The following is a 57671-nucleotide window of genomic DNA, read 5'->3' as shown; positions in this document are numbered from 1 at the left end:
CTCTTCCTGTTGAAGTACAGGTCGGCGGCGCTACGGTATTTGTGCTCCCAGTAGAGCGATTTGAGCATTTCTAAGTCCATATTCGAGATCTGCGACAGATATGTAACGGATGTTTTTATTGGGATATGTGACGGCTGTGCTCTCCTTCCATTCCAAGTCTTCCGAACCCATACTGTATCATAATAAAAATAGTTTACCGTAGACCGTAGCACTCGGTAGATGGACTTGAATAGACGCATGAAGTAGATGGAACTAAATAACTGTAGAATTGTTCGTTGATTTGTCAGTGAATTGCTTGACAAGAAAACAATTTCAGGGTACGTTCACGTGAGGCACAGGTTTGTTCAATATGAACGTACCCGGGTGCCTCCGTTTTATTAGATGCGAAAGAATAACGCAAGAGGCGGGGGATTTAGGTGAAGATTAATCCGGGCTTTCGACCCGTAAAAAGTGAGCTTACGGTGTCGGAAAGCGGCGCCAGACCGATTCAGCAGCGCTCATTCTCCGATATGATGCAGCAGCAAGGGGAACGTGCGACTCATGAGGAGCTGAGTCGTCAAATGCGTGAAATTGCGATGCAAGGGGATCGCTTGGCCAAAGCGATGACCATTCGGGAGCTCAAAGCGTATAAATTGATGGTTCGCCGTTTTTTGGAGGAAACCGTTCGCCGTGGCGTGAAGATGAAAGAAACGCGCGGTTGGGACCGTCGGGGACGCGGCAAGCGATTTAACGTCATAGATGAGGTTGATTCTGCGCTGCTGGCGATGGCCGATGATCTCTTGGATACGGAGCAGGGAAGAATTGACCTGCTGAACAAGGTTGGGGAAATTCGAGGCATGCTGATCAATCTTGTATTCTAATTCGATTCTTCGAATTCTTCTAATAGGGGCGAATGAAGGATGGGTAGAAAGTGAGGACTTATGTCTTTTAATGATATCGTAGGTCAAGAGACTGCGAAGCAACTGCTGCAAAATGCCTTGCGTCGTAATGCGGTCAGTCATGCCTATTTGTTCAGCGGCCCCCATGGTGCCGGACAGATGCAGACGGCGCTTACGTTTGCCAAGGCATTGTTTTGTACCGAGCTTGAAGATGATGCTTGTGGACAATGTTTGGAATGTCGCAAGGTAGATCACGGCAATCATCCCGATCTAACCCTGATCGAGCCGGATGGAGCCAGCATTAAGATTGATCAGATTCGGGATCTTCAGCGTGTATTCTCCTATCGTTCGGAGAACCGGAACCCTAAAGTCTACATTATGGACCAGGCGGAGAAGATGACCACACAGGCAGCCAACAGCTTGTTAAAGTTTCTAGAAGAGCCCCAGGCACCGGCTGTTGCTATCTTGATTGCCGAGAATGGACAGGCCCTTCTGCCGACCATTTTGTCCAGATCCCAACAAGTCCCGTTCAGGGCGTTGAATCCCCAGATGATGGAGAAGGTTCTGATCGATGAGGGTTATGCTGCGGCTCTTGTACGCTGTGCGGTTCATCTGGCATCCGGACTTGATGAGTGTAGGAAAATATTGAATGAGAATTGGTTTGCAGAAATTAGAAACGTAGTGTTACAATTAGGGAAGGAGTCTTTGAACCGCAGCGGCTCGGCAATCATCACCGCCAGTCAAAAGGTGTTCAAAACTGAACTCTCTGAGCATCTGGACATCCTGTTCAGTATGTTTCATTTATGGTTTAAGGACATGATCCATGTCCAGTATGGAAGGAAAGAGTCTCTCGTTTTCATAGATCAGGCAGAGTATATCTCTGGCCATGCATCAGCCCGCAGCACAGCACAGTGGGTGGCATACATGGATTTGGCCGCAGAGTGTCAGAAGAAGTTACGCTATAATGTCAATGGACAGCTCAGTTTAGAGCAGTTATTGATGGGTTTGGGCGGTAACACTCCGGCGTGAGCACACCCCCAGGCCCTTAGAATGGCCATTATGTACAGGCACAAGGGGGTTTATTTTTGTACAGTGTAGTAGGTGTCCGTTTTAAGAAAGCGGGCAAAATATATTACTTTGATCCGCTCGATCTCCCCGTGGAGAAGGAACAATCCGTCATCGTGGAAACCGCGAGAGGCATCGAGTATGGTCAAGTTGTGATAGGAAAGAAGGAGGTAGGTGAATCCGACGTTGTTCTTCCACTCAAGAAGGTCATCCGTATTGCTGGTGAATCAGACGCCCGTGTGGTGGAAGAGAACAAGCAAGCGGCTAGGGAAGCATTCACTACCTGTTTAAATAAAATTCGGGATCACGAATTGAAAATGAAGCTGGTTGACGTGGAATTTACGTTTGACCGCAATAAGATCATTTTCTACTTCACGGCGGAAGGCCGTGTCGATTTCCGTGAACTGGTCAAGGATCTGGCCAGTATATTCCGTACAAGAATCGAACTTCGTCAGATTGGAGTTCGTGATGAAGCCAAAATGCTCGGCGGTCTTGGACCCTGTGGACGCGTACTGTGCTGCTCCTCATGGCTTGGTGATTTTGAGCCGGTATCGATCAAGATGGCAAAGGATCAAAGCCTATCGCTCAATCCGACCAAAATTTCCGGACTATGCGGAAGATTGATGTGCTGCCTGAAGTTTGAGCATGATAATTATGAAAGCGTAAAAGAAGAGCTTCCATCCGCTGGAAAAATGGTCGTCACTTCGCTGGGAGAAGGCAAAGTTGTCGGACTGAATGCGGATAAGCGGACAGTTCATGTTCAGCTGTTCGAAATTGGTAAGGTTAAGGAACTTCCAATGGACGACGTTGTCATTAAATAGTCCAATAGAATGTTTATTTTCGGGGTGTAGACTTGGAGAAGAAAAACATTTTTGTGCTCATTCAAGAGTTGGAAACACAGATGGGACATATACACAGTGAACTGGGTGGACTCAAGCTGGTCATCAAGGAACTGCTGGAAGAGAACCATCACCTCAGTCTTGAAAATGAACAGCTCCGGAAAATATTAAAGAAGGAAGTCCATCCGGCAGACGTGGAAAACCCAGTGGCTTTACAACCTCAGCTTCATGTGAAGGATGAGGAACATGAGGATGTGGTCGGCGAGGGTTATGATAACCTGGCTCGGCTGTATCATGAAGGCTTCCATATTTGCAATGTCTATTACGGACATTTGAGAACGGAAGGGGATTGCCTGTTCTGTTTATCTTTTTTGAATAAATAAGAAGCCGTAGGAGAAACTGCCTACGGTTTTTTTCTAGAATGGAAAGGTCATACTGTAAGAATCAGAAATATGCCAATCCATCCGGCTGCTTGTCATGTAATATGAAGAGCAGCCTTCTATGTATTTAGAACATAGAGAACAGATTTGAAATTATAGAGGTGAAGGATTGAAACGATGAAAGGGAAAGACGTGTTATTGCAGCCATCGGAGCGGATTGATGATCTGCTCACCCATGAGCTTGGGATTATCCAGAGCGAGGAAGTATTTAGCTTTTCCATGGACGCCGTCCTGCTTGCGAGATTTGCGAGTATACCGCGCAGGGGCCGCATTTTGGATATGTGCACAGGCAACGGGGTGGTGCCCATCCTGTTATCGACACGAACAAACGCTCCCATTGAAGGCATTGAGATTCAGCCGAGACTTGCGGATATGGCCAGGCGGAGCGTAGCGATGAATGATCTTCAGGAGCAGATTACGATCCATGAAGGCGATCTGCGGGAGTTATATAAGGAAAAGGGACATGGGGCATATGACCTGATAACGGTTAATCCTCCTTATATGCCGATGAATGGCAGTGACTTGAAGCTGAATGAACATCAAGCGATAGCTAGACATGAAATCCACTGTACGCTTGAGGAAGTGATCGAATCCTGTGCAAGACTGCTTCGTCAAGGCGGCAAGATGAGCATGGTTCACAAGCCGCTGCGTCTGGCGGAAATCATCACCCTGATGAGCAAATACCGGATTGAGCCGAAGGTCATTCGATTTGTCCATCCGCGCGTAAATTTGGAAGCCAATATGGTGCTGATTGAAGGCATACGGGATGGAAAGCCTGAAGTGAGGCTGAAACCACCGCTGATTGTGTATGATGAGCAAGGGAATTACGGACCGGATTTTATGGAAATCTACTACGGAACACATGAGGATGAGACGAAAGAATGAAGAATCTTGTGCAACAGAGCTATGCCGAGCGAGGAGAAGGACATCCGGGTTCCCTGTATCTAGTCGGGACGCCGATCGGTAATTTAGAGGATATGACGTACCGCGCCGTCCGCATCCTTCAGGAATGCGATATTATCGCGGCAGAGGATACGAGACAGACTCGCAAGCTGCTGACCCATTTTGAGATTCCGGCCAAGCCGTTGTTTAGTTACCATGAGCATAATAAGGCAGCGAGCGGTCCTGAGATCATACGTTATATAATAGAAGGAAAAAATGTGGCACTCGTCAGTGATGCCGGTTTGCCGGCGATTTCGGACCCTGGCAGTGATCTTGTTTCCCTGGCGATTGAAGCAGGTATATCCGTGATTCCGATCCCCGGAGCGAATGCTGCGCTTTCAGCCTTAATCGTTTCGGGTCTGCCGACCGAACGTTTTACGTTTATCGGTTTTTTGCCGCGGGAACGTAAGGAGATGGTGGAACAGCTGCAGGCGCTGCAATCCGCGCAGGGAACATTATTATTGTATGAGTCGCCGCATCGGGTGAAGAAGACACTGGAGATTATGCTAGAGGTTCTTGGAAATCGGAAGGCAACCTTGGCACGGGAGCTAACGAAGCGCTTTGAAGAATTTCTGCGTGGAAGCATATCGGAATGCTTGGATTGGCTTGCGGAGCATGCGCCACAGGGAGAATACTGTATCGTCGTTGAACCCGGAAGTGTAGAAGAGGAGCTCAAAGAGAGAAATGCCTGGTGGCAGGAGCTTTCGCTCGAAGCCCATGTTGAGCATTATGAGCAGGAAGGGCTAAACCGTAAAGATGCCATGAAAAAAACAGCAGGCGATCGCGGGGTGTCGAAGCGGGATATATACAACGCCCTCTTGGCAGACTCATAATCCAGCCAGCCGCAGGGAGAAGAACAAAAAAAGACCTTCCTGCGGCCGGGTTCATAGCCGAGGAAGGCATCAAGGAGATATGAAAAAGGTTAGAATTAACAAAATGTAATAATGCTATTATATACTAAAAATCTTAATTTGTCACAGGTGTTGGGATTTCCGAGATACATTCGTGGCAAACAATTTTGCCTTTGAAGTAAGTGACGTTCTCAGCGTTACCACAGAAGATGCAGGCAGGCTCATATTTCTTAAGCATGATGCGTTCGCCGTCTACATAAATCTCCAATGCATCTTTCTCACCAATACCCAGTGTACGGCGCAATTCGATCGGAATGACGACCCGTCCAAGCTCATCGACTTTCCTTACAATTCCTGTTGATTTCATCATAACTTATAAATGCCCCTCTCGCCATAATTTAAAAAAGTCATAATTCGACATAGTTCTAGTTTTTATGTTACTTATAGTACCAACGATTCCCAAAACAGTCAACCTATTTTTTTGAAAAATCGGAACCTATTTACGAAAGTATAGTGAACAAAACCCTTGTATAGCAACGAAACTGCCATAATTGACCCAAAAATTGCTGCATTTTTCTAATTGTCGATTTGGAAAGCGCAATTTTACCTTATTCGACAGTGTTCGACATTATGCGTCAAAAGTAGTGTTTATCCGTTGTATCCGCAATTCATGATAAGGAGATGAGATCAATGTATTCACCCATAACAGAAGAAAAAGTGTTCAAGGATCCTATTCATAATTACATTCATGTCCAAGACGATGTGATATGGCGGTTAATCAATACGCCCGAATTTCAACGTCTTCGCCGGGTTAGGCAGCTTGGGACCTCCTTTCTGACTTTTCATGGTGCTGAACATAGCCGATTCTCTCATTCTTTAGGAGTCTATGAAATTACGAGAAGAATCATCTCTCAATTCGAACGGAAGGGATACTCGGATTGGCCCGCCGAAGAAAGACAAGTGGCACTCTGTGCAGCCCTGCTTCATGACTTGGGTCATGGACCCTTTTCCCACTCTATAGAGGAAGCATTCCATATGCATCACGAGGATTGGACATGCCGGATCCTGCTTGGTGATACTTGCGTCAATAAGGTGCTGCAAGAACTCGGAGCCGACTTTCCTGAGAAAGTAGCCTCCGTGATCAACAAAACCTACGATAAACCGATTGTCATGAACCTGGTCACGAGTCCACTCGATGCCGATCGGATGGATTATTTGTTAAGGGACGCGTATTATACGGGAGTCAATTACGGAACCATAGATATTGACCGGATTTTGCGGATGCTGCGGCCGCACCGGGATCGGATCGTCGTGAAGGAATCCGGCATGCACGCCGTAGAGGATTATCTGATGTCACGATATCAGATGTACTGGCAGGTATATTTTCACCCTGTCACCCGTAGCTCCGAGATCATCCTGCGTCAAATCTTTCGCCGTGCGAAGGAATTGCATGACCAAGGGTATGCTTTTCAGTTTATGGTGGAGCCTCTTTCGGCTTTGTTTGCCAATTGCCTCAGCGTGCAACAATATCTGCGGCTGGATGAAGCCCTGATCCAAACGGCATTTCTGCAATGGACGGAGGAAGAAGACAAGCTTCTCAGCGAACTATGCGGCCGTTTCATGCATCGGAGACTCTACAAATATGTAGAAATCGACAATATGGATTTGGATACCATCGACGGAATACGCCAAGCGTTCCGTGAGGCGGGACTGCATCCGGAATATGATCTGGAGATTGATTTTCCAACCGATCTTCCTTATGATAAAGTTCATTCTGATCTGCCGCTTTACGAGCAGCAGATTCTGCTCCTGGACAGGCATGATACCCTTAGAGAAATCTCGGAAGTATCCGAGATTGTACGCTCGATCAGCGGTATCCATAAAGGAAGATATCATCTGTATTATCCGGAAGAAAAAATAACCCGCGTACTGGGTGTTATGCCGAAAAATATAGCAAGCCTCTTTTCGCAGCACAACTGAAAAAACGAAATCGTTAGAAAGTCTCGTATACGTATAATACAAGCAAGTGCGGAAAAACCGAATTCACAGGAAACGACAGGAAAGGAGAGTGTGAAACATTATGCTGTTCGACACACACACTCATATGGATGCTCCCCAATTCGACGAAGACCGGGAAATGGCGATCAAGCGGGCGCTTGAAGCCGGCGTGACCCGGATGATCAATATCGGATTTAACCGGGAAACGATTCCGAGCACGATGAAGCTGGCAGAGACTTATGATTTTATTTATGCAGCTGTGGGCTGGCATCCTGTTGATGCAATCACCATGCAGGATGAGGATCTGGACTGGATCGCATCCTTATGCAGCCATGAGAAAGTGGTGGCAATCGGGGAGATTGGTCTGGACTATCATTGGGATACATCTCCGAAGGATGTCCAACACCTTGTTTTTCGGCGTCAAATCGAACTTGCCCGGGAGCTGAACATGCCGATCGTCATTCATAACCGGGATGCGCATGAAGATATCGTTAAGATTTTGCGGGAGGAAAAGGCATCTGACGTCGGAGGTGTCATGCATTCCTTCTCCGGCAGCTGGGAAACGGCCAAGATGTGTCTCGATATGGGATTTCATATTTCGTTTGGCGGGCCGATTACCTTCAAAAATGCGAAGCAGCCTAAAGAAGTCTTGGCGAAGGTTCCATTGGATCGGTTATTGATCGAAACGGACTCGCCTTATTTAACACCTCACCCATTCCGCGGGAAGCGAAATGAGACCGCTTATGTCAAATTGGTGGCGGAGATGGCAGCCGAAATAAAAGGCTTGTCCTTTGAGGAATTGGCCCGGATTACTACCCAAAATGCACTGGAACGATTTGGCATTTAACGAAAAAGGGAGCAAAAGCGATGAAAAGAGGAGCTTTCGCGACTAATTAAAGTTTTTTAATCAGAAAAGGCGCCGATATTACAATATTTTAACCATTTACATGAGAAAATGTGGTTGATTGTTGCTTTACAACCTGCATGTAAACAGGATATCATCTTTTCAGTGATAAGAAGCTGCGATGTGCAGATCACAGCCGATTATTTCATGAACCATCTCGCTTAATCTCCGAATTTGTGGAGAACGGGGGAACCGATACTGCTGTGTATGCTGTTTTTGATGCACGGAGCTGTATTTGATTCTTTTTCGGGTCTTTGGGGTGAATGTGAAGGATCTCGCCATGAGCGGTATCCGGAGCTAGGGCGTCTCTCTTACGTCCGAACCCGACAGCTAACTCCGTAAGCGAAATAAGAGGGGAAATCTCGTGCATACCATTTCCATGATTCTAATCATCAGGAAGCCACGTCAGAGCCTCTAGTACTCTTTCAATGGCTTTCTTTTATTTTGAATAATGGCGAGGGAATCATCATACGCTTGGTAAACAAGGGTGGTGATCGATGGACGGGAAGATGGGGACTGACGCAGGGCGTTAGATAGATAGCAGGGCGCCTTGTGAGAACAATTGCTATAGTCACGTCAAATGCATTCATGCGTTACTGAAGGCGGCGGGACTATGAAGGAGGATGGAATAGTGGGCATTTTTCAACCTGAAGAAACCCATGAATCGCAATCATCCAGCATGTCTTACGCATTGAGATGGAAGCATGACAATTTGCGTCAATTGATGTTGCTCGGGGCTATGGGAGCCATTACGGTATCACTTCTCATATCGCTGGTTGTCCATGATCAGTCAGGCAAGGAAGTTCAGCTTGTTGTAGATGGTCGTGTCACCACGGTAGAAACACGCGGATCCTTGTTGCAGGAGTTGCTGGATGAACAAGCGATCACGCTGAGTCCTCAGGATCAGATTTCGATGCCTTTAAACGGCGCGATCCAGGACGGAGACCGAATCATCATAAAACGGGCAGTTCCAATCAACGTTACAGTAGGCAGCACAACCCAAACCATATTTACATCCCAGGAAACAGTGGATCACGTACTGAAAGAGGCTGGTATTGCGGTCCAGGGTGAAGATATAGTACAACCGTCGCAGAGCACGGAGCTGACCAGCAATATGAATATCCATGTCGTTCGCGTCACGAAACAAAACGTTAAGGAGACAGAGAACCGGGAATTCCGTGTGATCAAGACTGCCGATCCTTCGCTTGAAAGAGGGGATAACCGCGTCATTCAGCGGGGCGAGCCTGGTCTGATGGTGAACCATTATGAGAAGGTCTACCACAACGGCAAGCTGGTTTCCAAGACGAAGGTCTCTCAACAGGTCGAGCGCAGAACGAAGGATAAGATCATTGCTGTAGGCACGAAAAAAGTGGAGAAGCCTGTAGTTGTGCAGGCAGCAGCTACTCAAGTGAAAGCTACACCAGCTAAGCTGTCTGGTACGAAAAAGGTAACGGCAGCCAAGGCTGTGCAGAACAACGTGGTTTCCCGCGCAGGCGTAGATTTTAAATACACCAAGGTGCTGAATAACGTGTCGATGACGGCATACTCTGCTGAACAAAAAGGTATCGGCACACGCACCGCATCCGGCACGCGAGTAACGGAAGGGCGTACGATCGCCGTAGACCCGAACATCATCCCGATCGGATGGTGGGTATATATCGAAGGCATTGGCTTCCGTCGTGCTGAAGATACAGGCGGTGCTATCAAAGGACATAAAATCGATGTTTATTATGATTCATTGAAATCGGCCATGAATTTCGGCCGGAAGAGCGGCCGCACCGTATACGTGATCGGTCCGGTTAAACCTGAATTAAATTAATCGCATGAAAACCAATTTACAATGCCATTCTAATGCTATACTATTTAGCTTATAATATATGATGATGAAGAAGAGGGAATATTTCCTCTTCTTTTGTTTTGTAAAGAACGAAGCATATCAGGCGAGGCAGAGCCGTTAATTGGCTTACAAGCCTGGATCCTTGAGAAGGAAGAGAATACGGATGATTAAAGAAGTAATCGTTGTGGAAGGCAGAGACGACACAGTGGCCATTAAACGGGCGGTTGACGCGGATACGATCGAAACCGGCGGCTCTGCGATCAACAAGTCTATTCTTAAACGTATCGCGCTCGCACAGGAACGCAGAGGCGTTATCATATTGACCGATCCGGATCATGCAGGAGAGCGGATCCGCAAAATTGTGGAACAGCGTGTGCCCGGCTGTAAGCACGCCTTCATTCCAGAGGAGGATGCTACCCGTAAAGGCGATATCGGAGTGGAGAATGCCTCTCCGGAAGCGATACGGCGTGCATTGGAGCGGGTACATACCTCTTTTGAGGGAAGAGAGAGCCTGATTAGCCTGGATGACTTGCTGGAGGCTGGCCTATCGGCCCATCCGGATGCAGCTGCAAGACGTATGACGATGGGGAATATACTGGGCATCGGCTACTGCAACAGCAAGCAATTTCATAAACGACTGGCCATGTTTCAAATATCGCGAGAAGAATTTCTGGCCGCGCTGACGCAGCTGGAAGAAGGGGGCACAGGCCAATGAGCCGGACTGAAGATATTTCAACACCGAGAAGAACGAAGGAGATCATTGCACGACATGGATTCTCCTTCAAGAAGAGTCTCGGTCAGAACTTTCTGATCGATCAGAACATTCTGTCCAAGATCGTGGAAGCGGCAGGCTTGGATAAAGATAAGGGAGCGCTTGAAATCGGGCCTGGCATCGGTGCGTTGACAGAGAAGCTGGCACAGACAGCAGGAGTCGTCACAGCGGTCGAAATTGATCAGCGTCTGATTCCGATTCTGAAGGAAGTGCTGGAACCTTATGAGAATGTGAAGGTCCATCACGGGGATGTTCTCAAGGTAGATCTTCATGAATTATTCCGCCAGGAGTTTGCGGGCGTATCGAAGGTAAGCGTTGTGGCTAATTTGCCGTACTACGTGACAACACCGATTCTCATGAAATTGCTGGAGGAGAAGCTGCCCCTGGAGAATATCGTGGTGATGATCCAGAAGGAAGTAGCGGAACGGATGGCGGCGGCACCTGGGAGCAAGGATTATGGAAGTCTTAGCATTGCCGTTCAATATTACAGTGAGCCCAAGTTGGTCTGTATCGTGCCGCATACGGTGTTTATTCCACAGCCGAATGTCGCATCGGCCGTTATACGTCTCGCTGTTCGAGAAGAGCCGCCTGTTCGCGTGGAAGACGAGGGATTCTTCTTTGAGGTGGTACAAGCTTCTTTTGCACAGCGGCGGAAGACGATTGCTAACAATTTGAAGAGCCGCTTCTTTTCAGGGGAAGGCCGGGAGCGGCTCGAGCAGCTGCTGCAAGAAGCGGGCATTGAGCCCTCACGGCGCGGAGAGACGCTTAGTATTGAAGAGTACGCCAGGCTCAGCAATGTGCTGTACCACGCAAATATTCGCTGATCCGGCTTGAATCCGGCTGTTAGAGCGACGCTTCCGGCAGTGAAGGGCTTTAACACTTATAAATCGTTATTTCGCAAGAACCAATATTCACAGTAGCCCATACCATAGGGTAGGGGTGATATTGTGATGAACTTGGGAGACTTGGTCGTCCGTAAATCATACGGCGGCGATGTAACGTTCCGGGTGGAAGGCATGCGGCAAAATAATAATATCGTCATCAAAGGGACGGAATTCCGGTTGCTGGCCGACGCTCCCGTTAATGATCTGGTGACGGTTCCGCATCCCACCTTAAGCGAACGAACAAAGCAGGCGCAGATCAAAGCCAATGAGTCGCTGGACCGCCTGCAAAAGCATAGACAGGAGCAGAGCGAACGCCAATGGGCTAATCTTAGAGGGATTGACGGCGGTCAGCATGCGGATAAAGGATATTTTGATGTGCCGGGCAAGGTGCTGCATTTGGATGGGGATCCCCAATATCTCAAGAAGAGTTTGGCCTTATACAGCCAGCTTCGGGTCCCCGCGGAAGGTCATTATATCACTGAATCGGCGATGGCCGATTCGTTATATCGTCTTCTTCCGCGGGTAAGACCTGATATCGTAGTGATTACAGGCCATGATGGCGTACTCAAGAGACGGCAGCCATACGATTTATTAAGCCTGGACAGCTATAAGAATTCGCATAACTTCGTGACAGCGATTCAGGTAGCACGCCAGTATGAGCGTAATCTGGACTCCCTCGTGATTGTGGCAGGCGCATGCCAATCGCATTTTGAAGCGCTGCTGCAGGCAGGGGCTAATTTTGCCAGCTCGCCAGGGCGAATTCTGATTCATGCGCTGGACCCCGTGTATGTGGCTGCGAAGGCGGCCTATACGTCAGTTCGCGATACGGTGAACATGCACGACGTCGTACATCATACGATTAGCGGAAGCCAAGGCGTAGGAGGGATCGAGACGAGAGGCAGCTATCGCATTGGCCTGCCGAAGCTGCAGGATCTGTCTACCTTAAAGGTAACACCTTCAGTCAGTTAAATCTTCTGCAAGGATATTCCAAGGCCCGCTGTCAGCGCTGATAGCTATTAAAGGAGAATATAACAACAGGAAAACCCCACAGGCTGGGGTTTTTTGTTGTGCTCATTGATTTTGTAAAAAAGTTGTCAAAAAAATATACATAAAATGTGTCAATTTAGCGCATATTAAAGCAAATGAACGCGAGAATTACCGGGTCAAAAAAAAACGTTGACAACATATTTTTGTTGCTGATATAATTAATGTTTTTGAATTGACAACGTACTGAATCTACGATATAATGGACAAGGAAAGAGGTGGTCGTCGACAATGGCTAAAAACGCGCTGTTGGAAATCAAACGCAGTCTCGATGCCCATTTAGGGCAAAAAATTACGCTTCGGGCTAACGGTGGCCGCCGGAAGACCGTCGAGCGTACTGGTGTTTTGGAAGAAACGTACCCTTCTGTTTTCATTGTGAAGTTGGATCAGGACCAACAAACGTTTAAACGTGTGTCTTACAGTTATGCCGATATTTTGACCGAAACAGTGGAAATTATGGTCACCGGTGACGACAATGAGATGCGTATCACCTATATCAAGTCATAACGTCATGAGAGAGCAGTCTCCACTTACAGAGGAGGCTGTTTTTTGTTGCCATCCTTTCGTGGGGATGACAAGGAAGGGTCGGATGCATACTAAGGCTGCACCCGCCTTCCGGGTGAGGGGTTAAAGAGCAGGTGGGGATGTTTTAAGCTCTTTACGACGCTGGGTGCTGTTCATTGCCATACTCAATACATTTTTCAAGGAGGCGGAATGAATGAGCAGGAGAAGACGAAGCATTATGTCTGATCAATTGAAGACCGAGCTTGCTAAGGAATTGGGCTTCTATGACACCGTGGAGAAGGAAGGCTGGGGAGGCATTAAAGCCAAGGATGCAGGCAACATGGTAAAACGGGCAATCGAGCTCGCCGAGCGGGCAGCCCGCAAATCCGATCTGTAAGAGTCGCATGATGGAAAAGCAGGGTCTTCCGGTACACGGGAGGCCCTGTTTATATAGCTGGCAATCAAGGAGTTCTCTCCTCAAACAGTCTCATGACTTCAAAGCTTGATTTTGTTAATATAAAGGCATTAGATGTTTTTTCTCGAATATGTTAAGTTCAAGCATATGGGAAAAGCTAAGGATAGGTGAACGATCTTGAAAATATACGAAAAAGCACCGGCCAAGATCAATTTGATGCTGGATGTGCTCCATAAACGTCCTGATGGCTTCCATGAGGTAGAAATGGTCATGACGATGATCGATCTTGCTGATCGGCTCGAAATGTCAGAACAGAAGCGGGACACCATCATCATTACCTCACAGGCAGGATACATACCGCTTGACGAGAAGAATCTAGCCTTTCAAGCCGCAAAATTAATAAAAGAGCGCTACGATGTGAAGAATGGGGTACATATTCACCTGGACAAAAAGATTCCCGTTGCCGCTGGACTGGCAGGAGGAAGCAGTGACGCTGCAGCCACGCTACGAGGCTTGAATCGTCTTTGGGGCCTGGACATCCCTCAGGAGGAGCTACTTGCACTAGGCGCAGAGCTCGGCTCGGATGTGCCCTTCTGCGTTAGCGGCGGCACGGCGCTGGCTACAGGACGCGGCGAAGTGCTCACGCCCATCCCGAACCCTCCGCAATGCTGGGTGATTGTAGCGAAGCCGCCCATCAATGTGTCAACCGCGGAAGTATACGGCCGCTTGCGGAGTGAACAGATTCAGCACCATCCATCAGCTGAGCGCATGGTGGAGGCGCTTCAGCAGGGGAGCTTTCAGCAGATGTGCCAATCGCTTGGCAATGTGCTGGAGGAAGTAACCCTGAAGCTGCACCCGGAAGTTCAGCAGCTGAAAGACGGCATGCTGAAGTTAGGGGCTGACGGCGCCCTTATGTCGGGCAGTGGTCCTACGGTCTTTGGCCTAGTTTCCAAGGAATCCAAAGTGGCCCGGATATACAATGGCCTGCGGGGATTTTGCAAGGAAGTGTATGCTGTTCGCCTGTTAACCTAGAATTACGTGGAGAATAAATCTCAATAATGTTTGTATAAATACGTACAAAGATGTTATATTTGATGTATAATATTCGGATTTAGCGAGGAACCCTAGTGAAAAAATTAAAACGAAGCGAACGATTGGTCGATATGACCCAATACTTATTATCCAAACCGCATACGCTGATACCTCTGACGACGTTTGCTGACCGATATGGAGCAGCCAAGTCATCCATCAGTGAGGATTTGGCCATTATCAAGGACGTGTTCGAGAGCGAGGGGCTCGGAGAGCTTCAGACGCTGGCTGGCGCCGCGGGTGGAGTCAGATACATCCCTAAACTGCGCACAGACCATGCTCTGCGTTTTGCAGAGGAGCTGTGTGAGCAATTACAGCAATCAGACCGGATTCTGCCAGGTGGCTATCTGTACATATCTGACCTGCTCGGGCAGCCGTCGCTGATGAATGAAGCCGGAAAGATTATTGCAACGGCATTCTCCGACCGTGAGATCGATGTGGTGATGACCGTGGAAACGAAGGGAATTCCGTTAGCCTACGCCACGGCAGCCCAATTGAACCTGCCTGTCGTATTAGTTCGTCGGGACCATCAAGTGACGGAAGGATCGGCCGTAAGCATCAATTATGTCTCAGGCTCGCATAAGAGCATTCATACCATGTCTTTATCCCGCAGAGCACTGAAGGAACGCTCCCGTGTGCTAATCGTGGATGATTTCATGAAGGCAGGAGGAACCATCCAGGGAATGGTCGATTTGCTGGGTGAATTTAATGCCGAAGTCGCAGGTGTGGGTGTACTGGTGGAATCAGGAGCAGTGGAAACAGAGGAAAGACTTCTAGAGGACTATATTTCAATTGCGATCTTAAGTGACGTAGACTCCAAAACGAAGAGCATAACGGTAAATCCCGGAAACTACTTCGAAAAATAAGATTGCGATATTTGTCGATATTGTAGCGGTTTCCTTCGAATTAGCCCGAAGTCTGTCGAAAATATCACATTCTAAAAAAAATTCCTGATTTTAGGATATTTTATAGTATAAAAAGAAGGATTTTAGGTTTGCTATGTGGAATTATACACCAAGTCTCTGATGGAAAAAGGTGGTGAACACATATGCAAATTACGGATGTCAGACTCCGCCGTGTTAACTCTGAGGGGAGAATGAAGGCAATCGCATCCATTACCATCGATAATGAGTTTGTCGTTCACGACATTCGCGTCATCGACGGTAACAATGGAATGTTTGTTGCAATGCCGAGCAAACGCACTCCGGATGGAGAATTCCGCGACATTGCCCATCCCATTTCTTCCGGTACCCGCGAGAAGATTCAATCGGCTGTATTGGCTGAGTATGAGCGAGCGGCTACAGAAGAAGAAGTGATTGAAGAAGGCGCTTAAGTTTTACAATTGGGGTTCAAGGAAAAGAGAGCCATATCTATGGCTCTCTTTTCTTTTTTTGTAGAATGATATATATTCAGTAGTGAGTTCAAGAGGAGGAGGCATGGCCCTTGAAAAGATATGCTATTGTGCTCGCCGCTGGGCAGGGCAAACGTATGAAATCCAAACTTTATAAAGTGCTGCATCCTGTTTGTGGCAAGCCGATGGTTGGACACGTACTGCAAACGGTGCAGCAGGTAAACTGTGAACGCAGCGTTGTGGTCGTAGGACACGGAGCAGAAAAGGTCCGTGCCTATCTGCAAGACGCAGCTGAATATGTTCTGCAAGAGCAGCAGCTCGGAACAGGTCATGCTGTAAAGCAGGCCAAGGAACTTCTGGGTGCCGAGGAAGGATCCACGATTGTCATCTGCGGCGATACTCCGCTCGTGACGTCCGAAACACTGGAGAATCTTCTGAAACTTCATGAAAGCAGCCATGCGGCCGCTACCGTACTGACTGCGCATATGGATAACCCGAAGGGTTACGGCCGGGTCATCCGCGGCGAAGATGGAAGCGTGTTGCGGATTGTTGAACAGAAAGATTGCAGTCCAGAAGAGGACGCAGTCACTGAAATTAATACCGGTACCTATTGTTTTGACAATAAAAAGCTATTTGCGGCATTAGACAGCGTGACCAATCAGAATGCGCAGCAGGAATATTATCTGACCGATTGTATCGGAATTCTGAAACAAGCCGGCGAGACCGTGCTTGCTTATCAGACAGATGACTATGCGGAATCGATTGGCGTGAATGATCGTCTTGCCCTATCGGAAGCTGAAGGCTTCATGAGAGATCGCATCAATCGCTTGCACATGTTGAACGGTGTTACCATCATCGATCCGGCTTCAACGTACATCGGTGCTGATGTTACCATTGGCTCAGATACCGTACTGTATCCGGGGACTGTTTTGAAAGGTAATACGGTGATCGGTGAAGATTGCGTGATCGGACCGGGCTCCGATATCGAAGATTCCGTTATCGCGGATGGTGCTAGCGTCAAACATTCGGTGCTATGCAGCGCTGAAGTCGGTTCTCGTACCACCGTAGGGCCTTATGCTTATCTTCGTCCAGGCGCCAAGCTGGGTGAGGACGTGAAGGTAGGCGATTTCGTCGAAGTCAAGAATGCCACCATTGATAATGGATCCAAGGTATCTCATCTCAGCTATGTGGGGGATGCCAAGGTCGGCAAAAACGTTAATATCGGCTGTGGTGCGATAACAGTCAACTATGATGGATATAATAAGTCCGTTACCGAAATTGAAGATGATGCCTTTATCGGCAGTAATGTGAATTTGATTGCACCGGTGAAGGTAGGCAAGGGCGCATTCGTTGTTGCAGGCTCTACCATAACGCATTCGGTTTCGGATAATGATCTGGCCATTGCCAGACAGCGTCAAGAGAACAAGCCAGGGTACGCAGAAAAGATGCGAGCACGCGCTATTGCCAAGAAGAACAATAAATCGTAATCATTCCTGCTTCTGTTTAAGATCGAAGTGGTGATCGGATAGCCTAATTCAACGAACCAGCACGGAGGGTTTTTATTCTATGACTTATCTTGATTCGAAATTAAAAATATTCACGTGTAATTCCAATCCTAAACTTGCCCATCAAATTGCTGATTATATCGGTATTCCGATGGGGGAATCACATACAACCAGCTTTAGCGACGGCGAGATTCAAGTAAAGCTCTCCGAGAGCGTACGGGGCTGTCATGTTTATATTGTGCAGTCTACTTGTTTGCCGGTAAATGATAATCTCATGGAGCTGCTGGTTATGGTGGATGCGCTTAAGCGGGCATCGGCGAAGAGCATCAACGTGGTCATTCCGTACTACGGATATGCCCGTCAAGATCGCAAAGCGCGTTCGCGGGATCCGATCACCGCTAAACTGGTTGCAAACCTGATCGAAAAGGCAGGCGCCCATCGTGTCATTACGATGGACCTGCATGCGATGCAGATTCAGGGCTTCTTCGACATTCCGGTGGATCATCTGCTCGGCGTGCCGATCCTTGCCCAGTATTTCCGTTCGAAGCAGATCGAGAATCCTGTCGTTGTTTCTCCGGATCACGGCGGGGTGGTACGTGCCAGAAAGCTTGCTGATTTCCTGAATGCGCCGCTTGCCATTATTGATAAGCGCCGCCCTGAGCCGAATGTCAGCGAAGTTATGAACATTATCGGGAATATCGAAGGCAAGACGGCTATTCTAATTGATGACATCATTGATACGGCAGGCACGATTGTGCTGGGTGCCAACGCATTGATGGAAGGCGGGGTCAAGGAGGTCTATGCATGCTGTACCCACCCGGTTCTATCCGGTCCGGCACATGAACGCCTGGAGAACTCTCCGCTCAAGGAAGTTGTGGTAACAGACACCATTCCGATTACCCATCCGAACCCAAGCAGCAAGCTGACCGTGCTGTCGGTTGCTCCGTTAATGGGCGAAGCCATTATCCGGGTTCACGAGGAATTGTCGATCAGCAAGCTGTTTGAGATAGAATAATAAACCGTGTAAAGGCAGGGTTACATCTCCTTCATAAGAGATGTAACCCTTGTCGGCTATGGAGAGGATGCAGGTCATCCATCCAGCTGTGTAGCACAGCCGGAAAGAAAACGTTTTCATTATTAGGGCCTGCTTGGAATCGGCCTATCCTGTCAGTACCCGGGTCTCGATATGAAAGTAAATGTGCCCCGGTTGTAAAGCGTACCCTCAAGCTCGACAAAATAGGCATCAACTGCTGTAATAAGTCCAATGTCTATATGACAGCCGAGTTCATAGACTTGAACCGGGATGCCATGTTTCATGTGATATTGAAAATGGCTGTGATGCGTTAACTTTCGTTCATTCGTATTCAATGCCGATTTCACCTTCTTAAGAGGGCATACGCCAATGGGTTTTGTTCATATTGTACTCAGAAATGGACAAAGAAGAAAGTATAAATCGTGAAAGGAATCAACCTGTGATGAAATGGATCGTCGGACTGGGCAACCCCGGACCAAATTATGAGAAGACTAGGCACAATGTCGGGTTCATGGCGCTGGATGCTTTGGCAGAACGCCACGGCATGAAGTTTAATCAGAATAAATGCAAATCGGTCATCGCCGAGGGCATGATCGCAGGTCATAAAACGGTTCTGATTAAACCGATGACGTATATGAATCTATCAGGCGAGGCTGTTCGCGCCTATATGGATTATTACAAAGTGAGTTTGGAAGATATGATTGTGGTCTATGATGATTTGGACACCGCCGTTGGCAAGATTCGTCTGCGGTATCAGGGCAGCGCCGGAGGGCACAATGGTATCAAATCGATCATTCAGCATACAGGCACGCAGAGCTTTAACCGTGTCCGTATGGGCATCTCGAGGCCCGAGCCGGGTTATGCCATTGTTGACTACGTGCTGGGAACCTTCCCGAAGAAAGAGCGGGAACTTCTGCAGAATATGGTGGAAGAAACTTGTGATGCTTTGGAATTCAGTCTGGATCATACCTTTGAACAGACGATGGCCAAGTTTAACAAGTAGAGTAGGGTAATCGGATTCAAGGGATTCGAAGATGACCAGAGCCCTCCGTTACCAAGGAAACCAACGTCTTAAACAAGGGAAATTCGGGCATACTGAAGGTATATACGACCTTCAGGAGGCATATGATGGCGATAACTTATGTTTGCAGACACTGTCGAGCGTTTCAGGGCCGCATTGATTCCCATGACATATCCGATGCTCGTCTCGGTTTCGATTCCTTGACCGCTGAGGAACGCAGGGATATAATAGCGTATGATTTTAACGGAGAGGTCATGGTCCGAGTAACCTGCGACCATTGCCGAGAAGCCCTGGAAGCTCATCCGGAACTCAGCCTTTTGGTAAATCCCTTACAATAAGCGTATAATGGAATACAAGAACGTTTTTTGGTAGAAGACATACAGCGGCAGTGCCTGTCGCTGCTCTAGCCTTGGCAGTTTTGCTCAAGGCTTCTTTTCGATTATGATTTTTTGGCAATCGTCCAAAATCCCATGAGAAATAGAGTTTAAGAAATTCATTTCTTTTGCATAAGAGAGGTGCCCCCTTTTGTTACAAGCACTTATTGATGTATTTTCGAAAGACTCGGATTTCAACTCCATAACGGCTGGCGTTCATGCCGGCATGAGAGAGCAATTGATCTCCGGTCTTTCCGGATCGTCCAGACAAATCTTAATGGCTGCACTCCACCAAGACCAGCAGCGCCCGCTGCTTGTAGTCACACATAATATGTTCTCAGCCCAGAAGATTGCGGATGATTTGCAGGAAGCGCTCTCACCCGAACAGGTGTTATTATACCCGGCGAACGAACTAGTGGCGGCCGAGTCCGCAGTTTCAAGCCCCGAGACGCTCGCGCAGCGGATAGATGTACTCGTCCAATGTGCAAGAGGCTTTCGGGGTGTTGTTGTTGCGCCTTTTTCGGGAGTGCGTCGTCTTCTTCCTGCTCCAGAAGTGATGGCTGATGCCCGTATAGTGCTCCATGACGGCGGAACGCTCCAGCTTGATTCATTCTTGAACCAAATGATCGGGATGGGTTATGAACGGGTGGAGCGCGTGGAGAGCCGCGGGGAGATGAGTGTCCGCGGCGGCATCATTGATTTTTATCCCATGACAACGGCCATGGCGTACCGCGTCGAGCTGTTTGATGAAGATATTGACTCGATCCGTACCTTCGACCCGGCGGATCAGCGTTCCGTTGATAAGGTGCGGGAAGTTACGATTACACCTTGCAAGGAAATCATTGCAGACTCGGAGCGGCTTAACCGTACGGCAGATACAGTCGCCAGGAAGCTGGAAACGCAACTCGAGCGCATGAGCGACCGCCAAGCCAAGCTTCGCCTCCGGGAAGAACTACACCGGGAAGTGGAAATGCTGCGTGAGCGGATCTATTTCCCTGAGATCTATAAATATATTTCTCTGCTGTATCCGGAGAAGACATGTCTGTATGATTACATGCCGAAGGATACCATCCTTATTATGGATGAGCCTGCCCGTCTGCTGGAAACAGCCAAGCAGCTGGAACGCGATGAAGCCGAGTGGAATTTGCATCTTATGCAGAATGGCAAGTCGCTGCCGGATCTTCCATTATCGCTGGAAACCGAGGAACTGATCTATCAGCATCCTTATCAGAGCCTCTTGATTTCTATTTTCTTGCGCCAGGTGCCGAGAATGCAGCCGCAGAATATCGTCAACCTGGTTACACGTGGCATGCAGGATTTCCATGGCCAGATGAATGTGCTCAAGGCAGAGATGGAGCGATGGAAGAAATCGGGCGTTCAGGTCATGATGCTGGCGGGTGACGCCGAGCGGATGGAACGTATGCGGCGGGTGTTGCTGGATTATGGAATCGAAGAACCGCTTATGTATGAGGGACATCTTCAGAATGGCTTTGAGATGCCTTCGGTCCACACAGTCATTATCACCGAGAACGAGATGTTCTCCTCGAAGCAGCGCAAAACGCGAAAAACGACCCGGAATATAGATAATGCCGAGCGCATAAAGAGCTACACCGAGCTCAAAGTGGGCGATTATGTGGTGCATCAAAACCACGGAATCGGGAAATATATGGGCATCGGAACACTTGAAATCAATGGAATCCATAAGGATTACATGCATATTTTGTACGCTGGCAGTGATAAGCTGTCCGTTCCGATTGAGCAGATCGATCTGATCCAGAAATATGTCGGTTCTGAAGACAAGGAGCCCAAGGTTTATAAGCTGGGCGGGAACGAATGGACCCGGGTTAAGAACAAGGTTCGTTCTTCCGTTCAGGATATCGCTGACGATCTGATTAAATTGTATGCAGAGCGTCAATCAGCGCCCGGGTACGGATTTGAGAAGGATACGTCGGAGCAGCAGGAATTTGAGGACATATTCCCTTATGACGAGACACCCGATCAGCTTCGTGCCATTACCGAAATCAAGAAAGACATGGAACAGAACCGGCCGATGGACCGGTTGTTGTGCGGTGATGTGGGGTACGGCAAAACGGAAGTGGCAGTTCGTGCAGCATTCAAGGCCGCGATTGAAGGTAAACAGGTTGCAGTCTTGGTGCCGACTACGATTCTGGCCCAGCAGCACTATGAAACATTCCGTGAGCGTTTCGCCAATTACCCGATTAATATTCAGGTGCTGAGCCGTTTTCGCGGTCGTAAGGAGCAGAATGAGACGATCAAGAAGGTTAAACAGGGCACGGTCGATATATTGATCGGAACCCATCGCCTGCTGTCCCAGGATATTGTATTCAAAGATCTGGGACTCCTGATCGTGGATGAAGAGCAGCGGTTCGGCGTTACGCATAAGGAGAAACTGAAGAAGCTGAAAACCAATGTGGATGTACTTACGCTGACGGCAACCCCGATTCCGCGTACCCTGCATATGTCGATGCTTGGTGTCCGGGACTTGTCCGTCATCGAGACGCCGCCGGAGAACCGTTTTCCGGTGCAGACATATGTCGTAGAGCACAGCCAGACTTTGGTGCGGGAAGCTATCGAGCGGGAACTGGCCAGGGGCGGACAGGTGTACTATCTCTACAACCGGGTCCAGGGTATACAGGAAATGGCAGCCCAAATCTCCATGCTGGTGCCGGATGCCCGGGTGGGTGTTGGCCACGGCCAAATGTCCGAGACCGAGCTTGAGAAGACCATTCTCGACTTCCTGGACGGCGAGTACGACGTATTGGTAAGTACGAGCATTATTGAAACAGGTGTCGATATCCCGAACGTAAACACGCTGATCGTGCATGACGCTGACAAAATGGGTCTCTCCCAGCTATACCAGCTGCGCGGACGCGTGGGTCGTTCCAACCGGATCGCTTATGCTTACTTCACCTACCAGCGTGATAAGGTACTGACTGAAGTGGCCGAGAAGCGGCTGCAGTCTATTAAAGAATTCACGGAGCTTGGCTCCGGTTTCAAGATTGCGATGCGGGACCTGTCGATTCGCGGAGCAGGTAACTTGCTTGGAGCCGAGCAGCATGGCTTTATTGCTTCCGTCGGTTTCGACCTGTATTCGCAGATGCTGGCAGAGGAAATCCAGAAACGCAAAGTCAGCATGCTGGGAGAGCCGTCCTTGCCTTCGAAGGATTGGAACACATCCATTGACCTTGGCATCGATGCCTATTTGCCATCGGATTATATCTATGACAGCATTCAAAAAATCGAAATTTATAAAAAAGTGGCTGTCGTTTCGTCGATTGATGAATCGGCTGAGCTTGAAGACGAGCTGCTTGACCGCTTTGGTGAGCTGCCGCTTGCGGTAAGTAACTTGCTCGCGGTATCCCGCCTGAAGGTTTACGGCCGTATGTATGGGATCGATTCGATCACCCAGCGAGGGGATGACGTCCTGCTGCAGTTCTATGAAGGGCAGGATAAGGCGGTTAACACGGCAGGACTTGCGCAAATTGGAAATCTCTTTGAAAGACGTGTACAATTTGAACAAGGGCCCGCCATAGTCATACGGATCAAGGGTAAAGGGCTCAGCGATCAACAATTATTAGAATTGTTGGAGCAATTCCTGGAGGCTGCACGAGAGCCATTCAACCTGAAGGGAGAACTACAAAATGCCGTCAAGAAATAACAAGGCATGGAAGACATTTATTGTATCGATTACAGCGGTACTATCCATGTCGATGATCGCTGCGTGCGGAAACGACAAGGCTAAGGAAAAAGTAGAAGATAACAGTAAAGTCATTGTCAAATATAAGGGTGGCGAAATGACCGAGAAGGAATTTGACCTGGAGCAGCGTGTGGTCAAGGTCATGTCCCCGGAATATGCCCAATTTTTGGAAATGGATGAGTTTAAGGAGTATTTGGCGAAGCAAGGGGTAGCCTATGAATACCTCTACGGCAAAGCGGATGACAAATCCAAGCAAGCTGCCGAGAAGCAAGCCGATGATCTGTTGAAGCAATATAAAAACGGAATGGGCGAAGAGCAGTTCAAGTCCGTGCTTGCATCACAGAAATTAGAAGAGCAGGATTTGAGGAACTATATGCTGCGCGTATTTACCGTTATGGAGCAAGAGAAGAGCCAGGTCTCTGAAGAGGATATCAAGAAGGAGTTTGAAGCGAACAAGAAGGATTACACCAATATTAGTGTTCGTCATGTCCTGATTGGCTTCAAAGATCCGGAAGGTAAGGAAAGAGCAGAAGGCGAGGCACTTAAAATTGCCAAGGAAGTTGAAGCCAAGCTCAATCAAGGGGAGGACTTCGCCAAGGTAGCGAAGGAATATTCCGAGGATCCTGGCTCCAAGGACAAGGGCGGCTTGATTGAGAACAAGCCAGCTGGAACCTGGGTGCCACAATTCAAGGAAAAAGCGCTGACCCTGGAGCTGAATAAAATCAGTGATCCGGTTGAGACTGATTACGGTTACCATGTGATGAAGGTCGAGAAGCGTGAGGAAGTGACATACGACAAACTTCCGGCAGATCAGAAAGATGGCATTCGGAACGAGCTGGCTTCGGCGAAGATCGATAACTTTATGCAGAATGAGCTCAATGGCCTGATTGAGAGCATGAACCTGCCGAAGAGTGAGAAGACGGACAAGCCTGCTGAAGATGCAGGCACCGACAAGAAAGACGGAGCTACCGATAAACCGGCAGAAGGTGAAAAGACACCGGATGCTGGCAAGGAAGATACAGGTAAATAGGTTTTAAGGTTAAATGTGGGATTTTATAGAATCCATAACGTGTGAATGAGCGCGTTATGGATTTTTTCTCCCCGAAAGTGGGCTTGGAAGGCTCATTAAGCCTTACCTGAGACGATATTTATTTTTGGATTTCGCAACCAACCAAGGGTAGATGATGTATAAGGAATTGGGAATGGATGAATACTATGGTCAGACATTAACTCTTAAATACCTGGGGACATCCTCTTCTCGAATGGAACAGTAGTTGAAAAATCTTCTTATGAAAGTGGGGCAACAAGTGACATGAAAGCTACTGGTATCGTCCGCCGTATTGATGACCTCGGGCGCGTGGTCATTCCAAAGGAAATTAGACGCACATTGCGGATTCGCGAAGGTGACCCGCTCGAAATTTTCGTTGACCGGGATGGAGAAGTCATTCTGAAGAAATATTCACCAATTGGTGAATTGGGTGATTTTGCGAAGGAATATGCAGAATCCCTTTATGAGAGCACAGGTCACATTACGCTTATATCGGACCGTGATACATTTATCGCCGTAGCAGGCGGCTCCAAGAAGGAGTATTTGGACAAGCCCATCGGCAATCTTTTGGAGAACTGTATGGAGAATCGTAAGACGGTGCTCGAGAGCAACAGCGGCACTTATGAGATCAGCAAAGACAATCCGGAAGCCATGTCTGCTTTCGTTGCTGCACCTATCATTGCAGGAGGAGACCCGATCGGCAGTGTCGTGCTGCTGAACAAGGACGAATCCGTAAACATGGGTGAGATGGAAGTGAAAATGTCTGAAACCGCCGCAGGCTTCCTCGGCAAACAAATGGAACAGTAAGACGAGGATACCGCTCCTTGGATGAAAGACTCCCGCTGAACGTTGATCCCAAGGGTCAATCGGCAGCTGGGAGTTTTTATTGTCCGGCCTTTTTGTGCCGCGCTTCCACCCTTGGTTATAATGGAGGTACACATGACAGCATTGCAGAAGAATGCTGGTCTGTAATCCGGTAGTAAGACTAGGGGACAGGAAGCGAAATGAAACCAGATCAAACAGGAGCAAGAATGCTGCAGGGAGCTTTTATTCTCGGTGCGGCTGCGGTGCTGTCCAAGCTGATTGGCACATTGCAAAAGATACCGCTGCAAAATATGGGCGGGGATGCAGTATTCGGCATTTATAACACGGTTTATCCGTTTTACATGATGATCATTACGGTTGCGGCGATTGGCTTCCCGGCAGCCGTCTCCAAATATGTTGCCGAGTATGAGACGGAAGGGCGTACCGAGGATGCTCATCGGCTGCTGCGTTTATCTTCTGCCGTGTTGGCGTTGTTCGGGGCGATTCTCGGTATACTAATGTACGCTTGTGCTCCATGGATAGGGCAGTGGATCGGAAGCAGCCAGGTTGTTCCCGCTCTCCGTGCAGGTGCGCTGGCACTAGCGTTCGTTCCTTGGATGTCCGTGCTGCGTGGTTATTTTCAGGGGTTGCATGAGATGATGCCGACTGCCATGTCCCAGGTTACCGAACAGACCGTTCGTGTCGGGGTCATGATTGCCCTGCTGCTCTACATGGTTCGCTCCGGTGCGGATGCCGATATGATTGCAGCGGGGGCTTTGTTCGGATCTGCCGCCGGCGGTGCAGCCGGGCTGATGGTGATGATGCTGTATTGGCGTGCTCATATCCGCTCATATCGGGGAAGAGCAGGGAGAGAGACACAGAAAGGAAGAACGTCGTCCGTAATACAGGGTTCGGGAATGCAGGCAGGTGTGGACAAGGAGAGGGCGGGTGTTCTCATCCGTCGTCTGTTTGCCTATGGCATCCCGGTCTGCCTTAGTTTGCTCGCCGTTCCACTTATCGGGCTGGTGGACACCTTCACTGTGCCCCGTCTGCTGGCCTCCAGCGGATTTGGGGAAGACTTGGCAATGGCTCAGTTTGGAATCTATAACCGCGGTCTGCCGCTGGTCCAGTTGGTTACTATGCTGGCGGCCTCCTTGTCGGTTCTGTTCATCCCGGCATTGGCGGAAGCCAAGTTCCGGGGAGAGTTAAACCGGGTCGCAGGCCAGACCAGGATGGCGCTTCGCTGGTTCTGGCTGATCGGGATGACAGCATCTGTCGGCTTGGCCGTGCTGGCCGAGCCGATCAATATTATGTTGTATGAGGATCCGGCAGGCACGGTGACGATGCGAGTGATCGCATTCACGGCTGCCGGGGGCACATTGAGTACGATTACGGCTGCGCTGCTTCAAGGCATGGGCATCGTAAGAGCCCCAGCATTTCATCTGCTCGCTGCCGCGGGACTGAAGCTGCTGCTCAATCTGCTGATGGTGCCACTGCTTGGCATTACCGGGGCCGCGATCGCTGGCGTGGCTGCCCATTTGGCAGCCGCAGCGCTCAACCTCTCGCTGCTCTCGCGCCGTGCGGGAGCAAGGCTTGATGGAGGTGCTATGCTCGCAAGGACGCTGCTGGTTCTAGCCGCGGTGGGGCTTACGGCCTGGGGTACCAGTAAGGCACTCAGCGGCCTGCTAGCGGTCTTTGGCTTCGCCCCCGAGCGCCTTGCCTACACCGCCATGAGTCTCGGCGGCGTTGCGGCCGGTGGACTGGCCTTTCTCATCGGCGCAGCGCTCACGAGGCTCCTCACGGCAGAGGAGCTTGCGCAGCTGCCAAAGCTGGGCAGACCGCTGTCCGCCTTCTTGCGGTTTATGCGTGTGCTGCGCTAGGCAGGGCAGACGTGTGATGTTTGATCTTCTGTGATATAGTAGTGTACGATAATGACGTCGACAAGGCGGATGAAGAGCGAAAGGAAGTAGTGTTATGAGTGCATCCATTACGGTGGTCGGCCTGGGTTCGGGCAATCCGGATCGATTAACGATAGGTATCCTAAAAACCATGCAGCGCGCATCGAAGGTATATGTCCGCACATTATCCCATCCGGTTATCGCTGCGCTCAACGAACTTGAGGTACATCCGGACTCGTTTGACCATTTGTATGAAGCGCATGACACCTTTCCTGAGGTGTACGAATCCATTGCTTCCGCACTAATCAATCTGGCCAAAGCCGGTGATGAAGGTCAAGAGCTGGTCTACGCGGTACCGGGACATCCGATGGTAGCAGAAGCCACAGTCCGTTTGTTGCGGGAACGCTGCCCTGCGCAGAATGTGACGCTTACGGTGCTCGGCGGCGAGAGCTTTTTGGACGAGGCATTCGTCCGTCTTGGTTTCGATCCCATTGAGGGCTTTCAGCTTCTTGATGCCGCAGAGCTCAGCGCAAGTCTTGTTCAGCCGCAGCTGCATACCCTGATTGGCCAGGTGTATGATATGTTTACCGCTTCTGAAGTGAAGCTGGCGCTGATGGAGCTGTATCCGGATGATTATCCGGTCATTGTCGGCCATGCTCTGGGCGTTGAAGGTGAGGAAGTCATCGAGCGCGTGCCATTGTATGAGCTGGATCGTATCGAAGGATATGGAAACCTATCCCTTGTCTACGTGCCCCGGAGTGATGACAGCAAGCTTCGGCAGCGAACATTTGCCAGGCTGCATGAAATTGTCGGCATTCTTCGCAGTCCTGAGGGATGCCCATGGGATCGTGAGCAGACCCATGAGTCCATCCGCAAAAATCTGATCGAAGAAACCTATGAGGTGCTTGAGACGATTGATGAGGATGACCCAGAGCATATGCAGGAAGAACTCGGCGATCTGCTGCTGCAGATCATGCTTCATTCCCAGATGGAAGAGGAGCTCGGCACATTTACGGTGTATGATGTGATTCAGGCTCTGAATGACAAGCTGATCTACCGCCACCCGCATGTGTTCGGCGAGAGCCATGCCGAGGATGCAGAGTCTGCCCTGCAGAATTGGGAACAGATGAAGGCTGAGGAGAAACGCCGCAAGGGGCTCTCCCCGGAGAAAGCTTCGGCACTGGACGGCATACCGCGGGATCTTCCCGCATTGATGAAGGCGTACAAACTCCAGAAGAAAGCATCCAAGGTTGGCTTCGATTGGGATCATATCGAGGGCGTATTTCAGAAGATTGAAGAAGAACTCGGCGAACTGCGGCAGGCAGTAGCGGAGGGGCAGTCGGAGCGGGATACGGCATTGGAGCTAGGAGATTTGTTGTTCGCCGTCTCGAATGCGGCAAGATTTATCGGAGCAGACCCGGAAGAAGCACTTTCGAGAACCAATCGGAAGTTTGTTGCTCGCTTCAGCTACATAGAGCAGCAGCTTGCTGCTCAGGGCAAAACTCTGCAAGAGAGCACGCTGGACGAAATGGAAGCTCTTTGGCAGGCGGCTAAGACAGAAACGCGTGAAAATTAAAAAAAATAGCGAATCACGGCAGGAATTCTGCAAGGCATCCAGAATAATCATGTATGGTGAAACCTTGCCAGAAGCAAGGCGGTATAACCGAATAACCGAAATTTAATATTTTTCTGATAATTGGGAGGATTTAATTCATGAACAAAACAGATCTGATCAACAACATTTCCAGTAAAAGCGGATTGACAAAAAAAGATGTAGAGAACGTATTGAACGGCTTCCTTGGTGAAATCACCGACGCGTTGGCTAATGGCGATAAAGTGCAATTGATCGGTTTCGGTACATTTGAAACTCGCAAGCGCGCTGGACGCACAGGCCGCAACCCGCAAACAGGCAACACAATCGAAATTCCAGAATCCAACGTACCTGCATTCAAAGCAGGGAACAAACTTAAAGAAGCTGTAAAATAATGCGTGTCGATAAATTCCTGAAAGTATCGAGGTTAATCAAGCGGCGCACCGTAGCGAAAGATGTATCGGATCAAGGCCGGGTATTGATCAATGGCCGTGAGGCGAAACCGAGCAGCACGGTTAAATTGGGCGATGAGATCACCGTTCAATTTGGCCAGAAGCTGGTGACCGTCCGGGTCGAGCGTCTTACCGAGACAACCCGTAAAGAGGAGGCAACCAGCCTCTATACCTTGGTCAAGGAAGAACCGATCGTAAAGGATCGCGGATTGGACTGGTAGCAGCCTAATCCGTTCCATGAAACGTCCCTCTCACCATATGGTGCGGGGGGCGTTTCTATTTTCCTTAAGATGTGTATATAGAATAGGGTGTTTCAAGCCCGTTCCTTTCGGTAAGTCCTTTCTGGCAGCGCATTGATCTTTCACGAAGTGTGTACGCTTGTTCCGGTTCTAAAGACAGGTACCTCCCCATAAGCTATTGTTAAAAGGAGGGGTACATGCCATGATCGACCAAGGGAAGGGCAAGTTTCATGACCTGAGGATGCAGAACCGAAAGCTGCTGGACATTACGGGCGTCCAGAATGTAGAGAGCTTTGACAGTGAGGAGTTTCTGCTTCAAACCGAACTGGGTCATCTCACAATTCGAGGCCAGAATTTACATATTAAGAATCTCAGCCTGGAAGAGGGGCTTTTATCGATTGAAGGTCAGGTGCATTCGCTGATATATCTGAACCCCGGATCGCAGGCCAAGAACAAGAGTCTGCTGGGCAAGCTGTTTAAATGAATCCCAGCGTACAGTGGATCACGCTGCTCTGGATGCTCTTCTCCGGAGCGGCGATGGGCGTCGCCTTTGACAGCTACCGGGTGCTGGCAGGGCAGCTCCGATTCCCGTCATGGTCTAAGCATGCCCTTGATTTCTTTTATTGGATTGCGGCAGCCTTCTTCATTTTTCGCATGCTGTATGTGACCAACAACGGACAGCTACGCTTTTATGTGTTTGTTGGGCTAATTATAGGGGTTTGGATCTATTTTTTATTATGGAGTGTCATAACCCAGCGTTTTGTGGTAATGTTAATTCAGGTGACAAAAGGCTTGCTGTCCTTTTTGTACAAGCTATTCCGTATGTTGCTGTGGAATCCGATTATAGGAATCCTGATGCTGTGCTTAGGATTGCTAAGGTTTCTATGGAAGTTTCTCCTGTCGCTGTTGCGTTTAATACTTAAATGCCTCATGCCTTTTTGGCGGCTATTGAAGTGGATGGTCAGACCCATCACATCCAGGCTCAGACTGCCTGCATGGTACAAGCAATTTGCGGACAAGGTTATTAAGGCGTGGAAGCGCTGGTTTTAGGAGGTATGGTCATGGGAAGATTTGCTGATCCGTCGAAGCAGGCTCCCCAACAAACCAAGACAAAGAACAAAGGCGCCCGCCGGCGTAAAAGAATGTTTGTGGCGATGATGGCGCTGTTTTTGATCTGGGCAGGTTCGACGCTCTGGTCCCAGAATGACCGCATCCGTAATCAGAATGAAGCGCTGACTCAGAAGCAAGAGGATTATAAGTCCGTTGAACAATCGCTGACGCAGATTACTCATGAAGTGGAGCGATTGAAGGACCCTGAATATATTGGGCAGATTGCCCGCAAGAAGTTTGGACTGTATCTGCCAAACGAGACGCCGATCATTCAGCCTCAGAATTCGGGCGAAACGCCCTAATCGAGCATGATAGACGTCTGTTGACCTTGTTCAGGTCATTATCGTATAATCAAATCACCGCAGCGCGATTTATAAATCGGACTGTATATTTTTAAGGGAGGATCATTTTATTCTATGGCAATTGAAGTGGGCACCAAGTTAGAGGGCAAGGTGACAGGCATAACGCATTTTGGAGCATTTGTGGATCTGTCAGGAGGTGTCACGGGTCTCGTTCACATCTCGGAAATCGCCGACAACTACGTTAAGGATGTCAATGATCATTTGAAGATCAACGATGTCGTTACCGTGAAGGTCATTAATGTCGATAAGGATGGCAAGATCGGTTTATCGATTAAGCAGGCTGTTGACAAGCCGGCTTCTGAAAGTCGTCCACCCCGCGCACCGAGACCGGAACGCAGTGGAGGCGGCGGAGAACGATTCGGAGGTGGCGGTGGAGGAGGATTCAACCGTGAACGCGGTGGACGCCCGTTTAAACCTGCGGCCAACAAGCCTTCATTTGAGGATAAAGTGTCACGCTTCCTGAAAGATAGTGAAGAACGAATTTCTTCGCTTAAGAAGAATACGGAAGGTAAACGCGGTGGACGCGGAGCCAAACGTATGTAATTCGATAAAATATAAACTGACCGCAGAGGGAAATTGCCTTCTGCGGTTTTTTTGTCGTTGCATCCAAGGGTCCGACAGGTTCCTACGCAATTTACGGCCCGCTCACGTGGAATGGATGCGGGGTGTCCGCCTCAATTCGGGAAATGACATGCCGGAAACTCTGAAGCTTGATGGATGTAAACACCGCTGGGCGCGGGGAGTGAGCGTTCTTTTCCCGAACGTTCGCAAGGCACGTTGATTTTGTCGGAAATTTCTTTAGGGCTTGTCCGGTGTTCTGACAAACTTTCCTGAATGGGGGTTTTATAATGGGACCAACAAATTCGTGAAGAGTGGGGTGCCAGCGCAATGAATAAAAGAAATTTGGTGATGTTTCCGGGTACTGAGGCAGTTAAAGGAGGAGCGGGCTCGATACGTGCCCGGGTAACAGAACGTTTAGGCAGGCTGTCATTCCTCCAGCGTCCCATTGACTTTCTGGCGGCTAAGAAGTGGATGATCTTACTGACCTTTATGGGGTTTCTGCTGGGACGAGCTATGATTCTGGGAGAGCTCTCTCCATTTGCAGTAGCTTATTTCGGAGTCATTGCCTTTATGCGCCGCGATGTTCTGCTGCCGGTAGGTATCGCGATCATGGCAGGAAGTTTATTTGCATCTTCACCAGTTGCATGGATGGTGCCATGCGAGATTCTCATCTTTTATTTTATGCTGCGGGGATTAGAGACTTATGACCGCGCAGAATTGTCTTATGCGCCCCTGATGGTGTTTGTCTCCAGCTTCTTTGTGAATTTGTTCAGCGTCCTCATCGGACCGAGTATCACCTGGTATTCCATGATGATGCTTACCTTGAACGCCGTGCTAAGTTTTGTCCTGACGCTGGTCTTTATCCAGGCCATTCCCGTGCTGACACTCCGCAAAAAGAAGTATACGCTCCGTAATGAAGAGATTCTATGTATTATCATCCTGCTGGCATCCGTGATGACAGGCGCGGTAGGCTGGACCGTCCAATCCCTGTCGATCGAGCATATTTTATCCCGGTATCTAATTCTGGTGTTTGCCTTAGTCGGGGGAGCTCCGCTGGGGGCCTCGGTTGGCGTAGTGACAGGACTGATTCTCAGTCTGGCTAATATTTCGGCTTTCTCCCAGATGAGTCTGCTCGCGTTTTCAGGGATGCTCGCCGGTATGCTGAAGGAAGGGAAGAAAGGCGGTGTTTCGCTGGGAATGCTGCTGGGTGCCACGATCCTCTCTATCTATTTCAGTAATCCCGGTCAAGTGATGATCTCCACATGGGAAACTTGCGCCGCTATCGTGCTGTTCCTCATCACACCGAAACATGTGATGCAGGCAGTAGGTAAATATGTGCCGGGCACGCAGGATCATACCCGTTCACAGCATGAATATGCGAAGCGGGTGCGGGATCTTACAGCAGATCGAGTGACTCAGTTCTCACGAGTCTTCCGTCAGCTCTCCCAAAGCTTCGGACAAACGTCAGGGGTCATGCAACCTCCAGGCAAACAGACAGAAGAGATGAATCATTTTATGAATGCCGTGGCGGAAGGAAGCTGTGCTGCATGTTATAAACGCAATCAGTGCTGGGATATGAAGTTCTACCAGACTTATAAATATATGACCGACATGATGACCTCAATCGAAGAGAATCCCGAGATGGATACGGAGGAGCTGCCGCCGGAATGGAGCCGGATTTGCGTCAAGAAGGAAGAGGTGCTTGGCATTTTGAAGCAGCAGTATCATCTCTACCAACATGATATGCAGTGGAAACGGCAAATATACGATAGTCGCCATCTGGTGGCGGAACAATTGTCAGGAGTCTCGCAGGTTATGGAAGACTTGGCCCGGGAAATTAAGCGGGAAAGCCAGACGATGCATATACAGGAGGAACAGATCCGGGAGGCGCTGGAGCAGCTGGGATTATCGATCCAAGGCATCGATATCATCAGTTTGGATTCCGGACAGGTCGAGATTGAGATTGTTCATGCCTACACAAGAGGCTATGACGAATGCAGAAAGATTATCGGTCCACTTCTATCTGACATTCTCGGAGAGCATATTGCTGTAATGGAAGAGACCATCACCCACCCAAGGGACGGACTGGCCACCGTGCGCTTCGGTTCAGCCAAAACATTCGAAGTTATGACGGGGGTCGCTGCCGCGGCTAAAGGCGGAGATATCCTGTCAGGGGACAGTTTTAGTACGGTCGAATTGGGTAACGGGACATTCGCGGTAGCGCTTAGTGATGGCATGGGGAATGGAGAAAGGGCAAGGCTTGAGAGCAGCTCAGCTTTGAATATATTAGAGCAGCTGCTTCAATCGGGCATGGATGAGAAGCTGGCCATTAAATCGGTTAACTCGATTCTGATGCTGCGTTCACCAGATGAAGTTTATGCTACCGTCGACATGGCATTGATTGATCAATATACGGCTCAGACAACCTTTATGAAGATTGGCTCGACACCGAGCTTTATTAAGCGGGGGCAAGAGGTGATTCCGGTATCAGCCAGCAATCTGCCGATTGGCATCATTCAGGATATTGAAGTGGATCTGGTGTCTATACAGCTGCAAGCCGGCGACGTTCTCATTATGATAACAGATGGCATTTATGATGCACCTGGATATGCAGTGAACAAGGAGCTGTGGATGAAGAGAATGATTCAGGAAGTGAACAGTGAGGACCCGCAGGAAATTGCCGATTGTTTGCTAGAGAAGGTTATTCGTTATCAACAGAATCAAATCCATGATGATATGACGGTGGTGGTAGGTCGAGTCGATCATTTCCATCCGCAGTGGTCCAATGTCCATGTTCCTGGCTTTGCCCGTATGGAGCGGCCGCGGACGGTTAGCTGATCCTGACGATGATTATAAGCGATTGCCCGGGAAATGGAGGAACCCGGTGTTCATAAATCTTTTCCGTGCATTCTTCCTATTTATCGTTTGAACTCTCTTGAAGGTGGAAATGATAGAGATAGAAGTCAAATCGATAGGATAGATGAGACGGGAGGCATGAGTAGGATGAAGCAGATTTTGCTCATTACGGATGGATGTTCAAATGTTGGGACAAGCCCGGTGCTGGCTGCTGCGCACGCACTCCAGGAAGGCATTGTAGTTAACGTGGTAGGGGTTCTTGATTATGGGACGATCGGTGAGCTTGGGGGACTGGAGATTAAAGAAATAGCTAAAGCGGGAGGAGGCATCCACCGGATCGTAGGCACACCGCAGCTGGCGCAGACGATACAGATGATGACTCGAAAAACGGTGGTTCAGACGATCCAGCAAGCGGTAAATAAAGAGATACATCAGATTTTAGGGGGAGGGTCGCTGAAGGAGCTTCCGCCGGACAAGCGTTCGCAAGTGGTTGAAGTGGTAGATGAGCTGGCTGAAACGTCGGCGCTTCAAGTTGCCCTGCTTATTGATGCAAGTGCAAGCATGAAGCCCAAGCTGGCTGCCGTTGAGGAAGCGATTCGCGACCTGATGCTGAGTTTGAAAGCGCGCGTAGGCTCAAGCCAACTGTCTGTTTTCCATTTTCCTGGGAAACATAGCGGTGAGGCTGTAGTAAATGATGTGAACTGGACCTCTGATCTTGACGGAGTCCGGAGCATGTTCAGCCGATTGCAGATGAAGGGGGCAACACCGACGGGGCCTGCTTTGTTAAAGGTGATTGAATTTTACCGATATGGTACACTAGAGGGTAATCAATCATGGCGGGATCATTCCGGCCCAGAGGAAGGGATGCTCGGTGACTACGTTGTCTAACCCGGGTTATCCGCCAGGAACCGTAATTACGGGCAAATGGCGGAACAGCCGGTACATCGTGGAACGCATGCTCGGTAAGGGAGCTAACGGCAAGGTGTATCTGGTCCACCGGGCAGGAGTGCGTGAGCGTTATGCTTTAAAGGTAGGACATGACGCTCTGGATCTTCAATCCGAAATTAATGTGCTGAACGCGTTGAAGGAACAGATGCCTGATCCTTATCTTGTGGAGGCGGACGATCATCATGATGGCAGCGGCGAGGTTTCCTTCTATGTTATGCGTTACATTGAGGGAAGTCCGATGCATCGCTTTATTCGAAAGCGCGGCATCGAATGGATCGGGCTGGTAGGTCTGAAGCTGCTGGAAAAGCTGTCGGTGCTGCATGCTTCCGGTTATGCATTCGGAGACCTGAAGCCGGATAACGTGATGGTTTCAGCCTATGGAAGAGTCGAACTAATCGATTACGGAGGGGTCAGCGCCTTCGGTCGCAGCGTGAAGCAGTTTACGGAGTGGTATGATCGGGGATACTGGAATGCCGGAAGCCGAACCGGTGATGCATCCTATGATTTGTTCTCGTTTGCCGTGATGTGTATCGGCCTGCTGGATGAGAAATCGCTAAGGGAGGCATCAAGTCAACTACCACAGACCCGCAGTGTTGCAGATCTGCAGCTGATACTGCGAAGAAACCCCGTGTTTAAACCTTACGCGATATGGTTAAACACAGCATTATCAGGGGAGTTCGCGGATTCACGGGAAGCGTTGAACGAGTGGAGAAGGCGAATATATGAGGGTTCAAGCCGGAGCTTGCACCGTATGCCTGGGCATACACCGCGTTGGCTCAAAAACGCATTTGCTTTGTCATTAGTCATTATGGCTTGTGCCATTTATTTCTTCTTCCGCTCATGATATTGTTACCTTGTCTTGGGGAGTTCATAAAGGGGACCTGGAAGTGAAACAGAATTATTTACGGACATTCGTTAATCAGGTGGAACATACCGCTGCAGAGTTCGAGCTGTGGTCAGAGGGCGATGGCATCGTGGTTGCCGTTTCGGGCGGGCCAGATTCCGTCGCGCTTCTGCATGTGCTGCATGAAATATCTCTGCACCGTACGCCGCTCCGATTAATCTGTGCCCATGTGCATCATGGTTTTCGGTCCGAATCGGATGAAGAAGCAGTGATGGTGCGGGAGCTTGCCGAGCAGCTTTCGCTTCCGATCGAAACAGCGTTCATCGATATTCCTGCCTATATGGAGGAAAGCGGAAAAGGGGGCCAGGAGGCTGCAAGGGAGAAGCGGTATGAATTTTTGCTGCAGACCGCGCAGAAATACGGGGCTCGCTCCGTGGCTCTAGCCCATCATGCGGATGATCAAGCAGAGACCGTTTTGATGCGTTTGCTGCGCGGAAGCGGTTTGTCAGGACTCTCCGGCATGAAGATGAAGCGCTCAGAAAAAAATGTGGAACTTATCCGCCCGTTCCTTCGTATGTACAAAGCGGATATCGTGGAACTGTGCCGCGTATGCGAATTCCCGTATGTCGTGGATAACAGCAATCTGCAGACGAAGTATCGCCGTAATGCGATTCGCCTTGAAGTATTGCCGTTTCTCGAGCGGTACAATGGGCAGTTCTCCTCCTCCCTCAATCACCTGGCCGAAATCGTCCAGCAGGAGGATGATTTTGTGGAGCTTGAAGCTGCGAAGCAATTTCGGAGTATGGTGCAGGAGAACGATGGGAGGCTCGCTTTTGACGCGCCTTCCTTTTTGAGCTTACATGTCGCTTTACAACGGCGTTTGATTAAACTAATATTAAATTACCTGCCCTCAGATCAGGAAAATGCCGATTTTGTCAAGATTGAATCGGTGCGCCAAGGCATTCTTAGCGACCAGCGTAGCAACTGGCGGCGGGATCTGGGTGACGGCATTACCTGTGTTCGCGAGTATGGAGTGATCCAGTTTTGGCCTAAGCCTCCAGAAGAACAGGGACAGTACATATACACGCTTGACTCTCCTGATGTTTCGGAGCAGTATATTAAGGAAATCGGAAAAATGCTGAAACTGTCGTTAAGGGCAGGCAGCCAAAGCCGGGGCGGTTCCGGACCATCAGCCTTTGCAGCGGAATTTGATGCAGATGAGCTGCGGTTTCCTTTAACTGTGCGTAACAGACAGCCGGGAGACAAGATGAAGATCATGGGATTAAACGGAAGCAAAAAGGTGAAAGATATTCTCATTGATGAGAAAATCCCGCCGTCTGTCCGTGCCCGGATTCCTATTCTTTGTGATGGTTCCGGCATCATTGTGTGGATTCCAGGTGTACGACGTTCCGTTCATGCCGCTTGCGGGCGGCACACATCGCGAATTCTCCGAATGGAGTTATCGGATGCTTAAGGCAAGTGTAAAACGAAGAATGGCCCGTTTCACGCTTTCATAGTATAAACGTAGGAGGTCCACTTAAGTTGCAGAATGACATTCAGGAAATACTCATCAGTGAAGAAGAGATTCACGCAAAAATTAAGGAACTCGGTTCCAAACTCAGCGCCGAATATGTGGGACGCAATCCCCTCGTAATTTGCGTTCTTAAAGGTGCGTTTATTTTTATGGCCGACTTGGTTAAATCCATAACAGTACCTCTTGAGTTGGATTTTATGGCAGTATCCAGCTATGGAGCGTCCACCAAATCCTCCGGCGTAGTCAAGATCATTAAGGATCTGGACGCCTCCGTTGAGGGCAGGGATGTTCTCATCGTAGAGGATATTATCGACAGCGGTCTTACGCTGAGCCATTTGATCGAGCTTCTGAAGAGCCGCAAGGCAAAATCGGTGTGCGTTGTTACCCTGTTTGACAAACCGGCACGCCGCACGGTGGATTTGCAGGCTGATTATACCGGATTCGTACTTCCTGACGCTTTTGTTGTCGGATACGGACTTGATTATGCCGAGCATTACCGGAACCTCCCTTACATCGGGATTTTGAAGCCGGAAATCTACAGCAGTTAAACGCTAAAGCGGGCTGCTGCCGCAGCTTGGGGGCCCTTTGTTGAGATGGCCAGACAGGCTGTGGTAAAATATCTTATGTGTCTTGAGAGGAGGTAGGGGATGAGTCGGTTCATCCGGAATTCTGGTTTTTATTTGATTCTATTTTTAGTCGTGGTGGGTATAGTCCAATTCGTCACCAATGGTGGTGAGCAAGCCGAAGCCCCTAGTTATAATGAACTGCGGCAGGAAGTCAAAGTTAACAACATAGAGGAAATGACGGTACAATTTGACGGTTACGCTTATTTGGTGACCGGTAAGTATAGGGAGATTCCCGCAGAGAAGAAATCGGAGAATTTCTCGACCTATATTCCTGCTACTGATGCAGCCATGCAAGAGCTGACGGCTGCCAGTGAAAGCAATGAAGTCAAGCTGAACATAAAGCCTATGGAAGGCCAAAGCATATGGCTGACCTTGCTTTCATCCTTCATTCCGCTCATCATTATGTTTGTTCTGTTCTTCTTCCTGTTCAATCAGGCTCAGGGCGGCGGCGGCAAAGTGATGAACTTTGGCAAGAGCAAAGCCCGCTTATATAATGAAGAGAAGAAGCGGATTACATTCGAGGACGTAGCCGGAGCAGACGAAGAGAAGCAGGAGCTTATTGAGGTTGTTGACTTCTTGAAAGATCCGCGCAAGTTCAATACGGTAGGCGCGCGTATTCCGAAGGGCGTATTGCTAGTCGGTCCTCCGGGAACCGGTAAAACGCTCCTGGCACGTGCTGTTGCAGGCGAAGCGGGAGTTCCGTTCTTCAGTATTTCCGGTTCCGACTTCGTTGAGATGTTTGTCGGTGTCGGTGCTTCTCGCGTACGTGATTTGTTCGAGAACGCGAAGAAGAACGCTCCATGTATTATCTTTATTGATGAGATTGATGCTGTCGGTCGTCAGCGTGGCGCCGGTCTCGGGGGCGGACATGACGAGCGTGAGCAAACACTTAACCAATTGCTGGTTGAGATGGACGGTTTCGGAGCGAACGAAGGTATTATCATCGTTGCCGCCACGAACCGACCTGATATTTTGGATCCGGCGCTTCTTCGTCCGGGACGTTTTGACCGTCAGATTACCGTGGATCGCCCAGATGTGAAGGGACGTGAAGCTGTACTGAAGGTTCATGCGCGCAACAAACCATTGACGAAGGATGTTAAACTCGACATCATCGCCAAGCGTACAACCGGTTTTACGGGTGCCGATTTGGAGAACCTCTTGAACGAGGCAGCTTTGCTGGCGGCCCGTCGTAACCGTAAAGATATTTCCATGAAAGAAGTGGATGAGGCGATCGACCGCGTTATCGTCGGTACAGAGAAGCGCAGCCGCGTAATCAGTGACCGCGAGAAACGGATCGTCGCTTATCATGAAGCAGGACACACCATTGTAGGTTACTTCCTTGAGCATGCGGATACGGTGCATAAGGTAACGATTATTCCTCGTGGCCGTGCCGGTGGATATGTCATTATGATGCCGAAGGAAGATCGGATGCTCGTGACGAAGCAGGAACTGCTCGATCGCGTAACCGGTTTGCTTGGCGGGCGTGTTGCTGAAGAGCTGTTCATTGGTGAAATCGGAACCGGAGCTTACAGTGACTTCCAGCAAGCAACAGGCATTATCCGCAGCATGGTTGTGGAATACGGTATGAGTGAGAAGCTTGGACCGATGCAGTTTGGTACATCCCAAGGACAAGTGTTCCTGGGACGCGATATTGGACATGAGCAGAACTACAGTGATCAAATCGCTTATGAGATCGATCAGGAAATGCAGCGTTTCATTAATGCTTGCTATGAGAAATGTAAAGACATCCTGACCAAGCATTCCAAAGAGGTTCATCTGATTGCCAATACGCTTCTCGAGATGGAAACACTGGAGCTTGAGCAAATCAAGAATCTCATTGAGACTGGATCAGCAGAAGGCAACGGCAGCAGTGGTGAAGGTGAAGGCGAAGGTTCTTCCGAGAATGGTGAGCCAATCATCGACAACATTGGTGATGTAAAAGTTCGTATCCAAGGGAAAGAAGACGGCAGACAGCCGGCTCCGACGGATGAAATTCCGAACAACCCGATGGGTCCGAATGATCCCGAGCCAGAGAGCAAGGATTCCGAACGCAAGGATCCTCCAGGCGGATCAGACGGCGGTAACAGTAGCTTAACCTGATAATCGCCGATAAAACATCGAATACCGAATGAAATCAAAGAACCGGAGAACGATAATTCGTTTTCCGGTTCTTTTTGTGCTTTCCGTCACATTGACAGGGGGCAGAATGAACGTGTACATTAGTTGTTAAATAAGGATGCGCTTCCTTTCACAAAGATGGAAGCCGTTCTAAAAGTCATATCATCTTCAAGCGGCTAACTGCCAGATTACAACATCATATGGTCATCTATTGGCATATAGGCAGGCTGCATCATCGTATAAACATCCATTGGCCTACAGCCGGGCTATATCATCATATGGTCATGTCATTTTATTGGCTAGCCGGACTACATAAAGGGAGAGGGTCTGTCATGGAAGCTTTGGCACTGGAGCGTAAGGCAGAGCAGAACCGCGAACTGCGAGAGCGGTTAATGGAATTGAAGAAGGAACGTAATGCTATCATTTTGGCTCATTATTATCAACGAGATGAAATACAGGAGGTCGCGGATTTTCGGGGTGATTCCTTCTTGCTCGCACAGAAGGCAGCACAAACCGACGCTGAGGTCATCGTATTTTGCGGCGTTCATTTCATGGGAGAGAGCGCGAAAATCCTGGCACCGAACAAGACGGTTCTGATTCCGGATGAGCGGGCTGGCTGCCCTATGGCCGATATGGTGAACGTCGACGGACTGCGGAAGTTGAAAGCGAAGCATCCAAATGCGAAAGTGGTCACGTATATCAATTCATCCGCTGAGATCAAAGCCGAAACAGATATCTGCTGTACTTCTTCCAATGCGGTGAAAGTGATTCAATCTGTGGATTCGGACGAAATTATATGGGTTCCCGACAAAAACCTTGGTCATTATGTTCAGCAGCATACTGACAAGAAGCTGATTATCTGGGAAGGGTACTGCAATACGCATGATATGCTGACGGTTAAGGATGTTGTGGAGATGAAGGCCAAATATCCGCACGCAGAATTTGTAGTGCATCCCGAATGTCGACCGGAAGTCGTCGAGATGGGTGATTTCGTAGGCAGCACAACCGCTATTCTGGAATATTGCAAAAATTCAACGACTAAGGAATTTATCGTAGGCACGGAGGACGGCACCGGCTATCAGCTTCGCTTGGACAGTCCGGATAAATCGTTCCATTTCGCTACTAAATTCCTGGTATGTCCGAATATGAAAGTAAATAATCTCAAAAAGCTGGTGAAGGCGCTGGAAACGATGAAGCCGCAAATTTATGTGCCGCCTGTCGTTGCAGAGAAGGCCAGAATTTCATTAGAGCGCATGTTACAGGTTAAGTAGCATGCGCTACTCTTTCGTGAAAAGACAGGTGAGGCATCGTGATACCGCAGTATCTCATTGATTTCGATTTAAACGATCTGCCGGTTGTCCAGACTGATGTCATCGTGATCGGTTCGGGCATAGCAGGTTTGTATACGGCAATCATGGCAAGTGCGACTCAGAATGTGCTGCTGATTACGAAGAAATCGCTCCTTGACAGCAATACGCGTTATGCTCAAGGCGGGATTGCAGCTGTCACAGCTGAGGATGACTCCCCGGCTTACCACCGCCAGGATACCCTGCTGGCGGGGGCGGGCCTATGCTCATCCGCTGCGGTCGATGTGCTTGTTAACGAGGGTCCGCTCGGGGTACAGGAGCTGATACGTTTAGGAACGATGTTCGATGTGGAGAATGGCGAGCTCGCGTTGACTAAAGAAGGCGCGCACAGCCACCGGCGCATTCTCCATGCCAACGGAGATGCGACCGGGTATGAAATTGTGCGCGCCCTTTCCAATCAAGTTGAAATGCTTCACAATATAGAGGTATGGGATGATCATTTTGTTATTGATTTGATTACCGAGCAAGGAGAATGCCATGGGGCCATTGTCCAAATGCCGGATGGTCAGCGGGTGTTTGCACGCGGCCTGGCGACGGTCATGTGTGCTGGCGGAGCAGGACAATTGTACCGGTATACGACGAATCCGGAGGTTGCGACTGCGGACGGCGTCGCGATGGCTTATCGGGCAGGCGCAGAAATTCGAGACATGGAATTTATTCAATTTCATCCGACGGCGCTGAGTTATCCCGGCGCGCCCCGTTTCCTGATATCAGAGGCTGTTCGCGGTGAAGGCGCTGTTCTCCGCAATATTAAGGGAGAACGGTTTATGCCAAAATATCATGAACTGCTGGAATTAGCACCGCGTGATATCGTAGCCCGGGCCATTGTCAGTGAGATGGAAGTAACGGGATCAACCTTTGTTTATCTCGATGTCACCCATGAGCCGCCGGAGCTGGTCAAGCATCGTTTCCCAACGATTTATGAAACATGCATGCAGTATGGACTTGATTTGACTTCAGATTGGATTCCCGTATCTCCCGCTGCACATTATATGATGGGCGGCATTAAAACCAATCTTTACGGTGAAAGCAGCGTAAAGCGATTATTTGCTTGTGGAGAGGTTTCGTCCACGGGTGTGCACGGGGCCAACCGGTTGGCAAGCAATTCGTTGTCAGAAGCGATCGTTTACGGCAGCCGTATTGTCGATCGGATTAATAAACTGCCGAAGCTATCCGAGAACTCTATTCAAGTGTCATTCGATGCTGGGCGAAGAGAAACTCCATCGCAAGCGATGGTGGAGAAACGTTTAAAGCTACAAAAAGTAATGGTACGGTATGCAGGCCTAAGGCGAAATCGGGACACCCTATTAAGAGCAGAAGAAGAGCTTGCGCGTCAGCTGCCTTTATTCCAAACGGTACTCACCAAGCGTGAGGAATACGAGTTTGCCAACATGCTTACTGCTTCCCTGCTCGTGGTTCAGGGAGCACTGAGCCGTGAAGAAAGCAGGGGAGCCCACTATCGTGAGGATTTTTCGGAACGAGATGATCGTATATGGCAGAAGCATATTGTACATACTCGGGATCAAAGAATGATGGAGGAAAGATGCGATGATGTTTAATGGATACAATGACGGCCTTCTTCAAAGCATACGCGCCTGGCTTCAAGAGGATGTTGGATCCGGCGATGTGACAACGCTAACCACCATTAAGCCGGGCCATGAATCCAAGGCGATCATCCATGCCAAGGAGGAAGGGATCATTGCGGGTATGCCGGTGGCAGAGCTGGTATTCCAAACAGTGGATCCATCGCTGATATTTACGGCCTTCGTTCAGGATGGGGAAGCCGTGAAGAAGGGAACGATTCTGGCTGAGGTTGAGGGAAGCACCCACCATATTTTAACGGGTGAGCGGCTCGCTCTGAATCTGCTTCAGCGCCTGTCAGGCATCGCGACGAGAACGCGCTCTTTTGTAAATATGCTGGAGGGATTGCCGACGAGGCTGGTAGATACCCGCAAGACGACACCGGGACACCGGATGCTTGAGAAATATGCCGTTCGGGTTGGCGGCGGTGCGAATCACCGCTTCGGTCTGTATGATGCCGTCATGATCAAGGATAATCACATTAAAGGTGCAGGGGGCATCATGCAAGCGGTTAGCAGTGCAAGAGCCCAGATTCCGCATACCATGACGATCGAAGTTGAAACGGAGAGCTTGGATCAGGTGGAGGAGGCTTTGGCTGCAGGCGCCGATATCATTATGCTGGATAATATGAGTCATGACCTGATGGCGGAGTCTGTTCGAAGAATCAAGGCGAAGGCTCCTCATGTTCGAGTCGAAGCTTCGGGGAATGTGACATTGGAAACCGTGCGCGGAATAGCCGAGACCGGAGTGGATGTCATATCGGTTGGACGTCTGACTTATTCATTTCATAGTCTTGATATCAGTTTGGATCTGAATGCGAGGAAAGGAGGGGCAGAGAATTGATTCTCGTAGTGGATGTAGGGAATACCAATATTGTGCTGGGCGTGTATCAGGGCAAGAAGCTGCTGCATGATTTTCGGATCAGTACTTCACGTCAGTCTACCGTAGACGAATACGGTGTGTTGATTCACAATTTGTTTCAGATGTCCAATATATTGGTAAGCCAAATAGAAGGAGTCATAGTCTCTTCTGTAGTTCCTCCGCTTGTACGAGTGATAGAGGAAATGTGCAATAAATATATAGGTAAGGCGCCTCTGATTGTGGGACCTGGGATCAAAACTGGTCTGAATTTGCGGTATGAGAATCCGCGCGAGGTGGGGGCTGACCGGATTGTGAATGCAGTAGCAGCCGTCGAGCAGTACGGGGGGCCGCTGATTGTGGTGGATTTCGGTACGGCGACGACGTTTGATTGCATTGATGCAGCAGGCAACTACTTAGGCGGCGTGATTGTGCCGGGCATTGGCATTGCTACAGAGGCCCTTGTACAGCGGGCTTCCAAGCTTCCTCGGGTAGAGCTCGAAAAGCCGAAGAAAGTGATTGGACGCAATACTGTTCATGCCATGCAGGCTGGGATCGTGTTCGGGTATGCGGGACAGGTCGATGGCTTAGTCAAGCGTATAAAAGCCGAGATGGGAACGGACAATGTTAAGGTTATCGCAACGGGAGGAATGGCTGAGCTGATTGCCAGCGAAACCGAGTCCATTGAGGAGATTTCTCCCCTTCTGACATTGGAAGGCTTGCGTATAATTTATGAGCGTAACTAAAACCGATAACAAACCGTTATAAATATTACAACTAGAAAGACAAGGAGGCCTTTAGATGGGTAATCAAAAAGACCGTATGCTGCGGGGAACCGCGTTAAACGGAAAGGTGCGGGCATTTGCCGTTCGGACAACCGCTCTGGTCGAAGAGCTTCGCCAAAGACATGATACGTTCCCTGTAGTCACAGCGGCTCTAGGGCGAACCGTGTCTGCCGCAGCGATGATGGGAGCCATGCTGAAGGGAGACGAGCGTCTTAGCATCCAGGTGCGCGGCGATGGACCGATCGGTCTGATTGCAGCCGAGAGCAATGCCAAGGGCGAGGTTCGGGGTTATGTCAAAAATCCGCATGTGGAAATGACGAACATTCGCCCAGGTAAAATGGATGTGGCTGCGGCTGTAGGAACTACCGGCCAGATTGATGTCATCAAGGATCTTGGGCTGAAAGAGCCTTACCGTGGCAGTGTACCGATCATTTCGGGTGAGCTGGCCGAGGATTTCACGTATTATTTTGCTGTCTCCGAACAGACAAACTCAGCAGTAAGCCTGGGAGTGCTCGTATCGCCCGACTATTCGGTAGCGAATGCCGGCGGCTTTATTATTCAGCTGCTGCCTGGTGTTACGGACGAGGAAATTACGGATATTGAGCTCGCGCTTAGCAAAATCCCCCCGATTACAGAGATGCTGGAAGAAGGATTGGAGCTTGAAGACATTCTGAAGCGGGTGCTTCCGGATGTGACGATCATGGAAGAATCGGAAGTGTATTTCAGCTGTGACTGCTCCCATGAGCGAGTGGAACGTGCCTTGATCAGCTTGGGACAGGATGAGCTTCAGCAGATGATTGAAGAGGATGGACAGGCAGAGGTTTCATGCCATTTTTGCAATGAGAGGTATCTTTTCGATGAAGAACAGCTAAAATCCGTGCTAGAGCGCGCCAAATCTTAACGTTGGGATGAGCGACCGTGATGACGAGACAAGAGAAGGGATTGCGGGCGACCGTCATTGTCTTGGCAGCATGCGTATTATGTATGGGCGGCTGGATTATATTTTCTGAAGGGGGACTTCAAGAGCCTTCCCCTCCCTTGCAAGATGGCACCCAGACAGTCGCATCCATCCAGGACAGGGCGATCACCGAAGATGAGTGGGTTGATGAGCTTAAGAAGCGCTATGGCAACGAAATGCTGATGACGATGTTGAATCGGCAGGCAGTGGCGCTCGAGGCCAGAGCGAAGGATATCGATATTACGATGAGTGAAGTCGATGAGGAGCTCGAAGTCATGAGCCGCAGCTATGGTTCCAAGGAACGCTTCTTATCAGAGATGGAAGACCAGCTTGGCATTACGGAGAGTGAACTCAAGACAGAGACGATATATCGGCTGTTGCTGGAGAAGATTGCAACCTCCGACGTACACATTGAAGAACAACAGATTGATGCTTATCTAGAACAATACCCTGATCAATTCCGCCCCAAAAGACAGCTGAATCTGTCCATGATTGAGGTTGCATCTGAATCCGAGGCGAATCAAGTCATGGATCGGCTGGAGAATGGGGAGAATTTCGCCGATCTCGCGACCGAAGTATCCATAGATGAATATACTCGTGAAGATGGCGGGAAGATCGGCCTAATAGAAGAGGATGACCCATTTGTGCCGCCCGCGGTGCTTGATGCAGCCTTAACGCTTGAACCGGGAGATATAGCAGGGCCTATTTCGCTCACAGACGCCTATGCCATTGTCTATGTGCAGGATATTATCGAGCCCCAAGCTCTTAGTGAGGAAGGCATCCGTGAAGGGGTTCGCAGGCAATTGGCTTTAGAGCAGTCCGTGTCCTTGTCGGAGCTGGAGCGCCAGCTCCGTGAAAAATACGCGGCACGCATAATAGACCATAAGGAAGGCTTACTGCGGCAGAGTAACATCTCGCTGCAGGAGCCTTTTTTGTTGGAAGGGTATCTTGCGTATTCCGGTACCAAAGTCACAGGAAAATTCAACTAGAAATGTAGATTTTCGAGTTATGGGATATTGACAATGGTCCAGAACGTTTGTTAAGATGAAGTTACAAAAACCTACCTATTTACTCGGATATTAAGGAAGCCAAGTTCATCAAGTGTTTAGACTGAATCTGGCTTTATATTATCAATCATCCAGATATACGAACATTCGATCAATCGATAACAGAATGAATAACAACATGTGTATGAGCTAACATATCTAACTTTTATATTTATGAGGAGGGCTTCTTTATGGCAAAGGTCGTAAATAATGTGACAGAACTTATAGGTGGTACTCCACTCGTCCGCTTGAACCGGATCGTTCCTGAGGATAGCGCAGAGATCTATCTGAAATTGGAATATCAGAACCCGGGTGCAAGCGTTAAAGATCGGATCGCGATCAGCATTGTGGAAGAAGCAGAGAAGGATGGACGTTTGAAGCCCGGCGGCACCATCGTTGAAGCAACAAGTGGAAATACGGGTATTGGACTGGCTATGGTCGCAGCTGCCAAAGGCTATAAAGCGGTTATCGTTATGCCTGAAACGATGAGCTTGGAGCGGCGCAACCTGCTGCGGGCTTACGGCGCTGAACTTGTGCTGACACCAGGATCGGAAGGAATGAATGGTGCGGTTAAGAAGGCAGAAGAGATTGTTAATGAAAACTCCGGATTCTTCATGGCCGAGCAGTTCAAGAACCAGGCCAACGTGAAGATTCACCGCGAAACGACAGGTCCGGAAATTGTTGAAGCTATCGAATCGATTGGCGGTTCCCTGGATGCGTTCGTGGCCGGGATCGGAACGGGCGGTACGATTACAGGTGCCGGAGAAGTGTTGAAAGAGCAATACCCGGACATTAAGATTATCGCAGTTGAGCCTGCTGCATCACCAATTCTGGCCGGTGGCAAACCGGGTCCACACAAAATTCAGGGTATTGGTGCCAACTTTATTCCCGAAATTTTGAACCAAGAAGTTTATAATGAAATCGTTCATGTAGAGAATGATGATGCCTTTGAAACATCCCGCCGCGTAGCGAAGGAAGAAGGCGTTCTTGGCGGCATCTCCTCTGGTGCGGCTGTATATGCTGCATTGAAGGTTGCCAAAGAGCTGGGCAAAGGCAAGCGTGTAGTAGCTATAATTCCAAGTAACGGGGAACGTTACCTCAGTACTCCGCTCTATAACTTCGAATAAGTTATTTCGGTCATATGCTGTGCGTGTTTTTCTTCCATTGGATGAGTAACTAAGCCTCAAGGAAGATGCCCTCAATGTGTTGTTATCGCATTGAGGGCTTTTTGCGTATATTTTCTGAAGAAAACGCTTAAATAGTAGTCCCAGGTCAGATGCTGAAAATTATTGTTGAACGAGCTTCTATTTAGGGTTTTCAAGAGAGACGGATTACAGTATACTGACAGGCAACAGTAAGGCTTTTGAAGACTAAGAGGAGGAACGGCATGGAGAGAAGAGTGGAGCTGGCCCAGTGGCAGGCTTGGGCTAAGGAGGGCTGGTCCGTCGTTCCCTATCTAGTTCAATATAAAGGAGCAACACGAGGATTACCCCTGTCATGGAGGCGTGCATGGAAAGCGGCATCGCCTTATGCCTTTGTGCTGGAGAGCGGCAAAGGCGGACGCTATACGTATCTGGGATTACAACCTGTGTCCATATTGCAGGGAAAGGGAGAACATGGCGAGGTTATCGAGGTGTCTGGCGGACTGCGAACGGAGGTCACGGGAGAGCCGCTGCATCTATTAGAGCAATGGATGAAGCACTGGAAGGCTCCTCGTGTACCGGGCTGGCCGGACTTTCGCGGGGGATGCGCCGGTTTCCTGAGTTATGACGTGATCCGCTCGATTGAACGGCTCCCCGTTATAGCTAAGGATGACCCGGGATTTCTAGATTATCTGTGGATGCGTATGGAAGAGATTTGGATTTATGATCATACGGATGATAGTGTATACTGCTCGGTTCATGTCCCTCTACCTTGGGCATCGGTATTTGGTTCGGGGGGAGATAAGGCGACCGATACTTCAGCGGAGACTTCGAACACGTCGGTGCTTACAGAAGACCAAGAGAGGTTGTTAACTCGTTTATATGAGGACGCCTGTAAGAGAGCTGAATCGATGATGACCCAGTGGAACCACCTGTTCGGAACACCCGGCGTGCAAGACTCGGCAGCCAGAGAAGAGCGTGTATGGCAGGAACGCTGGAAGAAGGCGCAGGAGCTGTCAGGTCCTAATGTAGAAGGATGGGACCGCCTCAAAGCTGATTTTTCACAGGAAGCGTTCGAGCAGGCGGTGCTGTCGATTCAAGAATATATTCGGCAAGGCGACGTATTTCAGGTCAATCTGTCGTTAAGACGGCATCTGCGGCTGCATGCGGACCCAGCCGATATATATGAGTGGATGCGTATTCTGAATCCGTCCCCGTATATGGGATATTTGTCCTCACCAGGCTTCAGCTTAGCCAGCGGATCGCCGGAGCTCTTGGTCAAGCTGGATGGCGATGTCGTGTCTGCCCGGCCGATTGCCGGAACCCGGCGCCGGGGTAGCAATACGATAGAGGATGAGGCGATGGAAGCAGAACTGCTAGGCAGTGAGAAAGAGCGGGCCGAGCATATTATGCTGGTTGATCTGGAGCGTAATGACATTGGCCGCATTGCCGCATACGGAACCGTGCATGTTCCCGAACTGATGACCGTCGAGAGATACTCTCACGTGATGCATCTGGTGTCCCAAGTGGAAGGGCGGATTGCAGAAGGCAATAATGCATATGACGTTATTGCAGCAGCCTTCCCTGGCGGCACCATTACGGGCGCACCCAAAATCCGGACCATGGAAATCATCGAGGAACTGGAACCTGTAACGCGGGGACCTTACACGGGATCCATGGGCTGGATCGGTTATAATGGTGATATGGAGCTTAATATCATTATTCGTACCCTGGCAGTGAAGGACGGTATTGGCTATATCCAGTCAGGTGCGGGGATTGTCATTGATTCCGATCCGTATCGGGAATATAGGGAGTGCCATAACAAGGCTAAGGCTTTAATCGCAGCACTTATGTGCAGTGAAGAGGAAGCAGCGGTGGCTGCTAATATAGGGGGGAAATAACATGATACTTGTTATCGATAATTATGATTCGTTTACGTATAACCTGGTTCAATATTTGGGAGAGCTCGGCGAGGAAGTCAAGGTGTACCGCAACGATGAAATTGATATCGCTGGTATCGAGGCGCTGGCCCCGGACCATATCCTGATATCGCCGGGTCCATGCACGCCGGATGATGCAGGCATCACGCTGGATGTCATTTCGCATTTCAAAGGTATCATTCCCATCTTCGGTGTCTGTCTTGGCCATCAGGCCATCGGGCAAGCTTTTGGCGGCCAAGTGGTTCGTGCAGAGCGTCTTATGCACGGGAAAACATCGGCCATCCAGCATATGGGCAGCTCGGTGTTTGAAGACCTGCCGAATCCGTTCACTGCAACGCGCTATCACTCGCTGATCGTGGAGAAGGAAACCCTGCCGGACGAGCTGGAGATCACAGCTTGGACAGCTGAGGGAGAAATCATGGGTCTGCGGCACAAAGAGTATGCCGTAGAAGGAGTACAGTTCCACCCCGAATCCATCATTACAGACCATGGCCATCAGATGCTGCGCAACTTCCTGAAGCGCACGGCTGGCGCCAAGGCATGAGATATATTGGCATGAACGGCAGCATTGTTGAAGCTGCCGACGCCTTCATACCTGTTATGGATCACGGTCTTCTGTACGGCATGGGATTATTCGAAACTTTCCGGACGTATCAGGGGAAACCGTATTTAATAGAACGACATTTACATCGCCTGATGGATAACTGCGGGATACTCGGAATTCCCTACCATGCTGATCCCTTAAGGATATCCCGCTGGATATCGGAGCTAATGGAGGCCAATGGCCTCCAGGATGCCTATATCAGATATACCGTCACGGCTGGAGAAGGGATCCTCGGCTTGCCAGCAGGTGATTATGCTAAGCCTTCGGAAATTCTATTTGCGAAAGAGCTGCCCGCTGCAAATCCAGCGCTTTACGGGAATGGCAGGGCCCTGCGGCGGCTGTCCCTTCCGAGGAACACGCCGGAATCGCCGGTCCGTATGAAATCTCTGCATTATATGAACAATATATTAGCAAAGCGTGAATTGTCCGGGTATGCCAGCCGATCGGACGAGCCGGAAGAGGGGCTGATGCTAACGGCTGCTGGGGAAGTGGCTGAGGGCATCGTAAGCAATGTCTTTTTTGTCAAAGCGGGCCGCTTATTTACACCAGAATTAGGCATCGGTATTTTGCCGGGCATTACCCGGTCGGTGGTGCTGGAATTAGCTATGGATCTTGGTATAGAAGCCGAGGAAGGTCGTTATAGCTGGGATGTATTAACCGAAGCGGATGAAATATTCACAACGGGCTCGGTGCAAGAAATTGTTCCGATTACGACGTTGATTGGAACAGAAGGTCAGACGTTAAGAATTGGACAAGGGATCGCTGGTCCCTTAACGCGGTTATTGCTGAGTGCGTATAGAAGGAAAGCAGGGTTAGGTCATGAAAACAACGATTTATGAAGGTGAATATCGTTTGAGCAAGGATGCAGAGCTGAAGCTGGGCCAATCTACGCTTATCATGGGCATATTGAATGTGACACCGGACTCTTTTTCCGATGGAGGCCGTTATAACGATATCGAACGCGCTGTGGAGCATGCGCTTCATCTCATCGAAGAGGGTGCTGATATCATCGATATCGGTGGGGAATCCACGCGGCCAGGGCATGAACCGGTTGGGGCTCAAGAGGAACTTGCCCGGGTCATTCCGGTGATTGAAGCGATTCACCAGCGTGCGCCTCATATTCCGCTGTCCATTGACACGTATAAAGCGGAAGTAGCGCGTCAAGCAATTGGAGCAGGGGCCCATATCATTAATGATATCTGGAGGTTAACGGGTGATCCGGATATGCCTAAGACAGCTGCGGAGCTGGGGTGTCCCGTTATTTTGATGCACAATCGCCATGATCGGAACTATACCAATCTCATGGAGGATATAAAGCGCGACTTGATGGAGAGCGTAGAGATTGCGCGGACTGCAGGCGTTCAGAATCACCATATTTGGCTTGATCCGGGTATCGGGTTTGCCAAGGATTATGACGAGAATATGAAAGTGATGGCCTCCCTCGATCAGCTTGTAGGGCTTGGATTCCCGGTACTGCTGGCTACTTCCCGCAAAAGGTTCATCCAGACCGCGCTTGGCGCTCCCGCCCAAGATGTGCTGGAAGGAACAGCGGCCACGGTGGCTTACGGTATTGCCCAAGGCTGCCAGATCGTTCGTGTCCATGACGTAAAGCATATGAAACGGACTGCACAGATGTGCGATGCGATGACTTACGCTTCAACAGAGCTTGAGCGGGTATCTATTTTTCGTAAATAAGGGATAGAAGGGCGGAGAAACGTAATGGATAAAATGATACTGAGCCGCATGGAATATTACGGCTATCATGGCGTCTTTGAAGAAGAGCGTAAGCTGGGTCAACGATTCTATGTGGATCTCGAACTGGAGATGGATTTGAGCAAAGCCGCGAAGACAGACGACCTGACATTAACGGTAAATTATGCCGAAATTCACGAGCTATTGCTGGATATTATGCGAACAGAGTCGTTTCGCCTGATTGAAGCGTTAGCGGAACATATTGCATCCAAGGTATTGGACACTTATACTATTATCGATGCTTTAACGGTCCGATTAACGAAGCCGCACCCGCCTTTTGACATTCATTTTGAAGGTGTAACCATCGAGCTGCACCGGACCAGGAAGTGAGACGAACATGAATTCACATGCTACCTCTGAGTGCTCAGAGGCTTATATTGCTTTAGGGGCTAATTTGGGAGACCGGGAGGTTAACCTGATGGAGGCTCTGGAACGGTTGGATGAAGTGCCCGGCATTAGGGTAGAGCGCGTATCCAACTTGTATGAGACGGATCCTGTCGGTTATGTTGATCAACCGATGTTTCTTAATATGGCCGCAGCCTTATCGACTTCGCTAAGTCCTCATGAGCTGCTTGCTGAAATGCAGCGCATTGAGAAGGAGCTTGGACGGGTCCGTCATATTCATTGGGGACCAAGAACCGTGGACCTCGATCTGCTATGGATGGAAGGACGTCGTTTGGATACGCCGGATCTCATTCTTCCTCATCCCCGCATGCAGGAGCGGGCTTTTGTTCTCAGACCGCTTGCCGATATCGTATTTGAGTCTGAGCCTTCGGGTCTATACCATGTGGTGAAGACAGCACTTGAGAACCTGGAAGGAAAGGAAGGAATACAGCTTTGGAAAACAAGCAACTGGCGCAGCGTATCCGCGCTTTCCGAAAGTTAAAAGGATTGACCCAACAAGAGCTGGCTGAACGCACGGGCATTTCATTGGCCGTGCTAGGTGCCGTTGAACGCGGAAATCGGCGTCCTGAGGAGCAGGTATTGATCCGGATCGCAGACGTGCTGGGCATTGCATTGCAGGAGCTTAAGGATCGGAGCTAGATCTTCTGCCTAGGGAGACTAGTGCAGCCAATATTTTTATCCGTATTAAATTCTGCCATTAACTTAGGGAAGATGCTTCAGGATACGACCTTCAAGAAGTATGTAATATGGGCGAACTGAACGTCTATTCAATGGATGGGTAAGTGGTTTAGTTTGAAATTTAGGGATCCTTGCACGATATACGGGATCTTTCGACTATAAATATTTCATTATAAGGGAGTGATACATGAAGTGGATATATTGAAAATCGGCAACATTGAGATGAAGAACCAGGTGGTTCTGGCGCCTATGGCTGGTGTATGCAACCCGGCGTTCCGATTGATCGCGAAGGAGTTCGGTACCGGATTGGTCTGCGCTGAAATGGTCAGCGGCAAGGCGATTGTTCACGGGAACAAGCGCACGCAGGAGATGCTGTTTGTCGACGAGCGGGAGAAGCCGCTAAGCCTGCAAATTTTTGGCGGCGATCGTGCATCCCTGGTGGAAGCGGCCAAAGTCGTCGATCAGCAGACCAATGCCGATATTATCGACATTAACATGGGCTGCCCTGCACCTAAGGTGACAAAGATGGATGCCGGTGCCCGCTGGCTTCTGGATTCGAATAAAATCTATGAAATGGTTGCAGCGGTTGTGGATGCCGTAGACAAGCCGGTAACAGTCAAGATGCGTACAGGCTGGGATAGTGATCACATTTATGCTGTCGAAAATGCGATGGCTGTCGAACGCGCAGGCGGCCAGGCCGTCAGTGTTCACGGACGCACACGCGAGCAGCTGTATACCGGATACGCGGATTGGGACATCATTCGCCAAGTGAAGGAAGCGGTCTCGATTCCGGTTATCGGAAACGGGGACGTGGTGACGCCTGAGGATGCGCGCAGGATGCTCGATACAACAGGGTGTGATGGAGTTATGATCGGCCGCGGGGCCTTGGGGAATCCTTGGATGCTGTATCGTACCGTGGAATATCTTAAGACGGGTCAGCTGCTGTCAGATCCGGCTCCCCAGGAGAAAATCCGAATTGCCATCCTGCATATGGACCGCTTGATTGCATTGCGCGGCGAAGCTGTAGCCGTACGGGAAATGCGAAAGCATTTAGCCTGGTATTTGAAAGGACTGAAAGGCTCTGCCCGCATCAAGGATATCATTATGGAAGAAACAAAACGCGATGAATTGGTGAGCCTTCTGAATAACTTCGTTAACAATCTGGAAACCCCAGAAGAATCGGCTAATAGTGTATATCCTCAAACCGCTGCAGCAATAGGATAACACCGGGCGCAGGCTGTTAATGGGTGCGTGTATGCGACATCCGTTACAGCCTTTACGCGCATTGACTTTTTGAAATGGTTCCCATATAATCTTTCAGTATAAATTCAAGAAATGAAGCAGGCATCAGAGGGAGTTCTGATCCCTAAGAATTTGCATATAGTATGTTGATACCATGGATTAAATTATTTACATGACAGGAGAATCGGTTAATGAGCGATAAAGAGGTCATTCTTACACAGGACGGTCTGAAGAAACTGGAGGACGAACTTGAGAACCTGAAGTCTGTGAAACGCCGTGAAGTGGCGGAGCGGATTAAAGTTGCCATTGGTTATGGTGATATTAGCGAGAACTCCGAATATGAAGACGCCAAGAACGAGCAAGCCTTTATCGAAGGCCGGATTATTACGCTGGAGAAAATGCTCCGCAATGCGCGTATTATCAATAACGATGATATCAATACTGATGTGGTCGGTGTCGGCAACACGGTGATCGTAGAGGATTTGGAATTCGGCGACACGATGGAATATACTATTGTAGGTACAGCTGAATCGGATCCGCTCAACAACAAAATCTCGAACGAGAGCCCTGTTGGTAAAGCGATCATTGGCAAGCAAAAAGGATCGGTTGTAGATGTTAACGTTCCTGCGGGCGTTATTCAATATAAAATTGTAGATATTAAGAAGTAAGTCGGAATGTGGTACAAAAAGCTTCCTTCGGGGGGCTTTTTTAAATAGGCAAGGCAGGGTTAGGGCTTAATGGGTTAGGATATGTCAGATGTGATGGCTGTCCTGCTGTTAAGTCCTAGCCGCCTGTGTACAAGTGATCCTAGAGTCGACCTATGTAGCTGGTGATGGCTTCGGCGCTGTTCATGGGGATGAGGATGGAAGCGAAATGAAGGAGATGATTGACGATGACGGAAGAAATGAACAATCAGGAACAAGAACAGGAGTTAAGTGAGCTTTTGCAAATCCGCCGCAATAAACTGGACGAGCTTCGCAAGCTGGGTATCGATCCGTTTGGCGGAAAATATGAAAGAGAAGACCATGCAGGTAAAATTCTGGAGCAATATGATGGGCTGTCCAAGGAAGAGCTCGAAGAGAAACAGGTGGAAGTTAACCTGGCTGGCCGAATCATGGCTAAACGTGGCATGGGTAAGGCTTCTTTTGCTCATATTCAGGATCTTAGCGGCCGAATCCAGATTTATGTTCGTCAGGATTCTATTGCAGAAGCGCAGTATGAAGCATTCAGCATTCTCGATCTGGGGGATATCATCGGGATTAAAGGGGTCTTATTCAAGACCAAAACCGGTGAAACAACCGTAAAAGTGAAGGAGCTGGAAGTTCTTTCGAAGTCGCTGTATCCGCTCCCTGAGAAATTCCATGGGTTGAAGGATGTGGAACTCCGTTATCGTCAGCGTTATGTCGATCTGATTATCAATCCCGATGTTCAGAAGACTTTCATCACCCGTTCGCGTATTATCCAGTCCATGCGCCGTTACTTGGATTCCCATGGCTACCTTGAAGTAGAGACGCCGACCTTGCATTCGATTGCAGGAGGTGCAGCAGCCCGTCCGTTCATTACGCATCATAATGCGCTTGATATGGAGCTGTACATGCGGATCGCAATTGAGCTTCATCTGAAGCGCCTGATCGTAGGCGGTTTGGAGAAGGTGTATGAGATTGGCCGCGTATACCGGAATGAAGGGATCTCGACCCGTCATAATCCGGAGTTTACGATGATTGAGTTATATGAAGCCTATGCTGACTATAAAGATATTATGGCACTGACGGAAAATATGATTTCTCATATTGCCCAAGAGGTGCTGGGAACGCAAGTGATTTCCTATCAAGGACATGAAGTGGATCTGACGCCGCAATGGCGCCGTGTATCCATGGTTGATGCTGTAAAAGAAGTGGTTGGTGTTGACTTTGGTGTAGAAATGTCCAACGAAGAAGCGCATCGCCTTGCAAAAGAACACAAAGTTCCGGTGGAGCCGCACATGACTTTCGGCCACATCCTCAACGCGTTCTTCGAGCAATTTGTTGAAGAGACACTGATCCAGCCTACCTTCGTAACGGGTCATCCGGTGGAGATTTCTCCACTTGCTAAGAAGAACGATATGGATCCGCGGTTTACGGATCGTTTCGAGCTGTTCATTGTAGCGCGTGAGCATGCGAACGCATTCTCGGAGCTTAATGATCCGATCGATCAGCGCCAGCGCTTTGAAGCACAGATGAAGGAGAAAGAGCAAGGTAATGACGAAGCACATGAAATGGATGAGGATTTCCTGCGTGCGCTTGAATATGGTATGCCGCCAACAGGTGGACTCGGAATCGGTATTGATCGTTTGATCATGCTGCTTACCAACGCTCCGTCGATCCGCGACGTTCTACTGTTCCCTCATATGCGGAATAAGGAATAGAATATGCTTAAGCTTTAAATTGTTGGAGAGGCAGCCGGATATAGATTTCTATAGAAGGCTGCCTTTTTTGTTTCTTTGTTAGACTTGGATTCTTGTAGTAGACTTGTATGGAAGCCTTACTACAAGACAGACGAAACACAGGGATATTAGGTATTCTAAAACGACTCAATAACTGTATTATTTTGCTAACTAATTAATTTTCAAAAATGGGTTGCATAATATCAAATGCCATGGTATATTATATTTCCGGCCAAGAAATGCGGTCGAAACAAACGCTTGAAACTACAAGCCGAAATGAATTTGAAAAATAAATTCAAAAAAAGCTTGCAATGATCGAGCGGATGTGATAAGATATAAGAGTTGCTAACGAGATAAACTGTTGGCGACAAACGAAGAAGTTGATCTTTGAAAACTGAACAACGAGTGAGTAAAACGGACCGCTTAGGCGGGACGT

At 49.3% G+C, this 57671-nt stretch carries 58 protein-coding genes and 1 riboswitch (1 of these 59 only partly in view); of the genes, 56 read left to right on the top strand and 2 right to left on the bottom strand.

The features are described 5' to 3' along the window. The 7 genes from AM231_RS24645 to rsmI form a co-directional block, all read left to right on the top strand. A protein-coding gene (locus AM231_RS24645; RefSeq protein WP_006207400.1) for a cyclic-di-AMP receptor crosses the window boundary here: on the top strand, window positions 1-74 show its 3' portion. It extends 256 nt beyond the left edge of the window; 74 of the gene's 330 nt are visible here — the last part of the coding sequence; the start codon falls outside the window, past its left edge; it ends in the stop codon at window positions 72-74. A 342-nt stretch (window positions 75-416) separates the two neighbouring features. Continuing rightward, the gene (locus AM231_RS24640; RefSeq protein WP_053490726.1) at window positions 417-860 is read left to right on the top strand and encodes a YaaR family protein; all 444 of its coding nucleotides are present in this window, start codon (window positions 417-419) and stop codon (window positions 858-860) included. Between the two features lie 60 nt (window positions 861-920). Further along, window positions 921-1907, top strand: coding sequence for a DNA polymerase III subunit delta' (gene holB / locus AM231_RS24635; RefSeq protein WP_053490725.1), 987 nt, complete (start codon window positions 921-923; stop codon window positions 1905-1907). A 56-nt stretch (window positions 1908-1963) separates the two neighbouring features. Further along, entirely contained in the window at window positions 1964-2764 is an 801-nt protein-coding gene (locus AM231_RS24630) for a PSP1 domain-containing protein (RefSeq protein WP_053490724.1), read from the top strand. A 32-nt stretch (window positions 2765-2796) separates the two neighbouring features. Continuing rightward, the gene (gene yabA, locus AM231_RS24625; protein ID WP_053490723.1) at window positions 2797-3165 is read left to right on the top strand and encodes a DNA replication initiation control protein YabA; all 369 of its coding nucleotides are present in this window, start codon (window positions 2797-2799) and stop codon (window positions 3163-3165) included. Window positions 3166-3339: 174 nt separating this feature from the next. After that, window positions 3340-4107 (top strand): tRNA1(Val) (adenine(37)-N6)-methyltransferase, encoded by a 768-nt coding sequence (locus tag AM231_RS24620; protein WP_054405019.1) that lies wholly within the window; start codon window positions 3340-3342, stop codon window positions 4105-4107. After that, a complete protein-coding gene (gene rsmI / locus AM231_RS24615; protein ID WP_054405017.1) occupies window positions 4104-4997 on the top strand; it encodes a 16S rRNA (cytidine(1402)-2'-O)-methyltransferase in 894 nt (297 codons plus the stop codon). The genes AM231_RS24620 and rsmI overlap by 4 nt, the downstream gene beginning before the upstream one ends. A 133-nt stretch (window positions 4998-5130) precedes the next feature. Here rsmI and AM231_RS24610 read toward each other — a convergent pair whose 3' ends face one another. Further along, window positions 5131-5385, bottom strand: coding sequence for an AbrB/MazE/SpoVT family DNA-binding domain-containing protein (locus AM231_RS24610; protein ID WP_006207408.1), 255 nt, complete (start codon window positions 5383-5385; stop codon window positions 5131-5133). A 320-nt stretch (window positions 5386-5705) separates the two neighbouring features. Here AM231_RS24610 and AM231_RS24605 point away from each other — a divergent pair, with 320 nt between their 5' ends. The 13 genes from AM231_RS24605 to AM231_RS24545 all read left to right on the top strand — a co-directional run bounded on the left by AM231_RS24605 (window position 5706) and on the right by AM231_RS24545 (window position 18333). Then, entirely contained in the window at window positions 5706-6995 is a 1290-nt protein-coding gene (locus tag AM231_RS24605; protein ID WP_054405015.1) for an HD domain-containing protein, read from the top strand. Between the two features lie 97 nt (window positions 6996-7092). Continuing rightward, entirely contained in the window at window positions 7093-7860 is a 768-nt protein-coding gene (locus AM231_RS24600; protein WP_207383696.1) for a TatD family hydrolase, read from the top strand. A gap of 205 nt (window positions 7861-8065) precedes the next feature. Further along, a riboswitch (cyclic di-AMP (ydaO/yuaA leader) is annotated at window positions 8066-8278 on the top strand. Between the two features lie 270 nt (window positions 8279-8548). Beyond that, window positions 8549-9736: a 3D domain-containing protein gene (locus tag AM231_RS24595; RefSeq protein ID WP_053490718.1), complete on the top strand. Its 1188-nt coding sequence runs from the start codon at window positions 8549-8551 to the stop codon at window positions 9734-9736. A gap of 181 nt (window positions 9737-9917) precedes the next feature. Next, on the top strand, window positions 9918-10469 hold the full coding sequence (rnmV, locus tag AM231_RS24590; protein ID WP_054405012.1) for a ribonuclease M5: 552 nt from the start codon (window positions 9918-9920) through the stop codon (window positions 10467-10469). Next, window positions 10466-11350, top strand: coding sequence for a 16S rRNA (adenine(1518)-N(6)/adenine(1519)-N(6))-dimethyltransferase RsmA (gene rsmA / locus AM231_RS24585; RefSeq protein WP_054405010.1), 885 nt, complete (start codon window positions 10466-10468; stop codon window positions 11348-11350). The genes rnmV and rsmA overlap by 4 nt, the downstream gene beginning before the upstream one ends. A 126-nt stretch (window positions 11351-11476) precedes the next feature. Continuing rightward, a complete protein-coding gene (gene yabG / locus AM231_RS24580; protein WP_054405008.1) occupies window positions 11477-12379 on the top strand; it encodes a sporulation peptidase YabG in 903 nt (300 codons plus the stop codon). A 306-nt stretch (window positions 12380-12685) separates the two neighbouring features. Next, entirely contained in the window at window positions 12686-12961 is a 276-nt protein-coding gene (gene veg, locus AM231_RS24575) for a biofilm formation stimulator Veg (RefSeq protein WP_006207415.1), read from the top strand. A 211-nt stretch (window positions 12962-13172) separates the two neighbouring features. After that, window positions 13173-13355: a small, acid-soluble spore protein, alpha/beta type gene (locus AM231_RS24570; RefSeq protein ID WP_009591920.1), complete on the top strand. Its 183-nt coding sequence runs from the start codon at window positions 13173-13175 to the stop codon at window positions 13353-13355. A gap of 195 nt (window positions 13356-13550) precedes the next feature. Next, a complete protein-coding gene (gene ispE / locus AM231_RS24565) occupies window positions 13551-14405 on the top strand; it encodes a 4-(cytidine 5'-diphospho)-2-C-methyl-D-erythritol kinase (RefSeq protein ID WP_053490714.1) in 855 nt (284 codons plus the stop codon). Between the two features lie 95 nt (window positions 14406-14500). Further along, window positions 14501-15328 (top strand): pur operon repressor, encoded by an 828-nt coding sequence (gene purR / locus AM231_RS24560; protein WP_053490713.1) that lies wholly within the window; start codon window positions 14501-14503, stop codon window positions 15326-15328. A gap of 182 nt (window positions 15329-15510) precedes the next feature. Continuing rightward, window positions 15511-15795, top strand: coding sequence for a septation regulator SpoVG (gene spoVG / locus AM231_RS24555; RefSeq protein WP_006207419.1), 285 nt, complete (start codon window positions 15511-15513; stop codon window positions 15793-15795). 110 nt (window positions 15796-15905) lie between these two features. Then, on the top strand, window positions 15906-17300 hold the full coding sequence (gene glmU, locus AM231_RS24550; protein ID WP_054405006.1) for a bifunctional UDP-N-acetylglucosamine diphosphorylase/glucosamine-1-phosphate N-acetyltransferase GlmU: 1395 nt from the start codon (window positions 15906-15908) through the stop codon (window positions 17298-17300). Between the two features lie 79 nt (window positions 17301-17379). After that, a complete protein-coding gene (locus AM231_RS24545) occupies window positions 17380-18333 on the top strand; it encodes a ribose-phosphate diphosphokinase (RefSeq protein WP_053490711.1) in 954 nt (317 codons plus the stop codon). A 152-nt stretch (window positions 18334-18485) separates the two neighbouring features. Here the strand turns inward: AM231_RS24545 and AM231_RS24540 are convergent, their stop codons facing one another. Next, entirely contained in the window at window positions 18486-18686 is a 201-nt protein-coding gene (locus AM231_RS24540) for a hypothetical protein (RefSeq protein WP_054405004.1), read from the bottom strand. Between the two features lie 107 nt (window positions 18687-18793). On the opposite strand from AM231_RS24540, the gene pth reads away from it, so the two are divergent. From pth to lysS, 36 genes are all read left to right on the top strand, one after another. After that, window positions 18794-19354, top strand: a complete 561-nt coding sequence (gene pth / locus AM231_RS24535; RefSeq protein WP_053490709.1) for an aminoacyl-tRNA hydrolase — start codon at window positions 18794-18796, stop codon at window positions 19352-19354. Between the two features lie 125 nt (window positions 19355-19479). Next, entirely contained in the window at window positions 19480-19710 is a 231-nt protein-coding gene (locus tag AM231_RS28420; protein WP_082341797.1) for an anti-sigma-F factor Fin family protein, read from the top strand. Window positions 19711-19897: 187 nt separating this feature from the next. Continuing rightward, window positions 19898-23425, top strand: coding sequence for a transcription-repair coupling factor (gene mfd / locus AM231_RS24525; RefSeq protein ID WP_053490707.1), 3528 nt, complete (start codon window positions 19898-19900; stop codon window positions 23423-23425). Next, on the top strand, window positions 23409-24494 hold the full coding sequence (locus AM231_RS24520; RefSeq protein WP_053490706.1) for a peptidylprolyl isomerase: 1086 nt from the start codon (window positions 23409-23411) through the stop codon (window positions 24492-24494). Before mfd ends, AM231_RS24520 begins: the two co-directional genes overlap by 17 nt. A 282-nt stretch (window positions 24495-24776) precedes the next feature. After that, entirely contained in the window at window positions 24777-25319 is a 543-nt protein-coding gene (gene spoVT / locus AM231_RS24515) for a stage V sporulation protein T (RefSeq protein WP_053490705.1), read from the top strand. A 197-nt stretch (window positions 25320-25516) separates the two neighbouring features. After that, entirely contained in the window at window positions 25517-27196 is a 1680-nt protein-coding gene (locus AM231_RS24510; protein ID WP_054405000.1) for a putative polysaccharide biosynthesis protein, read from the top strand. 94 nt (window positions 27197-27290) lie between these two features. Further along, window positions 27291-28790: a bifunctional methyltransferase/pyrophosphohydrolase YabN gene (yabN, locus tag AM231_RS24505; protein WP_054404997.1), complete on the top strand. Its 1500-nt coding sequence runs from the start codon at window positions 27291-27293 to the stop codon at window positions 28788-28790. Between the two features lie 137 nt (window positions 28791-28927). Beyond that, on the top strand, window positions 28928-29200 hold the full coding sequence (locus tag AM231_RS24500) for an HU family DNA-binding protein (protein WP_053490702.1): 273 nt from the start codon (window positions 28928-28930) through the stop codon (window positions 29198-29200). After that, window positions 29200-29478 (top strand): RNA-binding S4 domain-containing protein, encoded by a 279-nt coding sequence (locus AM231_RS24495; RefSeq protein WP_053490701.1) that lies wholly within the window; start codon window positions 29200-29202, stop codon window positions 29476-29478. The genes AM231_RS24500 and AM231_RS24495 overlap by 1 nt, the downstream gene beginning before the upstream one ends. Before the next feature lie 220 nt (window positions 29479-29698). Then, a complete protein-coding gene (gene yabP / locus AM231_RS24490) occupies window positions 29699-29980 on the top strand; it encodes a sporulation protein YabP (RefSeq protein WP_006207432.1) in 282 nt (93 codons plus the stop codon). Then, window positions 29977-30546 (top strand): spore cortex biosynthesis protein YabQ, encoded by a 570-nt coding sequence (gene yabQ, locus AM231_RS24485; protein ID WP_054404996.1) that lies wholly within the window; start codon window positions 29977-29979, stop codon window positions 30544-30546. The genes yabP and yabQ overlap by 4 nt, the downstream gene beginning before the upstream one ends. 11 nt (window positions 30547-30557) lie before the next feature. Continuing rightward, entirely contained in the window at window positions 30558-30908 is a 351-nt protein-coding gene (locus AM231_RS24480; RefSeq protein WP_053490699.1) for an FtsB family cell division protein, read from the top strand. 114 nt (window positions 30909-31022) lie between these two features. Then, window positions 31023-31511: a S1 domain-containing RNA-binding protein gene (locus AM231_RS24475; RefSeq protein WP_053490698.1), complete on the top strand. Its 489-nt coding sequence runs from the start codon at window positions 31023-31025 to the stop codon at window positions 31509-31511. Window positions 31512-31856: 345 nt separating this feature from the next. Continuing rightward, entirely contained in the window at window positions 31857-34367 is a 2511-nt protein-coding gene (gene spoIIE, locus AM231_RS24470; RefSeq protein WP_053490697.1) for a stage II sporulation protein E, read from the top strand. Window positions 34368-34532: 165 nt separating this feature from the next. Then, window positions 34533-35273, top strand: a complete 741-nt coding sequence (locus AM231_RS24465) for a vWA domain-containing protein (protein ID WP_054404993.1) — start codon at window positions 34533-34535, stop codon at window positions 35271-35273. Then, window positions 35257-36177: a serine/threonine protein kinase gene (locus AM231_RS24460; RefSeq protein WP_053490695.1), complete on the top strand. Its 921-nt coding sequence runs from the start codon at window positions 35257-35259 to the stop codon at window positions 36175-36177. The genes AM231_RS24465 and AM231_RS24460 overlap by 17 nt, the downstream gene beginning before the upstream one ends. Before the next feature lie 43 nt (window positions 36178-36220). After that, entirely contained in the window at window positions 36221-37651 is a 1431-nt protein-coding gene (tilS, locus tag AM231_RS24455) for a tRNA lysidine(34) synthetase TilS (RefSeq protein ID WP_054404991.1), read from the top strand. Between the two features lie 68 nt (window positions 37652-37719). Beyond that, window positions 37720-38259, top strand: coding sequence for a hypoxanthine phosphoribosyltransferase (hpt, locus tag AM231_RS24450; protein WP_053490692.1), 540 nt, complete (start codon window positions 37720-37722; stop codon window positions 38257-38259). 99 nt (window positions 38260-38358) lie between these two features. After that, window positions 38359-40437: an ATP-dependent zinc metalloprotease FtsH gene (gene ftsH / locus AM231_RS24445; protein WP_054404989.1), complete on the top strand. Its 2079-nt coding sequence runs from the start codon at window positions 38359-38361 to the stop codon at window positions 40435-40437. A gap of 350 nt (window positions 40438-40787) precedes the next feature. Continuing rightward, a complete protein-coding gene (nadA, locus tag AM231_RS24440; protein ID WP_054404987.1) occupies window positions 40788-41726 on the top strand; it encodes a quinolinate synthase NadA in 939 nt (312 codons plus the stop codon). A 38-nt stretch (window positions 41727-41764) separates the two neighbouring features. Further along, window positions 41765-43381, top strand: coding sequence for an L-aspartate oxidase (nadB, locus tag AM231_RS24435; RefSeq protein WP_054404985.1), 1617 nt, complete (start codon window positions 41765-41767; stop codon window positions 43379-43381). Beyond that, entirely contained in the window at window positions 43371-44246 is an 876-nt protein-coding gene (nadC, locus tag AM231_RS24430) for a carboxylating nicotinate-nucleotide diphosphorylase (RefSeq protein ID WP_053490688.1), read from the top strand. Before nadB ends, nadC begins: the two co-directional genes overlap by 11 nt. Further along, entirely contained in the window at window positions 44243-45007 is a 765-nt protein-coding gene (locus AM231_RS24425) for a type III pantothenate kinase (protein WP_053490687.1), read from the top strand. The genes nadC and AM231_RS24425 overlap by 4 nt, the downstream gene beginning before the upstream one ends. A gap of 55 nt (window positions 45008-45062) precedes the next feature. Further along, window positions 45063-45947 carry an Hsp33 family molecular chaperone HslO gene (gene hslO, locus AM231_RS24420; RefSeq protein WP_053490686.1) on the top strand — a complete coding sequence of 295 codons (885 nt, stop codon included), beginning with the start codon at window positions 45063-45065 and terminating at the stop codon, window positions 45945-45947. A gap of 20 nt (window positions 45948-45967) precedes the next feature. Continuing rightward, the gene (locus tag AM231_RS24415) at window positions 45968-46993 is read left to right on the top strand and encodes a peptidyl-prolyl cis-trans isomerase (RefSeq protein WP_082341796.1); all 1026 of its coding nucleotides are present in this window, start codon (window positions 45968-45970) and stop codon (window positions 46991-46993) included. A 248-nt stretch (window positions 46994-47241) separates the two neighbouring features. Beyond that, complete coding sequence (gene cysK / locus AM231_RS24410; RefSeq protein ID WP_053490685.1) at window positions 47242-48177, top strand: cysteine synthase A; 936 nt, start codon at window positions 47242-47244, stop codon at window positions 48175-48177. A 260-nt stretch (window positions 48178-48437) separates the two neighbouring features. Beyond that, the gene (locus tag AM231_RS24405; RefSeq protein WP_054404983.1) at window positions 48438-50093 is read left to right on the top strand and encodes an anthranilate synthase component I family protein; all 1656 of its coding nucleotides are present in this window, start codon (window positions 48438-48440) and stop codon (window positions 50091-50093) included. Window position 50094: 1 nt separating this feature from the next. After that, a complete protein-coding gene (gene pabA / locus AM231_RS24400) occupies window positions 50095-50676 on the top strand; it encodes an aminodeoxychorismate/anthranilate synthase component II (RefSeq protein ID WP_054404982.1) in 582 nt (193 codons plus the stop codon). Continuing rightward, complete coding sequence (locus AM231_RS24395; protein ID WP_054404980.1) at window positions 50673-51575, top strand: aminotransferase class IV; 903 nt, start codon at window positions 50673-50675, stop codon at window positions 51573-51575. The genes pabA and AM231_RS24395 overlap by 4 nt, the downstream gene beginning before the upstream one ends. Continuing rightward, window positions 51556-52431, top strand: coding sequence for a dihydropteroate synthase (gene folP, locus AM231_RS24390; protein WP_054404978.1), 876 nt, complete (start codon window positions 51556-51558; stop codon window positions 52429-52431). Before AM231_RS24395 ends, folP begins: the two co-directional genes overlap by 20 nt. Window positions 52432-52455: 24 nt before the next feature. Next, complete coding sequence (gene folB, locus AM231_RS24385) at window positions 52456-52818, top strand: dihydroneopterin aldolase (RefSeq protein WP_054404975.1); 363 nt, start codon at window positions 52456-52458, stop codon at window positions 52816-52818. Between the two features lie 7 nt (window positions 52819-52825). Next, window positions 52826-53374, top strand: a complete 549-nt coding sequence (gene folK / locus AM231_RS24380) for a 2-amino-4-hydroxy-6-hydroxymethyldihydropteridine diphosphokinase (RefSeq protein ID WP_054404973.1) — start codon at window positions 52826-52828, stop codon at window positions 53372-53374. Further along, window positions 53326-53532: a helix-turn-helix domain-containing protein gene (locus AM231_RS24375; protein ID WP_053490679.1), complete on the top strand. Its 207-nt coding sequence runs from the start codon at window positions 53326-53328 to the stop codon at window positions 53530-53532. Before folK ends, AM231_RS24375 begins: the two co-directional genes overlap by 49 nt. 237 nt (window positions 53533-53769) lie before the next feature. After that, entirely contained in the window at window positions 53770-54795 is a 1026-nt protein-coding gene (gene dusB / locus AM231_RS24370) for a tRNA dihydrouridine synthase DusB (protein WP_054405502.1), read from the top strand. A 209-nt stretch (window positions 54796-55004) separates the two neighbouring features. Beyond that, window positions 55005-55481 carry a transcription elongation factor GreA gene (gene greA / locus AM231_RS24365; RefSeq protein ID WP_009591919.1) on the top strand — a complete coding sequence of 159 codons (477 nt, stop codon included), beginning with the start codon at window positions 55005-55007 and terminating at the stop codon, window positions 55479-55481. Window positions 55482-55705: 224 nt separating this feature from the next. After that, complete coding sequence (gene lysS / locus AM231_RS24360; RefSeq protein WP_054404971.1) at window positions 55706-57217, top strand: lysine--tRNA ligase; 1512 nt, start codon at window positions 55706-55708, stop codon at window positions 57215-57217. The last annotated feature ends 454 nt before the right edge of the window (window positions 57218-57671 follow it).

It is taken from the genome of Paenibacillus solani (assembly GCF_001277345.1).
Lineage (GTDB): Bacteria > Bacillota > Bacilli > Paenibacillales > Paenibacillaceae > Paenibacillus_AQ > Paenibacillus_AQ solani.
This window is presented reverse-complemented; position numbering and strand designations above follow the sequence as displayed.

Excerpts from the sequence above, each read along its gene's own strand:
- holB (WP_053490725.1), top strand. The coding sequence starts at position 921 with ATGTCTTTTAATGATATCGTAGGTCAAGAGACTGCGAAGCAACTGCTG.
- AM231_RS24620 (WP_054405019.1), top strand. The coding sequence starts at position 3,340 with ATGAAAGGGAAAGACGTGTTATTGCAGCCATCGGAGCGGATTGATGAT.
- rsmI (WP_054405017.1), top strand. The coding sequence starts at position 4,104 with ATGAAGAATCTTGTGCAACAGAGCTATGCCGAGCGAGGAGAAGGACAT.
- AM231_RS24610 (WP_006207408.1), bottom strand. The coding sequence starts at position 5,385 with ATGATGAAATCAACAGGAATTGTAAGGAAAGTCGATGAGCTTGGACGG.
- AM231_RS24605 (WP_054405015.1), top strand. The coding sequence starts at position 5,706 with ATGTATTCACCCATAACAGAAGAAAAAGTGTTCAAGGATCCTATTCAT.
- rnmV (WP_054405012.1), top strand. The coding sequence starts at position 9,918 with ATGATTAAAGAAGTAATCGTTGTGGAAGGCAGAGACGACACAGTGGCC.
- rsmA (WP_054405010.1), top strand. The coding sequence starts at position 10,466 with ATGAGCCGGACTGAAGATATTTCAACACCGAGAAGAACGAAGGAGATC.
- yabG (WP_054405008.1), top strand. The coding sequence starts at position 11,477 with ATGAACTTGGGAGACTTGGTCGTCCGTAAATCATACGGCGGCGATGTA.
- veg (WP_006207415.1), top strand. The coding sequence starts at position 12,686 with ATGGCTAAAAACGCGCTGTTGGAAATCAAACGCAGTCTCGATGCCCAT.
- AM231_RS24570 (WP_009591920.1), top strand. The coding sequence starts at position 13,173 with ATGAGCAGGAGAAGACGAAGCATTATGTCTGATCAATTGAAGACCGAG.
- spoVG (WP_006207419.1), top strand. The coding sequence starts at position 15,511 with ATGCAAATTACGGATGTCAGACTCCGCCGTGTTAACTCTGAGGGGAGA.
- AM231_RS24545 (WP_053490711.1), top strand. The coding sequence starts at position 17,380 with ATGACTTATCTTGATTCGAAATTAAAAATATTCACGTGTAATTCCAAT.
- pth (WP_053490709.1), top strand. The coding sequence starts at position 18,794 with ATGAAATGGATCGTCGGACTGGGCAACCCCGGACCAAATTATGAGAAG.
- AM231_RS28420 (WP_082341797.1), top strand. The coding sequence starts at position 19,480 with ATGGCGATAACTTATGTTTGCAGACACTGTCGAGCGTTTCAGGGCCGC.
- AM231_RS24520 (WP_053490706.1), top strand. The coding sequence starts at position 23,409 with ATGCCGTCAAGAAATAACAAGGCATGGAAGACATTTATTGTATCGATT.
- spoVT (WP_053490705.1), top strand. The coding sequence starts at position 24,777 with ATGAAAGCTACTGGTATCGTCCGCCGTATTGATGACCTCGGGCGCGTG.
- AM231_RS24510 (WP_054405000.1), top strand. The coding sequence starts at position 25,517 with ATGAAACCAGATCAAACAGGAGCAAGAATGCTGCAGGGAGCTTTTATT.
- yabN (WP_054404997.1), top strand. The coding sequence starts at position 27,291 with ATGAGTGCATCCATTACGGTGGTCGGCCTGGGTTCGGGCAATCCGGAT.
- AM231_RS24500 (WP_053490702.1), top strand. The coding sequence starts at position 28,928 with ATGAACAAAACAGATCTGATCAACAACATTTCCAGTAAAAGCGGATTG.
- AM231_RS24495 (WP_053490701.1), top strand. The coding sequence starts at position 29,200 with ATGCGTGTCGATAAATTCCTGAAAGTATCGAGGTTAATCAAGCGGCGC.
- yabP (WP_006207432.1), top strand. The coding sequence starts at position 29,699 with ATGATCGACCAAGGGAAGGGCAAGTTTCATGACCTGAGGATGCAGAAC.
- yabQ (WP_054404996.1), top strand. The coding sequence starts at position 29,977 with ATGAATCCCAGCGTACAGTGGATCACGCTGCTCTGGATGCTCTTCTCC.
- AM231_RS24480 (WP_053490699.1), top strand. The coding sequence starts at position 30,558 with ATGGGAAGATTTGCTGATCCGTCGAAGCAGGCTCCCCAACAAACCAAG.
- AM231_RS24475 (WP_053490698.1), top strand. The coding sequence starts at position 31,023 with ATGGCAATTGAAGTGGGCACCAAGTTAGAGGGCAAGGTGACAGGCATA.
- spoIIE (WP_053490697.1), top strand. The coding sequence starts at position 31,857 with ATGAATAAAAGAAATTTGGTGATGTTTCCGGGTACTGAGGCAGTTAAA.
- AM231_RS24465 (WP_054404993.1), top strand. The coding sequence starts at position 34,533 with ATGAAGCAGATTTTGCTCATTACGGATGGATGTTCAAATGTTGGGACA.
- ftsH (WP_054404989.1), top strand. The coding sequence starts at position 38,359 with ATGAGTCGGTTCATCCGGAATTCTGGTTTTTATTTGATTCTATTTTTA.
- nadA (WP_054404987.1), top strand. The coding sequence starts at position 40,788 with ATGGAAGCTTTGGCACTGGAGCGTAAGGCAGAGCAGAACCGCGAACTG.
- nadC (WP_053490688.1), top strand. The coding sequence starts at position 43,371 with ATGATGTTTAATGGATACAATGACGGCCTTCTTCAAAGCATACGCGCC.
- hslO (WP_053490686.1), top strand. The coding sequence starts at position 45,063 with ATGGGTAATCAAAAAGACCGTATGCTGCGGGGAACCGCGTTAAACGGA.
- AM231_RS24415 (WP_082341796.1), top strand. The coding sequence starts at position 45,968 with ATGACGAGACAAGAGAAGGGATTGCGGGCGACCGTCATTGTCTTGGCA.
- cysK (WP_053490685.1), top strand. The coding sequence starts at position 47,242 with ATGGCAAAGGTCGTAAATAATGTGACAGAACTTATAGGTGGTACTCCA.
- AM231_RS24405 (WP_054404983.1), top strand. The coding sequence starts at position 48,438 with ATGGAGAGAAGAGTGGAGCTGGCCCAGTGGCAGGCTTGGGCTAAGGAG.
- pabA (WP_054404982.1), top strand. The coding sequence starts at position 50,095 with ATGATACTTGTTATCGATAATTATGATTCGTTTACGTATAACCTGGTT.
- AM231_RS24395 (WP_054404980.1), top strand. The coding sequence starts at position 50,673 with ATGAGATATATTGGCATGAACGGCAGCATTGTTGAAGCTGCCGACGCC.
- folP (WP_054404978.1), top strand. The coding sequence starts at position 51,556 with ATGAAAACAACGATTTATGAAGGTGAATATCGTTTGAGCAAGGATGCA.
- folB (WP_054404975.1), top strand. The coding sequence starts at position 52,456 with ATGGATAAAATGATACTGAGCCGCATGGAATATTACGGCTATCATGGC.
- folK (WP_054404973.1), top strand. The coding sequence starts at position 52,826 with ATGAATTCACATGCTACCTCTGAGTGCTCAGAGGCTTATATTGCTTTA.
- greA (WP_009591919.1), top strand. The coding sequence starts at position 55,005 with ATGAGCGATAAAGAGGTCATTCTTACACAGGACGGTCTGAAGAAACTG.
- lysS (WP_054404971.1), top strand. The coding sequence starts at position 55,706 with ATGACGGAAGAAATGAACAATCAGGAACAAGAACAGGAGTTAAGTGAG.